Here is a 54,782-nt window from a genome sequence, read left to right on the forward strand (position 1 = left end):
CTTCCGCATCGGCAGCGGCTCCAGGGACAGCAGACTCAACAGCTTCGCCTGGGCACCCGTGAGGGCGTGACCGGCGGCGGCCTCCTCGTACTCCTCGTGGTAGCGGGCCACCACCGAGCCGATGAGCTCGACGACCTCCAGGGTGAGGGCGTCGGGGCGGTGCGGGGCGGTGTGGGGTGTGGCCATGCCCTCCAGGGTACCCGGTTGCTTGACAAGCTGAAATGTTCAGTCGCATGGTTGTTTCAGGTAATGAAGTATTCCGAGGAAAGGTGCCAGGCCATGACCGCCCCCACACCCCCCACCACCGGCCGCGAGTGGCATCTGCTGAACCGGCCCGTCGGCTGGCCGAAGCCCGAGGACTTCGCCCTCGTCGAGACGGAGGTCCCCGCCCCGGCCGAGGGACAGGTGCTCGTACGGAACGCGTACCTCTCCGTCGACCCGTACATGCGCGGCAGGATGTCGGCGGCCAAGTCCTACGTCGCCCCGTACGAGCTGGGCAAGGCCATGCAGGGCGGCGCCGTCGGCGAGGTCGTCGCGTCGAACGCCGAGGGGATCGCGGCCGGCGACCACGTCCTGCACTTCTTCGGCTGGCGCGAGTACGCCGTCGTGGACGCGAAGAACGCCGTCAAGGTGGACCCGGAGGCGGCACCCCTCTCGGCGTACCTGGGCGTGCTGGGCATGACCGGTCTCACCGCCTACGCCGGCCTGCTGCGCACCGCCGCCTTCAAGGAGGGCGACTCCGTCTTCGTCTCCGGCGCGGCGGGCGCCGTCGGCAGCCAGGTCGGGCAGCTCGCGAAGCTCAAGGGCGCCTCACAGGTGATCGGCTCGGCCGGCTCCGACGAGAAGGTCAAGCTGCTCCTCGACGAGTACGGCTTCGACGCCGCCTTCAACTACAAGAACGGCCCCGTGAACGAGCAGTTGCGCGACGCCGCCCCGGACGGGATCGACGTCTACTTCGACAACGTCGGCGGCGACCACCTGGAGGCGGCCATCGGCCGGCTCAACCGGGGCGGCCGGATCGCCGTCTGCGGGATGATCTCCGTCTACAACAACACCGAGCCCGCCCCCGGCCCCCGCAACCTCGCCCGGCTGATCCAGACCCGCGGCCGCATCGAGGGCTTCCTCGTCGGCGACCACTACGACCTCCAGCCGCGGTTCGTCCAGGAGGTCGGCCCCTGGGTCCGCTCGGGCGAACTGAAGTACCGCGAGACGGTCGTCGAGGGCATCGAGAACAACCTGGAGGCGTTCCTCGGCGTCCTGCGCGGCGACAACACCGGAAAGATGATCGTCAAGATCTGAGCCGGACCGTGACGCCGGACCACCGGCGGTCGTTGCGTACGACGAGGGCCGCACCCTTGGACGTGGGGTGCGGCCCTCGCCCGTACCGGGCGGGAGTCAGCCGCCCATGAAGTACCCGAGGAAACTCATCCGGTGCAGAAAACGCCCGGGCCACGACAGGAGCGCGCCGCCGAAGGTGAGGTTGCGCGTGTAGACGCCCTCCAGCAGGATCGCGAGCCCGAGGTCCAGCGCGTCGGCCTCCCCTTGAGCGACACCGGAGAGGTTCTGCGGGTGCCGCCACTCCGAGCGCGTCATCGTGACGACGGCCCCCTCGCGCCGCAGCTCGTGCCGGAGCCTGCCGCCCAGCACCCGGTAACGGTAGGAGCGTCCGGAGAGCTCGATGTGCAGGGCGCGGCTCTGCTCGGTGACGGCCAGATGGCGTCGGCGCAGCCTGGCCTCGTGGCCGTCCGCCTCGAGTTTCATCAACGCCATACGCGGGGCACCGCGGAAGCCCAAGCCGTGGAAGGCCGATGCCGGTATCGATTCGCCCGTCACCCGGGCGGTCAGCTTGTGCACCAAGGAATCCGCGTCCTGGGGGTACGCCGACTCGACCCCTCCGCAACCGGGCGGTGTCCCGGTCCAGACGTGCGTCTTCCGCATGTGCGGTGCTCTGTACTCGGGGCCCGTGCGTACGAGCCGGAACTCCATGGTGGTCATGTACCGCCCCCTCGAACGATGCGGGGCAAGACGGTCTGCCCGGCCCCCGATACAGTTTTCCCCATGCGCGATCTTGGGGCGGGTTTCCGATATCTCCTGAAGGGCCAGCGGTGGGTGGCCCGGCACGGCAGGCAGTTCGGGTTCGGGCTGCTGCCGGGGCTGATCACCCTCGTGCTGTACGTGGCGGCGCTCGTCGCCCTGGCGCTGTGGGGAGAGGACTTCGTCACCTGGGCGACGCCGTTCGCCGACGACTGGTCCAGCCCTTGGGCCGGGCTGTTCCGCGGCTTCCTCACCGTCGTGCTGTTCGCGCTCGGCCTGCTGCTGTCCGTACTCACCTTCACCGCGGTGACCCTGCTCATCGGGCAGCCGTTCTACGAGAACCTCTCCGAGAAGGTCGACCGGGACGTCTCGCCCGACGGCACCGCGCCCGAGTCCGGCCTGCCCCTGTCGCGGGAGCTGTGGATCTCCGCCCGCGACAGCCTCCGCATCGTCGTACGGGCCCTGGTGTGGGCCGTGCTGCTGTTCGCGCTCGGGTTCGTCCCGGTGGTGGGGCAGACCGTCGTCCCGGTCATCGGGTTCTTCGTCACCGGCTTCTTCCTCACCGAGGAACTCACCGCCGTCGCGCTCCAGCGGCGCGGGGTCGAACTGCGCGAGCGGCTCCGCCTGCTGCGCTCCCGCAAGACCCTCGTCTGGGGCTTCGGCACCCCCCTGGGGCTGGCCTTCCTCGTCCCGTTCGTCGCCGTGTTCCTGATGCCCGGCGCGGTCGCCGGCGCCACCCTCATGGCGCGCGACCTGCTCGGTGAGGAGACCGCCGGGGACGGCTCCGAGGAGTCCGAGGAGGAGGGCGCCCGGTCATGACCGAGGTGCTCGCCGTCGCCGTCATCACCGTCCTGGCCGTGATCGCGCCGGGCGCCGACTTCGCCATGGTGGTCCGCAACAGCTACCTCCACGGCCGCCGCACCGGCCTGCTCGGCGCCCTCGGCGTCGCCGCCGGCGTCCTGGTCCACGTCACCTACACGATGCTCGGCGTCGGCCTGCTGATCGCCTCCTCCACTTTCCTGTTCACGGTCGTCAAGCTGGTCGGCGCGGCCTACCTCGTGTACGTCGGCGTGCGTACCTTCCGCACCCGCGGCGAGGTCACCGTCGACCTGGAGAACAGGACGGGGCTGACCCCGTTCGCCGCGCTGCGCACCGGCTTCCTGACCAACGTTCTCAACCCGAAGACGACCCTCTTCGTCGTCTCGACCTTCGCGCAGGTCGTCAGCCCCGGCACGCCGGTCCTCCAACAGGTGGGCTACGGCCTGTTCATGTCGCTGGCCCACCTGCTGTGGTTCGGCGTCGTCGCCGTGTTCTTCTCCCACGACCGGATGCGCACCCTGATGCTGCGCGGCCAGAAGGTCCTCAACAAGGTGATCGGGTCCGTCCTGGCCGGTCTCGGCGTCAGCCTCGCGTTCGCTCCGTCGCACTGACCGCCACGGTCACGATCGACCGCACCTGCGCGATGATGTCCAGCCGGTTCCGCACGAACTCGGGATCGGTGACCTCGGTGGTGTTCCCGGCGCCGAACTGCAGCACGGGCGTGTGCACGTGCCCGCCCGGCAGCTCCTCGTGCAGCCCGAGCCGGTCCCGCAGCAGCGTCGCCCGGTAGGCGATCTCGTTGGAGAGGTAGTCGCCACCGCCCCCGGCCCGCGCCGTCGAGCCGGGCGTCGGCCCCTGCGGCCGTACGACGGGCTCGGTGCCTCCCGCCGGGATCTCCGTCACGCTCGTGTTGTCGTACACCGGGAACCGCCCCGTGTCCGCGGCGACGATCTCCGCGTACGGCAGTGTCGTGGACGTCCACTGCGGCTGCGAGGCCGGATCGGTGACCGGGATCGTCTCCGTGCGGCCGATGTTCTCGTTGTCCCCGAAGCCGCCCCGCCACGCCCCGTTGGTCCGCTCGACGTCGAAGCGGCCCACCCGGCCCTGGCTGACGGTCGTGAACAGGTCGACCTCCGGCAGACGCGGCCGCAGCGCCCGCTCCACCGTCCCCTGTGCGAAGTCCCGCCAGCGGACCGGGAACACGGCCGTCTCGACGCGCGCCGGACCGTCCGCGGTCTCGATCACCGTGCCGTCGAGGGCGAGCGCGACCGCGCCGGACGGGTTGGAGATGCGGATGTCCCGGTCCAGGGTGAACGGGTCGAACCCGGTCACCAGGACCCGCTTCATCCCCTTGTCGTGCCGCGGATAGCCGATCGAGGTCTGTCCGCGCGAGGTCCGCTCCAACTCGTCGAGCAGCCGCGCCCGCTGCCCCTCGCCCAGCCGGAACCCGGGCTCCCAGGCGCGCAGTTCCCGGGTCATCCCGAGCCGCGCCCAGTACAGCGGCCGGTCGTCGTCCCGGCTGAGGTCACCACCCGCCGGCCCGCGCCCCTGCGCCCGGTCGACGGCCCTGCGCCACAGCCGGGTCCCCTCGCGTGCGACGGCGCGGCGGGCCTGGGCGTAGGAGTGCGCGTGGTCGAGCGCGTGGACGAAGTCCGGTGCCACGTCGGCGAATCCGGAGCGGCGGAGTATCTCCTGCGGGACGGCCCCGTCGAGGCGGCGTTCCTCGACGGTGGGGGCCGCGGTCGTACCGGCGGCGGTCGCGGTGGGCACGGGGGCGGCGAGACCGGTCAGCAGGGCCAGACCGAGAACACCGATGCGAACACGTACGGATCTCAAGGGAGTTGGCCTTCCGTCGTCGTGGGGTACGGGGATGCCGAAGCCCGCAGTATCACCCGCCCACCCCGACCCACGCCACGGGTCGCGAACAGCCCCCCCCCCACGATCCGCGGGCAGTCGTGCCTCCCCCGGTGCCTCAAGGGCCTGGGAGGTACCCCCAGGGCGATGGGGGTCCCCCCGCCCGAGCGCAGCCGAGGGTGGGGGAGGGTGGGCGATGGGGGAGGCACCCCGCAAGCGCCGGGCTGCGCAACCCCGCCCCCGGCCCACCCCAGCGCGGGGCACCCGTACGACGCCGGGCAGCGCACCCCCACCCCCACCCACCGCATCGCGGCCGTATGTGAAGGCTTCGTACGAGATTCAAGCGGGCATGCCGATCGAGGACCACGAAGTCACCGCAGCGATTAACGTCTGATCCGGGAAGCACCCACATGAGCAGCCCCGGCCCGGGACCCTGACCCCGGACCGGGGCTCATGTGCGCGGCGGCCCGCGCCGCCTCGGCTACCGCACGGCGAAGCCGTACACCGTCTCGGACCGGAACACCTCGCCCGGCCTCAGCACCGTGCTCGGGAACTCCGGACGGTTCGGGGAGTCGGGGAAGTGCTGGGTCTCCAGCGCGATGCCGTCGCCGGGGGCGAAGGGCTCCCCGATGTGGTCCGCGGTGTACAGCTGCATGCCGGGCTCGGTGGTCGCCACCGTCAGCACCCGGCCCGACGCCGGGTCGTACAGCTCGGCGACCTCCTCGGCGGCCGCCGTCACCCCCTTGTCGAGCACGAAGTTGTCGTCGTACCCGGTGCCCGCCTTCCGCGCCGTGCGGAAGTCGAAGCGGGTGCCGGAGACGTCGGCGAGCTCACCGCTCGGGATCAGGTCCGCGTCCGACGGGGTGTAGCGGGAGGCCGCGAGCCGCAGCTCGTGCCCGGCCGCGCTGCCGGAGCCGGCGCCGGCCAGGTTCCAGTACGAGTGGTTCGTCAGGTTCACGTGCGTCGGCGCGTCCGTCACCGCCTCGTACGCGATCCCCAGCGCGCCCCGCTCGTCCAGCGTGTACGTCACGGAGACCTCCAGACGGCCCGGGAAGCCCTCCTCGCCGTCCTCGCCGACCAGGGAGAGCCGCAGGCCGTGCTCGACCGGGCTGACGTCCCACACCCGCTTGTCGAAGCCCCGCTCACCGCCGTGCAACGAGTTCGGCCCGTTGTTCGCGGCGAGGGTGTGCTCCCGCCCCTCCAGGGAGAAGCGGGCGCCGGCGATCCGGTTGGCGTACCGGCCGATCAGGGCGCCCAGGAAGGGTTCCGGGTGCCGGAGGTAGCCGTCCAGGTCGGAGAACCCCAGCACCACGTTCCCGGTCCGCCCGTCCCGGTCCGGCACCTCGACGTCCTGCACGATCCCGCCGTAGGACAGGATCCGTACCCGTACGCCCGCCCGCTCCAGGGTCCACCGGTGCACCGGCGTGCCGTCGGAAAGTGTGCCGAAGAGTTCGTTCATGCGCGAAACAATAAGTCACGGCTGCTTCGCGGTGACCGTCCGGTACGCGATCTCGGCCAGCTCGGCCTGCCCGTCGACACTGGGGTGGAACCAGTCCCAGTGGCTCAACTGGTCGGTGCCGAAACGGAACTCGTACACCGCGCCGCCGTCGAAGCGGCAGCGGCGGTCCTCGGCGCAGACCTCCTCCAGCACCTCGTTGTAGTCCTCCACGCGCTTTCGCACCGTCTCGCGCCGCAGTGTCGCCGCCGCGTCCATCGCGTCCGCGTCGCCCAGCATCGACGGGCAGATCCCCAGCTTCCACACCTGCTTGCCCAGCGGATCGGTCCGCCCCTGCGACCAGAGCCGCTTCAGGTTCGGCACACTCGCCACGTACACCTGCGCCTTGGGCAGCGCCTCGCGCAGCGTGCGCATCGCCTCCTCGAAGTCGGCGCGGAAGTCCGCCACCGGCGTCATCGCCGACGTCGTCTCCCGGCAGGCGTCGTTCGCCCCGGCCATCACCGCCACCAGCTCCGGGCTCCGCCGCACCGCCCGCGCCATCTGCCCCGGCAGATCCGCCATCCGGGCCCCGGTCACCGAGTAGTTCCAGCTCCGCCCGGCCGCCCCCGCCCGCCCCAGCAGCCGTACGGCGAGGCTGTCGACCTCCTCGCTGCCGCCCGTCGCCCACGACACCTCGGGGCAGTCCACCAGCACCCCGCACGCGTCGAAGCCGCGCGTGATGGAGTCCCCCACGGCGGCGACCGACTCCGGACTGGTGTCCCACACGGGCGTGGGCTTCGGGGACGGCCGCCCCTCCTGCGCCCCCGTGCCCGACGGGGCGGGGGAGTCACCGCCGACGGCATCGCAGCCGGCCACGCCCAGCGCGGCGGCCGTCACCACGGCGAGCACGGCCCGTGAAGGGCGCCCGCGCCTCCGCCTCGCCTGCTCCATCCGTAGCCTCCCCGTGGGTCGTGGTCCGTCCGTCCCCCACCCATGACAACGCACGAGGGTTCCCGCCCCACCCGCACAGACGTCCTGCGGTTCCCGCCCCCACCCGCACAGGCGTCCTGCCGGGTGAATGACGTACGTTTCCCGGCACCGGGACCGACGGTACGTCACACTCCTTGCGCCGTCGCACGGTAGCCTCGCCATCAACGTGGTCCGACCGGGCCGCGCCCGTTCCGTCCGTTCCAAGACGACCCGCTCAGCCCGGAGGTTCCGGTGACGACTCGTGGAGTTCTGTACGTGCACTCCGCGCCGCGCGCGCTGTGCCCGCACGTCGAGTGGGCCGTCGCCGGGGTGCTCGGCACGCGCGTCAGCCTGGACTGGATCCGCCAGCCCGCCGCGCCCGGCACCTGGCGCTCGGAGTTCTCCTGGCAGGGCCAGGCCGGAACCGCCTCCAAACTCGCCTCCGCGCTGCGCGGCTGGCAGATGCTGCGCTTCGAGGTCACCTCCGAGCCCTGCCCCACCGCCGAGGGCGAGCGCTACAGCTGCACCCCCGATCTGGGCATCTTCCACGCCGTCACCGGCATCCACGGCGACATCCTCATCCCCGAGGACCGCCTCCGCGCCGCCCTGGTCCGCTCCCGGACCGGCGAGACCGACCTGGAGTCGGACATCGCCAGACTCCTCGGCAAGCCCTGGGACGACGAACTGGAACCCTTCAGGTACGCGGGAGAAGGCGCCCCGGTCCGCTGGCTCCACCAGGTGGTCTAGAGAACACCGAGAGGGTGGAGCGCCCCGGAAGGGGCGCGGGGCCGTACCGACTGCGGCTCCGCCGCGCGGGCGCGCTCAGCCCCGACGGACCCGCACCCGACCGCGCTCCCATGGGGTCAAAGGGGCGAAGCCCCTCGAGGAAGGGACGGGCAGGGGCGGCGGGGGCAGAAAACTCCTGGTACGTCCCCACAGCGCCGCATGGCAAAGGGCCCCCGCCCCGGCAAGGGTGAGGGCCCTTCAGACCGACGCCGGTCACACGGACCGGAACGCCAGCACCACGTTGTGCCCGCCGAACCCGAACGAGTCGTTCAGCGCGGCGATCCGCCCGTCCACGGGCAGCTTCCGCGCCTCACCACGGACGACGTCCGCGGCCGCCTCGGCCTCGGGGTCGAGGTTCTCGACGTTGATGGTCGGCGGAGCCACCCGGTGGTACAGCGCGAGCACGGTGGCCACCGACTCCACCCCACCGGCCCCGCCCAGCAGGTGACCCGTCATCGACTTCGTCGCGGAGACCGCGAAGTGGTCCGCGTCGTCCCCGAACACCTTCCGCAGAGCCTTCAGTTCCGCGATGTCACCGGCCGGCGTGGACGTCGCGTGCGCGTTGACGTGCACGATCTCCGCCGGGTCGAGATCCGTCCGCTCCAGCAGGTTCAGCAGGGCCTGCGAGATGCCCCGCCCCTCCGGCTCCGGCTGCACGATGTCGTGCGCGTCGGCCGAGATGCCCTGCCCGACCGCCTCCGCGTAGACACGCGCACCGCGCGCGGCCGCGTGCTCGGCGGACTCCAGGACGATCACGCCCGCGCCCTCACCCATGACGAAGCCGTCCCGGGCGACGTCGTAGGGACGCGAGGCGCCCTCGGGGTCGTCGTTGTTCTTGGACATCGCCATCATGTTGCCGAACGCGGCGATCGGCAGCGGGTGGATCGCCGCCTCCGTGCCGCCCGCGACGACGACGTCGGCCCGGCCGGTGCGGATCATCTCGATGCCGTAACCGATGGCCTCGGCCCCCGACGCGCACGCGGAGACCGGGGTGTGCACACCGGCGCGGGCGCCCACCGCGAGACCCACGTTCGCGGACGGGCCGTTCGGCATCAGCATGGGGACGGTGTGCGGGGAGACACGGCGTACGCCCTTCTCCTTCAGCACGTCGTACTGGTCCAGCAGGGTCGTCACCCCACCGATGCCGGAGGCGATGACCGCGCCGAGCCGGTCAGGGTCGACGGCCGGGTCCTCACCCGCCCTGGCTTCGAACCCGGCGTCGGCCCATGCCTCCTTGGCCGCGATCAGCGCGAACTGCGCCGAGCGGTCCAGACGGCGGGCCTGCGGCCGGGGGATGACCTCGGTGGGCTCCACGGCCACCCGGGCCGCGATACGGACCGCCTGCTCGGCGGCCCATTCCTCCGTGAGGGGCTTGACGCCGGAACGTCCGGCGACCAGGCCCTCCCAGGTCGAGGCTGCGTCGCCACCCAGCGGTGTGGTTGCGCCGATACCGGTGACGACCACGGTGCGATTGGTCGGGCTCATCGGAATTCTTTCTCCAACGTGTTACGAGGATGCGTACGGCGCCACCGCCGGGTGGCGGGGCCGGGGTCCCGGCCCCCGGGCCTCCCGTACGGACGGAAGGCCCGGCAGGGCTCAGGCCTGGTGCTCGAGGATGTACTTCGTCGCGTCACCGACGGTCTTGAGGTTCTTGACGTCGTCGTCCGGGATCTTGACGTCGAAGCGCTCTTCGGCGGCGACGACGACCTCGACCATGGACAGCGAGTCGACGTCCAGGTCGTCGGTGAAGGACTTGTCCAGCTCGACGTCCTCGACCGGGATGCCGGCGATCTCGTTCACGATCTCCGCGAGACCGTCGACGATCTCTTTCTCCGTGGCGGCCATGGTGGCGCTCCTTCTTTGTGATTCCAGAGGGTGTGGCGGTGCTTCCTCACGTACCGGACACATGATCCGGCACGGAGTGCCTAGGGGAGGGTAACGACCGTAGCGGCGTAGACCAGACCCGCCCCGAAGCCGATGACGAGCGCGGTGTCGCCGCTCTTCGCCTCGCCGGTCGCCAGGAGCCGCTCCATCGCGAGCGGAATCGAGGCGGCCGAGGTGTTGCCGGTGGTACGGATGTCACGGGCGACCGTGACGTGCTCCGGCAGTTTCAGGGTCTTCACCATCGAGTCGATGATCCGCACGTTGGCCTGGTGCGGGATGAAGACGTCCAGTTCGTCGGCGGTGATCCCGGCCGCGTCCAGCGCCTGCTGGGCGACCTTCGCCATCTCGAACACGGCCCAGCGGAAGACCGCCTGGCCTTCCTGCGTGATCGCGGGGAACTTCTCGACGGTCCCGTCGCGGTAGTCCGTCCACGGCACGGTCTGCTTGATGGTCTCGGCCTTGTCGCCCTCCGAGCCCCACACGGTCGGGCCGATCGCGGGCTCCTGGGAGGGGCCGACGACCACCGCGCCCGCGCCGTCACCGAACAGGAAGGCCGTGGCCCGGTCCTCCAGGTCGGTCAGGTCGCTCAGCCGTTCCACGCCGATGACGAGCACGTACTCCGCGGATCCTTCGACCACCATGCCCTTGGCCAGCGTCAAGGCATAACCGAAGCCCGCGCAGCCGGCCGAGATGTCGAAGGCGGCGGCCTTGTCCGTGCCCAGCTTGTCGGCGATCTCGGTCGCGACGGCCGGGGTCTGGCTGAAGTGCGAGACGGTCGAGACGACGACGGCGCCGATCTGCGAGGCGTCGATCCCGGCGTCCGCGATCGCCTTGCCCGACGCCTCGATGGACATCGCGGCGACGGTCTCCTCGGCGGACGCCCAGTGCCGGGTCTCGATGCCGGAGCGCGAGCGGATCCACTCGTCGGACGAGTCGATCGTCTCCAGGATCACCTCGTTCGGCACGACCCGGGTGGGCCGGTAGCCGCCCACGCCGAGGATGCGCGCGTACGGGGCGCCCTTGCTGGGCTTGATCTTCGCCATGCGGGTCGGCTCCTTAGGGGCGTCAGGCGTGCTCGGCGATGAGCTCGCGGGCCGCGTCGAGGTCGGCGGGGGTCTTCAGGGCCAGCGTCTTGACGCCGGGCAGCGCACGTTTGGCGAGGCCGGTCAGCGTGCCGCCGGGGCAGACCTCGAGGAGGGCGGTGACGCCGAGCTCCTTGAAGGTCTCCATGCACAGGTCCCAGCGGACCGGGTTGGCGACCTGGCCGACCAGGCGCTCCAGCACCTCGGCACCGGTCGCGACCGCCCGGCCGTCCTTGTTCGACACGTAGGTGACCTTCGGGTCGCCCGGCGTCAGGGCCTCGGCGGCCTTCGCCAGCGTGTCGACCGCGGGGCCCATGTGGTGGGTGTGGAAGGCGCCGGCCACCTTGAGCGCGACGACCTTGCGCACGCCCTCGGGCTTGTCCGCCTCCAGCGCGGCGAGCTGTTCCTTGGTGCCGGCCGCGACGACCTGACCCGCGCCGTTGATGTTCGCCGGGGTCAGGCCCAGCCTCTCCAGGTGCGCCACGGTCACCTCGGGGTCGCCGCCGAGCAGTGCCGCCATGCCGGTCTCGGTGATCGCGGCGGCGTCGGCCATGGCCAGACCCCGCTTGCGGACCAGCGAGAGCGCGGCGGTGTCGTCGAGGACACCCGCGAAGGCGGCGGCGGTGATCTCACCGACGCTGTGGCCGGCGACGGCACCGGGTGCCACGTCCCCGAGCGCGGAGGCGGACAGCAGCCCGGCCGCGACCAGCAGCGGCTGGGCGACGGCCGTGTCGCGGATCTCGTCCGCGTCGGCCTTCGTGCCGTAGTGGACGAGGTCGAGTCCGATGGCGTCGGACCACGCGGCGACGCGCTCCCCGGCACCGGGGAGGGCGAGCCATTCAGTCAGAAAGCCGGGAGTCTGGGCACCCTGGCCGGGAGCGACGAGTACGAGCACTCTCACACTCTCTCTTGGGGACGGCCGCAGCCGCCCGTGGGGACAAGGACGAAGAACAGGAGGCGCTTTTGTGGGGCCCCGACAAAAGGTCAGGGATGGAGAGCGCCATCAGCCAGACGCCCCAGGATCAGCGCGATCCGCAGCGTGAACGCAGAGCGTACATCGGAGGGTGACCATCCGGTGACGTCAGTCACACGTCGGAGCCGGTAACGAACGGTGTTGGGGTGAACGAACAGCATCCGCGCCGCGCCTTCGAGACTGCTCGCCTGTTCGAGATAGACACTGAGCGTCTCCAGCAGCGCGGCCCCGGCCTCCTCCAGCGGTCTGTAGATCTCCTCCACCAACTGCTCACGCGCGGAGGGGTCTCCGGCGATCGCGCGCTCCGGAAGCAGATCGTCCGCCAGTACCGGGCGCGGGGCGTCCTGCCAGGCGGAGCACGCCTTCAGCCCTGCCGCGGCGGCCTGCGCGGACCGGGTCGCGGCCAGCAGGTCGGGCACCACCGGGCCGGCGACGACCGGTCCCGCCGCGTACGGGCCGATCAGCGACCTGGCGACCGCGAGCGGGTTGTCGCTGCCGCCCGCGATCACCACCAGCCGGTCGCCGAGCACCCCGGTCAGCACCTGGAGCTTGGCGTGCCGGGCGGCCCGCCGGATGGCCTCCACGGTCAGTTCGGAGTCCCCGTCGGGCGCGGTGCCCAGCACCACGCACACATGCTCGGGCGAGTTCCATCCCAGGGCGGCGGCCCGCGACACGGCCCCCTCGTCGGCCTCGCCGCTGAGCACAGCGTTCACCACCAGCGACTCCAGCCGGGCGTCCCAGGCACCCCGTGCCTCCGCGGCCTGGGCGTACACCTGGGCCGTGGCGAAGGCGATCTCCCGCGCGTACACCAGTAGCGCCTCACGCAGTATGTTCTCGTCGCCGGGGGCCGCCACCTCGTCGATGGCGGACTCCATGACCTCGATGGTGGTGCGCACCATCTCCACGGTCTGCCGCAGCGTGATCGCCCGGGTCAGCTCGCGCGGCGCGGTACCGAAGACATCGGTGGAGATGGCCTGCGGGGCGTCGGGGTGCCGGAACCACTCGGTGAAGGCGGCGATGCCCGCCTGGGCGACCAGGCCGATCCAGGAACGGTTCTCCGGGGGCATGGCCCGGTACCAGGACAGCGTCTCGTCCATCCGCGCGATCGCCTGCGCGGCGAGGCTGCCGGACGACTTCTGCAGCCGCTTCAACGTCGCGGCGTGCGGATGGGTGGGGCGCGCAGCGGTTTCGTTGGTGCTGGTTTCGGGTTCGGGCACGGGGACAAGACTGCCTTATCGGTACGGCCGCGCGTGTCGCCGGGTCTACGGTGGACGGCGTGATGGACGTACGGCGCGCGCACGAGCGCTACCAGGGCGGCGATCCGGCGGCCGGGATCGAGACCCGCCACGCCTTCTCCTTCGGTCCCCACTACGACCCGGACAACCTCCGCTTCGGCGCGGTGATCGCCTGCAACGAGGAGCGGCTGGCTCCCGGCGCCGGCTTCGACGAGCATCCGCACAGCCACACCGAGATCGTGACCTGGGTGGTGGAGGGCGAGCTGACCCACCGGGACTCCACGGGCCGGGAGACGGTGGTCCGCCCCGGCGACGTCCAGCGCCTGAGCGCCGCGTCGGGCGTCCGCCACGTGGAACGCAACGCCGGCGACCGCCCCCTCACCTTCCTCCAGATGTGGCTGGCCCCGCTGCAACCCGGCGGCGACCCGTCCTACGAGGTCGTCCGGGGCATAGCGGACTCCACCCCGTACGCCCTCCCGGAGGCGGGCGCGATGCTCCATGTCCGCCGCCTGGCGGCGGGGGAGCGGACGGCGGTGCCGGACGGGGCGTACGTGTACGTCCACGTGGTGCGCGGTGAGGTGACGCTGGACGGCGAGACCCTGACCCCGGGCGACGCGACCCGCCTCACGGACGCCGAGGGAACGACCGCGGTGGCGGCGACGGACGCGGAACTGCTCGTGTGGGAGATGACGGCGGTGTGACGAACCCGCGCGAGCCGTCGGCGGTGGGCTCGGCGGGCGCGGGCTGGCGATCGAGGACGCCGTCACCGACCGGTGGGGTGTCACCGTCCGCCCCGACGGGCGGGCAGGGCGGTGTGGTTCGAGTACCTGGGCCGATGCCGGAGGGTGCTCGTCGAGGGCGAACCCCGAGGCGGGCGCGGTCAGGTGACGTCACGCCAGCTCCGCCCCCATGACCATGAGTTGACCCGTTCGCGTTCACCTTGACATCCCCTGTGTGTCGAACCGCGGTCATGATTCCACCGTCATACTTTCCGGCACGTCGTACCGGGCCGGTGGCCGGCGTCGCCGGGGCCGGCTCCTTCCCTGAGGAGAGATGTATGAAGTCGTGGCGTTCCCGTATCGCGGCCGCTGCCGCGGTCGGCACCGCGATGGTCGCCATTCCGCTGACCGCGGGCTCGGCGTCCGCCGCCGTGACCGACCCCTGGGGCTACCAGATGGTCGGTGGGACGGTGGACCAGCTCGAGTGCGCGGAGGCGGGGCAGGAACTCCTCGCCCAGGGATGGGTGAACTTCTACTGCGACTGGAACGACCCGTTCTGGGTCCTGTGGGCCCTTCCCGTGAAGGACCAGCCGCCGACGGGCGGGTGACCGGTACAAGGAAGCCGGAGCCGGCCGGTGGCCGTGGGGCCACCGGCCGGCGCGCGGGGCTCAGCCGCGCAGCTCCGCCAGCACCGCGTCGGTGAACGGCGGCCACGCCTCGATCGCCCAGGGGCCGAAGGCACGGTCCGTCAGGGCCACGCAGGCCACGCCCGCGTCGGGGTCGGTCCACAGGAACGTGCCCGACTGGCCGAAGTGGCCGAAGGCGCGCGGGGAGGACGAGGCGCCCGTCCAGTGCGGCGACTTGGAGTTCCGGATCTCGAAGCCGAGGCCCCAGTCGTTGGGGTTCTGGTGGCCGTAGCCCGGCAGGACGCCCTTGGTGCCGGGGTACTGGACCGTCATCGCCGCGGCGACCGTGCGGGGGTCCAGCAGGCGCGGGGCCTGCACCTCGGCCGCGAAGCGCAGCAGGTCGTCCACCGTGGAGACGGCGTCCTTCGCCGGGGAGCCCGTCAACGAGGTCGACGTCATGCCGAGCGGCTCCAGCACCGCCTGCCGCAGGTACTCCGCGAACGGGATCTCCGTCGCCTTCGCGACATGGTCGCCGAGCTGCTCGAACCCGGCGTTGGAGTACAGGCGCCGCTCACCCGGTGCCGAGGTCACCTTGTGCTCGTCGAAGGCGAGCCCCGAGGTGTGCGCGAGCAGGTGCCGGACCGTCGAGCCCTCCGGGCCCGCCGGTTCGTCCAGCTCGATCGCGCCCTCCTCGTACGCCACGAGCACCGCGTACGCCGCGAGCGGCTTGGTGACCGAGGCCAGCGGGAAGCGGTGACCGGCGGGGCCGTGGGTGCCGAGGACGGTGCCGTCCGCCCGTACGACACCCGCCGCGGCGGTGGGAACCGGCCAGTTCTCGATCAACGCGAGGCTCTTCAGCGACATGCCGTCGAGCCTAAGCGCTCGGAGGATCAGCTCCGGCAACGGGTCCGGCCGGGGCCTGAAGCCCGGCGCGACGTACAGCGGCTCCGCCTGCGCGGACGCGGTGAGGCGGACCCGCCGGGCACCGTGCTCGCGGAACCATTCCAGCAGCGTCTCCCGCAGGCGCGTGCGTAGCCGCGACGGCGGGCGTCCGGGTCGGTGCCGTGCGGATCGCGTGTGCCGCCGACGCGGTACTCCAGCGAGCCGGCCGCCGGCGTGCCCGGCTCGCTCCGGGTGGTCCACGACGAACGCCACGAAGGTGCCGTCCGGCTCGGACAGGGGCATCGAGTCGATCACCACCCGGTGCGGACGGAGCGCTTCCTCCGGTGTCGCACGGCGTACAGAGGTCATGGCCGTACGCCGATCAGCCGCGGACCTCCCCGTCCTGCCCGTTTCTCACCTTCGCCGCTTGCTTGGAGTGCACTCCAGCGTTCTAGCGTGGGGACCATGACGGTGACGGAGACGGAGACCACCACGGGGCCCGGCGCGGACACCTGCGTCGGGCCGCCGCAGGGGAATCGACGACCGGACGGCGCGGACAGGTACACGATCAGCGAGGTCGTCGCCCTCACTGGGCTGACGGCGCACACCCTGCGCTGGTACGAGCGCATCGGACTGATGCCGCACATCGACCGGTCCCACACCGGCCAGCGCCGCTACAGCAACCGCGACCTCGACTGGCTCGCCCTCGTCGGCAAGCTCCGCCTGACCGGGATGCCGGTCGCGGACATGGTGCGGTACGCGGAACTGGTCCGCGCGGGCGACCACACGTACACCGAGCGTTTCGAGCTGCTGAAGCAGACCCGCGAGGACGTACTGTCCCGGATCGCCGAACTCCAGGGCACGCTCGCCGTGCTCGACCGGAAGATCGACTTCTACGCGGACGCCGGGCGCGCCCTGGCGTCGGAGAGGGCATGATGACCAACGCCAGGATCGGCACGGCCGTACTGGGCGGGGGCGGCCCCGAGGTGGGCGTGCAGGGCCTTGGCTGCATGGGCATGAGCTTCGCGTACGGGCCCACGGACGCGGACGCCTCCCGGGCGACCCTGGAGCGGGCCCTGGAACTCGGGGTCACGCTCTACGACACGGCGGACGCGTACGGCGCGGGCGACAACGAGCGGTTCCTCGCCCCCTTCTTCAAGGCGCACCGGGACGAGGTGGTCATCGCCACCAAGTTCGCCCTGTCGATCCCGCCGGAGGACCCGACCCGGCGGATCATCCGCAACGACGCGCCGTACATCCGCGAGGCCGTCGAGGCGAGCCTGAAGCGCCTGGACGTCGACGTGATCGACCTCTACTACATGCACCGGCGCGACGTGAACGTGCCGATCGAGGAGACCGTCGGCGTCATGGCCGAGCTGGTGCGCGAGGGCAAGGTCAAGCAGCTGGGCCTGAGCGAGGTCACGGCCGACGAACTGCGCGCCGCGCACGGGGTGCACCCGATCGCCGCCGTGCAGTCGGAGTGGTCGCTGTTCAGCCGGGACATCGAGGCGAGGGTCGTACCGGCCGCGCGTGAACTGGGCGTGACCCTCGTCCCGTACTCGCCGCTGGGGCGAGGCTTCCTCACGGGTTCCTTCGTCAATGCCGACCAGGACCTCACGGCCGACGACTTCCGCCGCCAGCAGCCCCGCTTCACGGGCGACAACGCGGCGGCCAACGCGGCCCTCCTGGAACCGGTCCGCTCCGTGGCCGAGGCCCATGGCGCCACCCCCGGCCAGATCGCCCTGGCCTGGGTCCACCAGCGGTCGCAGGTCCACAACCTCCCGGTCGTCCCCATCCCGGGCACCCGCAGGCCGGCCAGGGTGGAGGAGAACACGGCGGCGACCCGCATCGAACTGACGGCGGAGGAACTGGCCCTCCTGGAGCCCATCGCGTCCGAGGTGTCCGGACCCCGCTACGCGGACATGACCTTCGTCTCCGCGGGACGGGAGTAGGACGACGTCCCCGGGAACGCGGGGCCGCACCGGTGTGCGGCCCCGCCGCGTGGGCGCGACCGGCCACGGACGGCCTGAGGCCACGGCAGAACCGCACCGGGCAGGACGCTAGAGCTCCGCGAGCAACTCCGCCTTCTTGGAGGAGAACTCCTCATCGGTCACCAGGCCGGCCTGGTGGAGTTCCCCCAAGTGCCGGATCCGGTCGGCGATGTCCGCGGGGTCCCGGCGCGCCCGCGCCGTGGACACCGCCGGCACCGGCGCACAGTCGCGCACCGCCGCCAGCACGGCCGCCGCGAACGGCAACGACTCGTGCACGGGCCCGTACCCCAGCCCGAACACCACGGCGGCCGGATCCTGATCGGGCTGACCGGAAGGCGCCCCCGCGTCCCGCCGCAGCAACCGCAGGTGCCCCTCGAACACCTCCGGCGACCGCCACTCCACCCCGCTCAGCTCACCCACCGCGAACCGCTGGTCGCCGGCCTTCCACTTCGCCGACGACGCCCCCGTCCAGAACCACCGGAACGACACCGCCGTACCGTCGAAGGTCGCCTTGCCGTCGTACGCCTTGAACTGCAGCGGCACCTCGGGGGCGGCCACCAGATGGCGTTCGGCGGGCCCGGACTCGGACAGCTGCGCGCGCAGTTCGTCGGCGTAGTACTCGGCGAGCGTCTCGCGTTCGGCGGGCAGCACCAGCCGGTAGGGGTCGCTGCTCTCCTTCAACTGCCCGGAGGCGGCCTCCAGCAGCGGATCGGCCCCGGGCCGGAGCTCGATCCGCAGGACCACCGTCCCGCGCTTGCCGGGCGCGAGGGACACCCCCTCGATCGCCTCCAGCGGAACACGCCGCTCCCCGAGCGCCTGGAACAGCTTGGGCGTTCGGATCCCCCGTTCGTAACGGATGAGCACGGAGTCGGACCCGAACTCCCAGGCGGCATGAAATCCGGCCAGTACATCACCCATGCGGCTCATCGTATGCGGCACGAGCTTCTCCGTTCCCTCCCCGCGCATACCGCAGTATCTCCGCCTCTACGCGCGTCCGGTAGTGGTCGTACCGGACAAACCCGCCCGGCAGACGTCGTTCTCGCCCGCACAGGACACCGCGAGGTATGCGCCAACACCGATCTCGGCGAAGTTCCGCAGGCTGTCCGTGCCCGGTTCGAAGTACCCGGCGTGTCCCTTCGCCTCCCGCGCCGACAGCACCCGCGCACCGAACCCCGCCGCCACCGGGTCGGCCCCGTGCCCCAGACCGCCGAGCTCCAGGTACGGCACGTCCTGGATCCAGTCGTCGGCGTCCCGCATCGCCCACACCCGGGCGGTGGTGCGCAGCTGGGACACCTCCTCGACCCGCATGCCGGGGCTGCCGGCCACCGCGATGTCGGCCACCCGTTCCGGCAGCCGGTGTGCGGCGACGCCGCACACCACCGAACCGTAGCTGTGGCAGAACAGCGAGACCGGGGCGATCCCGGGCAGTCCGCGCACCAGCGCGTCCAGCCGCAGCGCGCCGTCCTCGGCGCGCATCGCCGTGGCCGCGTCCATGCCGACTCCGCTGGGGGCGGTGTAGTCGGCCCAGGCGATCACGGCGGTCCGGGTCGAGGGAGCGGCGTCGCGCTCCGCCGCGTACAGGGACCTCGCCATGCCGACGGGGGCCGAGTGGGCGCGCCGGGTGCGCTGGAAGGTCAGCAGGTCGGTGTCGACGCCGGGGACGACGACCGAGATCCGCTCGGCCCCGCGCAGGTCGCCGAGGACCTCGGCGACCCGGCCGGGGCCCGCCGGGTCGAAGGCGAGGATGTGCCGGCCGGGGCGCATCAGCGCCTCGAAGCGGTCCAGCCGGCGCGCGGCCTGCCACTGGCCCGAGGCCGTGAGACGGGTGTCGTGCACGCGTCCGAGTTCGACCCTGCGGGCCTGCCCCAGCGCGATGCGGTTGGCGCGGTAACGCAGCTGGACCGGCGCGCCGTTCATGTTGCCGACCGCGAGCGGATAGCGGCGGGCGAGACTCGCACGCTGCCCCTCGGTGAGCGAGGCGAAGAACCGGGCCAGCCGCGCGGGCGCCGACTGCGGGTCCGGCAGCCGGTGGCCGCCTATCCGGCCGTGCTCCCAGGCGTCGAGCGACGCCTGGAGCGGAGCGGGGTGACGCTGATGGCGCAGCGCCGTCCAGCCCGTGGTCGCCAGCATCACGAAAACGACGGCGAGCGCGAGCAGCGCGCGCCAGACGTTCAGTTGCGGGGAGGTGTCGAAGGAAGTCACTGGGAGGACACACTAGGAGAACGGACGTGTCTCGCGTGAATCAAGTGACGGGGATCACGTTTCGTTGTGCCGATCCGGGGATGGGTCCGTACGCCAGTTCTCCGCGAGCGCCGGTCCCACATGGTCCAGACAGGTCCTCATCAGGTCCCGCATGGCCGTCGTGCCGAGGTCGTCCCCGGCGGACCAGAGCCGCTCCGCCACGCGGATCACCCCGCTGAACGCGGCCACCAGGATCCTCGGCCGGGGGTCGGCGTCCACGTCGACCCCCTCCCGCTCGGCGACGATGCGGGCCAGTTCCTCCTCCAGCTCCGTCGCGCGGCGCAGATGGGCGGCGAGCAGGACGGGCGTCGACTCGATCACCCGGTAGACACGCATGTGCAGGTCCAGGGGGACGAGTTGTTCGACGGCCGCGTTGATGCCGTCCCAGCTGTCCAGCACGGCCCGGCGCAGCACCTCCAGCGGCGCCTCACCCGGCGGGCGTTCGCGTACGGCCTCGATGACGTGCGACTCCGCGAGCCGGGGGACGAAGAACGCCACCTCCTCCTTGCTGGCGAAGTAGCGGAAGAAGGTGCGCTGCGAGACGTCGACGGCCGCGGCGATGTCGTCGACGGTCGTCCCCTCGTAGCCGCGCGTGGCGATCAGCTCCAGCGCGGCCCGGACCAGTGCGTCCCGGGTGCGCTGCTTCTTCAGCTCTCTCAGACCCGGCCGCGGCAGCGCACCCACGGCGGTCACGACCGTCCCCATCGCTCCTCCTGGAACTGTTTCTCCTGTTCAGGCTATACGCGCATGTCCTGTCAGTGACTGACTGGTGAATTGGTTTGTCAACTGTCAGCGGCTGACATTAGCCTCGAACGTATGACTAGTCAGACCACCATCGACAAGACGGGGCCGGGGGACGGTACGCCGGCCGCCCCGTCGGACGGGACCCCGGGCAAGGGGTTGCGCGGGCACCCCTGGTACACCCTCATCACCGTCGCCGTGGGCGTCATGATGGTGGCCCTCGACGGCACCATCGTGGCCATCGCGAACCCGGCCATCGGCGACGACCTGGGCGCCTCGCTGTCGGAGCTCCAGTGGATCACCAACGCCTACTTCCTCGCGCTCGCGGTCTGCCTGATCACCGCGGGCAAGCTCGGTGACCGCTTCGGGCACCGCCAGACCTTCCTCATCGGCGTCGTCGGCTTCGCCGCAGCGTCGGGGGCCATCGGTCTGTCCGACAGCATCGCGCTGGTCATCGTCTTCCGTGTGTTCCAGGGGCTGTTCGGGGCGCTGCTGATGCCGGCCGCGCTCGGTCTGCTGCGGGCCACGTTCCCGGCCGAGAAGCTCAACATGGCCATCGGCATCTGGGGCATGGTCATCGGTGCCTCCACCGCGGGCGGCCCGATCCTCGGCGGTGTCCTCGTCGAGCACGTCAACTGGCAGTCGGTGTTCTTCATCAACGTGCCGGTCGGCGTCCTCGCCGTCGCGCTCGGCGTGTGGATCCTGCTCGACCACCGGGCGGAGAACGCCCCGCGCTCCTTCGACCTGCTCGGCATAGCCCTGCTGTCGGCCGCGATGTTCTGCCTCGTCTGGGCGCTGATCAAGGCCCCCGAGTGGGGCTGGGGCGACATCCAGACCTGGTCGTTCATCATCGGCTCGTTCGTCGGCTTCGGGGCCTTCGCCTTCTGGGAGACGAAGGTGCGGGAGCCGCTGATCCCGCTGGCGCTGTTCCGTTCCGTGCCGCTGTCCGCGGGTGTCGTGCTGATGGTCCTGATGGCCATCGCCTTCATGGGCGGCCTGTTCTTCGTCACCTTCTACCTGCAGAACGTGCACGGCATGAGCCCGATCGACGCCGGCCTGCACCTGCTGCCGCTCACCGGCATGATGATCGTCGGCTCGCCGCTGGCCGGAGTGATGATCACCAAGGTCGGCCCGCGCATCCCGCTCGCCGGCGGCATGGCGTTCACCGCGCTCGCCATGTACGGCATGTCGACGCTGGAGACGGACACCGGCAGCGCCGTGATGTCGCTCTGGTTCGCCCTGCTGGGCCTCGGCCTCGCGCCCGTCATGGTCGGCGCCACCGAGGTCATCGTCGGCAACGCGCCGCTCGAGCTCTCCGGCGTCGCCGGTGGCCTCCAGCAGGCCGCCATGCAGATCGGCGGCAGCCTCGGCACGGCCGTGCTCGGCGCCGTGATGGCCTCCAAGGTCGACGGCGACCTCGAGGGCAACTGGGCGGAGGCCGGGCTCCCGCCGCTCACCCCGGAGCAGGCCGGACAGGCTTCCGAGGCCGTGCAGGTCGGTGTGGCTCCGGTGGCCGAGGGCACCCCGCCGGAGATCGCCGCGAAGATCACCGGCGTCGCCCACGACACCTTCATCTCCGGCATGAGCATGGCGTCCCTGGTCGCCGCCGGAGTCGCCGCCGTGGCGGTGCTGGTCGCCTTCCTCACCAAGCGCGGTGAGAACGCGGAGGCGGGCGCGGGCGTCGGCCACATCTGAATTCACCGCGGAAGCGGGGGTACCCGTCATATCAGCCAACCCTTCAGGGAGTTGATGATGGCGAGCTTCGGACACGGAACGCGCAGGCACCCCCGCACACGTGGCCGGACGTGGTCACGGTCCGGGCCGGATCGCGCGACGCTCGGGATCATCGGAACCATCTGCGCGGTCGCCGGTTTCTTCGTGCTGGGGATCGTCCTCGGCCCGGTGGCGATCGTCTGTGGGTGGCTGGCCATGGGCCGTAGCTGGACGGGTTCCCGTTCGGTGCCGGCCCTGGTCGCCCTCGTCCTGGGCGCCATCGACACGCTCCTGGCCGTCGTCTTCCTGGCCGGAGCGACCACGTCGGGCTATTCGGTGTTCTGACGTGTCGTCATATGGGTGGGGCCCCCGCGCAACGCCCGGGGGCCCCCCCAAAGTCACCAACACCCGGGGGGGGGGGGGGGGGGGGGGCCCCCCCCCCCCCCCCCCCGCCCGGGCCCTACGCGTCGCCCCCCGCCACCCCGGGGTCGGCCGCGGCGACGTCCAGCAGCTGGTACCGGTCGATCGCCTGCTTCAGCACCGACCGGTCGACGTGGCCCTCCCGGGCCAGTTCCGTCAGCACCGCCACCACGATCGACTCCGCGTCGATGTGGAAGAACCGCCGCGCCGCCCCCCGCGTGTCCGCGAACCCGAACCCGTCCGCGCCCAGCGACTGGTACGTCCCCGGCACCCAGCGCGCGATCTGGTCCGGCACCGACCGCATCCAGTCGGACACCGCCACCACCGGCCCCCGCGCCGCCGCCAGCTTCCGCGTCACGTACGGGGTGCGCTGCTCCTCCTCCGGGTGCAGCAGGTTGTGCCGCTCGCAGTCCACCGCCTCGCGCCGCAGCTCGTTCCAGGAGGTCGCCGACCAGACGTCCGCCCTGACGTCCCACTCCTCGGCGAGGATCCGCTGCGCCTCGATCGCCCACGGCAGCGCGACCCCGGACGCCAGGATCTGCGCCGGGAGCGAGCCCGCCGTGCCCTCGCTGAAGCGGTAGAGGCCCTTGACGATGCCCTCCGCGTCGACGTTCTCGGGCTCGGCGGGGTGCTGGATCGGCTCGTTGTACACCGTCAGGTAGTAGAAGACGTCCTCGCCGTGCGGGTGCTCCTCGTCGGAGCCGTACATCCGGCGCAGCCCGTCCCGCACGATGTGCGCGATCTCGAACCCGAACGCCGGGTCGTACGCGACGCACGCCGGGTTCGTGGACGCCAGCAGCTGCGAGTGGCCGTCCGCGTGCTGGAGACCCTCACCGGTCAGCGTCGTACGCCCCGCGGTGGCGCCCAGGACGAAACCGCGCGCCATCTGGTCGGCCATCTGCCAGAACTGGTCACCGGTGCGCTGGAAACCGAACATCGAGTAGAAGACGTACACCGGGATCAGCGGCTCGCCGTGCGTGGCGTACGCCGACCCCGCCGCGATCAGCGAGGCCGTGCAGCCGGCCTCGGAGATGCCGTCGTGCAGCATCTGCCCGTTCGGCGCCTCCTTGTAGGCGAGCAGCAGCTCCCGGTCCACCGACTCGTACTGCTGGCCGAGCGGGTTGTAGATCTTCGCGCTCGGGAAGAAGGAGTCCATGCCGAACGTGCGGTACTCGTCCGGCGCGATCAGCACGAACCGCTTGCCGATCTCCTTGTCCCGCATGAGGTCCTTGAGGAGCCGGACGAAGGCCATGGTCGTCGCGATGGACTGCTGTCCCGAGCCCTTCTTCACGGTCGCGTACGTCTTCTCCTCGGGCAGCCGCAGCGGCTTCGACCGCACCACCCGCGTCGGCACGTACCCGCCGAGCGACTTGCGGCGGTCGTGCATGTACTGCATCTCCTCCGTGTCCGGCCCCGGGTGGTAGTAGGGCGGCAGACCGGACTCGAGGTCCTTGTCGGAGATCGGCAGGTGCAGCCGGTCCCGGAAGTGCTTGAGGTCGTCGACCGTCAGCTTCTTCATCTGGTGCGTGGCGTTGCGGCCCTCGAAGTTCGGGCCCAGCGTCCAGCCCTTGACCGTCTTCGCCAGGATCACCGTCGGCTGGCCCTTGTGCTCGACCGCCGCCTTGTACGCCGCGTAGATCTTGCGGTGGTCGTGACCGCCGCGCCCCAGGTGCAGGATCTGGTCGTCGGTCATGCCCTCGACCATCGCGCGCAGCCGGTGGTCGTCGCCGAAGAAGTGGTCGCGGATGTACGCGCCCGACTCGGTGGCGTACGTCTGGAACTGACCGTCCGGCGTGGTGTTCATCTTGTTGACCAGCACACCGTCGCGGTCCTGCGCGAGCAGCGGGTCCCAGGTGCGGTCCCAGATCAGCTTGATCACGTTCCAGCCGGCGCCCCGGAAGACCGACTCCAGCTCCTGGATGATCTTCCCGTTGCCGCGCACCGGGCCGTCGAGCCGCTGCAGGTTGCAGTTGACGACGAAGGTCAGGTTGTCCAGGCCCTCCCGCGCGGCGAGGGTCAGCTGGCCCAGCGACTCCGGCTCGTCCATCTCGCCGTCGCCGAGGAACGCCCACACGCGCGAGCGCGAGGTGTCCGCGATGCCGCGCGCGTGCATGTAGCGGTTCATCCGCGCCTGGTAGATCGCGCCGATCGGGCCGAGCCCCATCGACACGGTCGGGAACTCCCAGAAGTCCGGCATCAGCCGCGGGTGCGGGTACGACGACAGGGTGTACGGGGCCTTCGACTTCTCCTGGCGGAAGCCGTCCAGGTGCCGCTCGCTCAGCCGGTCCAGCAGGTACGCGCGGGCGTAGATGCCGGGGGAGGCGTGTCCCTGGAAGAAGACCTGGTCGCCGCCGTCGCCCTCGTCCTTGCCGCGGAAGAAGTGGTTGAAGCCCACGTCGTACAGCGAGGCGGAGGAGGCGAAGGTGGCGATGTGGCCGCCGACCCCGATGCCCGGCCGCTGAGCCCGGGAGACCATCACCGCGGCGTTCCAGCGGGTGGCGTTGAGGATCTTGCGCTCGATCTCCTCGTTGCCCGGGAAGAACGGCTCGGCGCGGGTCGGGATCGTGTTGACGTAGTCCGTGCTGCGCATCTCGGGCACGGCCACGCGCTTGGCGCGGGCACGTTCGATCAGCCGCAGCATCAGGTAGCGGGCCCGCTCCCGGCCGCGCTCGTCGACCGCGGCGTCGAGGGAGTCGAGCCACTCCTGGGTTTCCTCGGGATCGAAGTCAGGAACCTGACTCGGAAGGCCGCCAATGATGATCGGGTTGCGATCGGATGCGGAAGCCACGCTGTTCCTTACCTGTCAGAGGGCCGGGAGACGGGCCGCTGTTCTCGCCGGTACGGCCCGGATTGCGCCGCTCCCCATGGTCCACCTCGGGGCCGTCGGCGTCATCTCTACCGGGAGGTAATCCGGAGTCGGGACCAGTACGGTGTCCATGGGGCTCGTCCATTCGAGTCTTCGTACACGTAGACGGTTCCCAAAGGGCCAAACGGGGCACAAAGGTGTGGTGTGCGTCACTCCGGGCCATGATGGTGTGCCTGGAGTTGCGGTGACCCGGCCAGGATCGTCACCGTTTCGGCGGTCTGCACGGCCGGGTACTTGCGCGATCCGTCCCGCCCGTGTGGACTACGGCCAATGCTTCGCGCACGCGCGTGGCTGAGTTATTCCCAAGACATGATCAGGAGGCAACCCGTGAGCGCGACCGCGGACCACGCGGAGGAGCGGACGAACCCTGCCGCCAGGCTGGGGTTCCAGCCCGGGCAGGTGGTCCAGGAGATCGGCTACGACGACGACGTCGACCAGGAGCTCCGCGAGGCCATTGAGGGCGTCATCGAGAGCGACCTCGTCGACGAGGACTACGACGACGTGGCTGACGCCGTTGTGCTGTGGTTCCGCGACGACGACGGCGACCTGACGGATGCGCTGGTGGATGCCACCACGTACATCGAAGAGGGCGGCGCGATCCTGCTCCTCACGCCGAAGACGGGCCGTTCGGGCTATGTGGAGCCGAGCGACATCTCGGAGGCCGCCACCACGGCGGGCCTGACGGCGGCCAAGAGCGTCAGCGTCGGCAAGGACTGGAGCGGCAGCCGGCTGGCGACGCCGAAGGCGGCCAAGTCCAAGCGGTGAACCACCCCGGACGGGCCGGTCGCGTCACGCGTCGGCCCGTCCGCCGGCCTGTCGTACTCCCTGCGTAGGGTGGTCGGAGCGAACCACCCCGAAGGGACGAACACGGCGATGGCGATCCAGGTCGGCGACAAGGCCCCCGGCTTCGAGCTCAAGGACAACCACGGGGCGACCGTGAGGCTGTCCGACTTCCGCGGCCGGAAGAACGTGGTCGTGCTCTTCTACCCGTTCGCCTTCACCAGCGTGTGCGCCGGCGAGCTGCGCGAGGTCCGCGACCGGCTGCCGCAGTTCTCCGACCGCGACACCCAGGTGCTCGCCGTCTCCAACGACTCCATCCACACCCTGCGCGTCTTCGCCGAGCAGGAGGGCCTGGAGTACCCCCTGCTCAGCGACTTCTGGCCGCACGGCGACGTCTCGCGCGCGTACGGCGTCTTCGACGAGGACAAGGGGTGCGCGGTGCGCGGGACGTTCATCGTCGACAAGGAGGGCGTCGTGCGCTGGACCGTCGTCAACGCCCTGCCGGACGCCCGTGACCTGAACGAGTACGTCGAAGCGCTCGACACCCTGTGATTCTTCGGCCGCGGGGCCTGCGGCGGCCGGGAACCCGTCACTAGGATCGACTCGTTGATCCGACATCCGACGCACTACGGGGCACCCCGCCCCAGGACACCAATGGAGGACTCGTGGGAGTCAGCCTCAGCAAGGGCGGCAACGTATCGCTGACCAAGGAGGCGCCGGGCCTGACCGCGGTCATCGTCGGTCTGGGGTGGGACATCCGCACCACGACCGGTACCGACTTCGACCTCGACGCCAGCGCGCTGCTCCTGAACAACAGCGGCAAGGTCGCCAGTGACGCGCACTTCATCTTCTTCAACAACCTGAAGAGCCCGGACGGCTCGGTCGAGCACACCGGCGACAACCTCACCGGTGAGGGCGAGGGCGACGACGAGCAGATCAAGATCAACCTCGCCGGGGTCCCCGCCGACATCGAGAAGATCGTCTTCCCGGTCTCCATCTACGACGCCGAGAACCGCCAGCAGTCCTTCGGCCAGGTGCGCAACGCGTTCATCCGCGTCGTCAACCAGGCCGGCGGCTCCGAGATCGCCCGCTACGACCTGAGCGAGGACGCCTCCACCGAGACCGCGATGGTCTTCGGTGAGCTCTACCGGCACGGCGCGGAGTGGAAGTTCCGCGCCATCGGCCAGGGCTACGCCTCGGGCCTGCGCGGCATCGCGCAGGACTTCGGCGTGAACGTCTGAGAGGTCTGCCGGGCGGTCGCGCCCGAGCCCGGCCGCCTTCCGCGGCCACACCGTCCGGCGCCGCACGGTTTACGTGCGGCGCCGGACGCGCAGGACCACCTGAGAGACATCACCAGGGGAGGGACCATCATGGGCGTCACGCTTGCCAAAGGGGGCAACGTCTCCCTGTCCAAGGCCGCACCCAACCTCACGCAGGTCATGATCGGGCTCGGCTGGGACGCGCGCTCCACCACCGGAGCCGACTTCGACCTCGACGCCAGCGCGCTGATGTGCAGCGGCGGCCGGGTCATGGGGGACGAGTGGTTCGTCTTCTACAACCAGCTCAAGAGCCCGGACGGCTCGGTGGAGCACACCGGTGACAACCTCACCGGCGAGGGCGACGGGGACGACGAGTCCCTGCTGGTCGACCTCTCCAAGGTGCCGGCCCAGTGCGACAAGATCGTCTTTCCGGTCTCCATCCACCTGGCCGACGAGCGCGGCCAGACCTTCGGTCAGGTCAGCAATGCCTTCATCCGCGTGGTGAACCAGGCCGACGGCCAGGAACTCGCCCGTTACGACCTGAGCGAGGACGCCTCCACCGAAACCGCGATGATCTTCGGCGAGCTCTACCGCTATCAGGGCGAGTGGAAGTTCCGTGCGGTGGGACAGGGGTACGCGTCGGGGCTGCGGGGCATCGCTCTAGACTTCGGAGTCAACGTTTCGTAAAGCCGACTACGGCAGCGGGGGAGACCCGTTAACACACCTGGGGTAGCCAGTGGTTCTGAAAACCTTCGGCTGGTCGTTCGCGGTCACCGCGCTCGGTCTGGTCGCAGCGATCCTCTTCGGGGGGTGGACCGCCTTCGGCATCGTGGCGATCCTCTCGATCCTCGAGATCTCGCTGTCCTTCGACAACGCGGTGGTCAACGCCGGCATCCTGAAGAAGATGAATGCCTTCTGGCAGAAGATCTTCCTCACCATCGGCATTCTGATCGCCGTCTTCGGCATGCGTCTGGTCTTCCCCGTCGTGATCGTCGCCATCAGCGCCCAGCTCGGCCCGATCGAGGCCGTCGACCTCGCGCTCAGCGACAAGGACCGTTACCAGGAACTGGTCACCGACGCCCACCCGGCGATCGCCGCGTTCGGTGGCATGTTCCTGCTCATGATCTTCCTGGACTTCATCTTCGAGGACCGGGACATCAAGTGGCTGGGCTGGCTGGAGCGCCCGCTGGCCAAGCTCGGCAAGGTCGACATGCTGTCGGTCTGCATCGCGCTGGTCATCCTGCTGATCTCCGCCATGACCTTCGCCACCCAGGCCCACCAGCACGGCGGCGCGCACGTGGACAAGGCCGAGACGGTGCTGCTGTCCGGCATCGCGGGCCTGATCACCTACATGATCGTGGGCGGGCTCTCCGGCTACTTCGAGGACAAGCTCGAGGAGGAGGAGGAGCACGAGCACGAGGAGGAGGAGAAGGCCGCGCGGGAGGGAAAGCCCCGCACGGTGGTGGCCATGGCCGGCAAGGCCGCGTTCTTCATGTTCCTCTACCTGGAGGTGCTGGACGCGTCCTTCTCCTTCGACGGTGTGATCGGCGCCTTCGCCATCACCAACGACATCGTCCTGATGGCCCTGGGCCTGGGCATCGGCGCCATGTACGTCCGGTCCCTCACGGTCTACCTGGTCCGCCAGGGCACCCTGGACGAGTACGTCTACCTGGAGCACGGCGCCCACTACGCCATCGGCGCCCTCTCGCTGATCCTGCTCGTCACCATCCAGTACGAGATCCCCGAGCTCATCACCGGCTCCATCGGCGTCATCCTGATCGGCTGGTCCTTCTGGTCCTCCGTGCGCCGCAACAAGCGGCTGGCGGAAGCCGAGGGAAACGCCGGCGACAAGACTGAGGTCACCTCCGGGGTGTGACGGCCCTTCGGGTGAGGAACGCTCTCGACGGGGCGGCTCCGAGGACCACTCCTCGGGGCCGCCCCGTCGGCCGTCCGGGGAGTCCGGGCGGCCCGAGCGGGGTTCGGCGACTGGACTTGGGGCGGGAATGGGTTTCCTGGACGGACTGTGGCGCGGACGTGAGAGCGCCTTCGACTCGGGCAGCGCGGCCAGCAACGCCATCGAGCTGACCAAACGGCACGGTCAGGTGTCCCTGACCAAACAGGGCGCGGCCACCGGCCATCTGCGGGTCAACCTGAGCTGGCGGATGCGGACCTCCGACTTCGGCGGCTCCCAGCGGGAGAGCCTGCTGCGCCATCCCTTCAAGGCGCTCAAGCCGCCGGAGGTGATCGGCCACAGCCAGTCCATGGTCAACGTCGACCTCGACCTCGGCTGTCTGTACGAGCTCCAGGACGGCACCAAGGGCGTGGTCCAGCCCCTCGGCGGCCTCCTCGGCGACGTCAACGCCCCGCCGTACGTCAAGCTCAGCGGTGACGACCGGTTCGGGTCGGGCTCGGGCGAGACCATGTACATCAACCTCGACCACCGCGAGAACATCAAACGCCTGCTGGTCTTCGCCTACATCTACGACCAGACGCCCGCGTTCGACCGCACGCACGCCATGGTCACGCTCTACCCCAGCAGCGGCCCGCGGATCGAGATCGGTCTCGACGAACGCCACCCCCAGGCCCGCTCCTGCGCGGTGGTGATGATCGAGAACGTCAAGGACGAGATCCTCGTCCGCCGCGAGGTGAAGTTCGTGTACGGATTCCAGGGGGAGCTGGACCGGCTGTACGGGTGGGGACTCCAGTGGGGGAGGGGCTTCAAGACGAAGGCCGGTCGCTGAGGGGCCCCGGCCGCGCGGAGTCCGGTCCGTCAGCGCCCGATGAACTGCGGCCCCTGCGGCGGAAGCCGGAAGTCGGGGTCGGGGGAGGCGGCGGCCGGCGGCGGGAAACCGTACCCGCCCGGCGCTCCCGCGGCGGCCGTGGCGGGCGCCGGCGGGTATCCGTAGGCGGGCTGGCTGGTCGGCTGGGGATAGCCGTAGGCCGGCTGCGTGGCCGCGGGCTGCTGCGGCGGATAGCCGTACGCGGGCTGTGCGGGCACCCCCGCCGGCTGCTCGGGCGGCAGCGGCAGGGACACCTCGGGCGCCGGCGGGACGAGCGGGGCCTGGGGCTGCGTCAGCGCCTCGGAGGAGGTCCGGTCGGAGGCCGGTACGTGCGCCGTCGGGGGCGGAAGCTGGGTGACGTCCGAGGAATCGGGCTCCTGCGCTGCCTCCGACTCGTCCACCGAGATGCCGAAGTCGGTCGCCAGCCCCTCCAGGCCGTTCGAATAGCCCTCGCCGAGCGCCCGGAACTTCCAGCCTTCCCCGCGCCGGTACAGCTCACCGCAGATCAGCGCGGTCTCCTCGCCGGTCTCCGGCTTGATGTCGAAATACGCCAGCGCCTCCCCGTCGGCGGCCTGCGCGTCGTACAGCAGGATGCGCAGGTCCCGTACGCGGTCGAAGGCGACGCCGTCCGCCGACGCGACGAGCAGAATCCGGCCGACACCGGACTCGACACCGGCGAGATCCGTCTGGATCGTATCGGTCAGGCCCTCGGCGACGCGCTTCTTGCCGAGCCGCCACACCTGCCCGGCGGGGTGCCGTGGCTGGTTGTAGAACACGAAGTCCTCGTCGGAGCGCACACGACCGTCGGGGCCGAGGAGCAGCGCGGAGGCGTCGACGTCCGGCACCCCCTGCCCGGGCGACCAGCGCAGCACGGCACGTACCGTGGTGGCCTCGAGAGGGACGTTCGACCCCTTGAGCATCGCGTGCGTCATACGGTCATCCTGCCTTCTCCGTCCTGGTCACGACAACGCGGGGGGTCGGGGGTCGACACAGCCGGGTTACCTGAAGTTCATGCCCCGCGGGAACCGTCGACATGGATCCCTACGTACTATTACCGGCCACCTACCGACATTCCAGAGATTCCATGGATTCAGAGAGGCCACGGGGGAGTTCTATGCGTCATTTCGGGCACCTTGCCCCTGCGGTGCGGAAACGTCTCTTCTATCGGGAGCCCGGCGAGTTCACGTCGGATTCCCCGGCCCGGTTGCTCTCCGCGGCCCTCGGAGCCACGCTCTACAGCCCCGCGACCCGGCCCCGGCTCGCCGACGACGTCGTCAAGCAGGGCGGACGCGGTGTGGTCTCCATGGTGCTGTGCCTGGAGGACTCCATCGACGACGCCGACGTGACCGCCGGCGAGGAGAACCTCGTACGGCAGTTCACGGACCTGGCCGGACGGCCCGGGGCCGACCTGCCGCTGCTGTTCATCCGGGTCCGCACCCCCGAACAGATCCCCGACCTCGTCCGCCGCCTCGGCCCCTCCGTCGCGCTGCTGTCCGGATTCGTACTGCCGAAGTTCACCGCGGAACGCGGCCTGCCGTTCCTGGAGGCGCTGGCCGTCGCCGAGGCCGAGAGCGGCCGCAGGCTGTTCGCCATGCCCGTGCTGGAGTCGCCCGAACTGCTCTACCGCGAGTCCCGTGTCGAGACCCTCGAGGGCATCCTCCGCGCCGTCGACAAGTACCGCGACCGCGTGCTCGCGCTGCGTCTCGGCGTGACCGACTTCTGCTCCTCCTACGGGCTGCGCAGGGGCCCCGACATGACGGCGTACGACATCCAGGTCGTCGCCTCCGTGATCTCCGACGTGGTGAACATGCTGGCCCGGGCAGACGGCACGGGGTTCACCGTGACGGGGCCGGTCTGGGAGTACTTCCGGGTCCAGGAACGCATGTTCAAGCCACTTCTGCGGCAGAGCCCCTTCCACGAGGTGCAGGCCGTGGCACTGCGCGAGAAGTTGATCGAGCACGCCATGGACGGCCTGCTGCGCGAGATCGCCCTCGACCGGGCCAACGGCCTGCTGGGCAAGACCTGCATCCACCCCTCGCACGTCCTCCCCGTGCACGCGCTGTCCGTCGTCAGCCACGAGGAGTTCAGCGACGCCCAGGACATCCTCCGGCCGGAACGCGGCGGCGGGGGTGTACTCAGGTCGGCCTACACGAACAAGATGAACGAGGTGAAACCCCACCGCGCCTGGGCCGAGCGGACCCTGCTGCGCGCCGAGGTCTTCGGCGTCGCCAACGAGGACATCGGCTTCGTGGAACTGCTCGCGGCGGGTCTGGCCGAGTGACCGGGACGGAGAAGGCAGTGAACGAGGGGGTGCGCCACCCGGTGCGTCACGGAACGCGGGCCGGCGAGGACATGTGGTCCGGCAGCTGGGTCACGGAGCGGCTCGGCGTCGAGCTGGCCGGGGACGAGAGCCTGCCCGCACTGCTGGGGCTGGCGCTGCGCCGCAACCCCAAGCGGGCCCACCTGCTGGTGTCCAACGTCCTCGGCAAGCACGTCCCCCAGTCGCCGTCCGTCGTGTACGGCCACGGCGTCACACTCGGCCGCAGGGTGCGCGAGCTGCTGGGCGACGAGGCGGACGGCGCGGTCGTCCTCGGCTACGCGGAGACCGCGACCGGCCTCGGCCACTCGGTCGCCGACGGCCTGGGCGTCGCCCCCTACCTGCACTCCACCCGCCGCCCGGTCGTGGGGACCGCCACGGCCGGCGGCTTCGAGGAATCCCACTCCCACGCCACGTCCCACCTGCTGCTCCCGGAGGATCCGTCGCTGCTGGCCGGGGACGGCCCGCTGGTCCTGGTCGACGACGAGTTCTCCACGGGGAACACGGTCCTGAACACCGTCCGGGACCTTCACGCGCGGTATCCGCGACGGCGGTACGTGGTCGTCGCGCTCGTCGACATGCGCTCGCCCGCCGACGCCGGGCGGCTGGACGGGTTCGCCCGCGAGATCGGGGCGCGCATCGACCTGGTGACGACCGCGTCGGGCACGGTGCGGCTGCCCGACGGCGTCCTTGAGAAGGGACAGGAGCTGGTGGCGCGGTACGAGGGTGCCACGCGGGGTGATCGGTCGTCCGCGGCTGCGTCGGGGCTGGTCGCGCGGTTCCCCGCGCCCCTTGAGGGAGATGCCCGTACCCCGAGCCCGGAAGCCGGTGCTCGGGCTCACCCTCCGGGGGCGCGGGACGTGGCCGAATCCGCAGCCGCCGCCGCGGGGGCGCGACCGGCCACCTCCGGCCCGCACCCGGCCGACGGACCCGGCCGCGCCACGCGAGTGGACCTGCGCTGGCCCACCGGCCTTCCCGATGGCGGCCGCCACGGCTTCACCCCCGCGCACCGGGCCCGCCTCGAACACGCGCTCCCCGAAATGGCCGCCCGCCTCGCGGAGGCACTCCCCGACGACGCGCGCCGCGTCCTCGTCCTCGGCTTCGAGGAGCTGATGTACGCCCCGCTGCGCCTCGCCGGCGAGCTGGAGCGGACCACCGGCGCCGACATACGCTTCTCCACCACCACCCGCTCGCCCGTCCTCGCCGTCGACGACCCCGGCTACGCGATACGCACCCGTCTGGTCTTCCCCGCCCACGACGACCCCGCCGACGGCCCCGGCGAGCGCTACGCCTACAACGTCGCCGGCGGCGGCTTCGACGCCGTCGTCGCCGTCGTCGACTCGGCGGCCGACACCCCCGCACTGCACGCGCCCGACGGCCTGCTCGCCCGGCTCGCCGCGCACACCCCGCAGGTCCTCCTCGCGGTCGTACCGTCGTACGTGCCCGCACCGCAGGACACCGCTCCCAAGGACGCCCGACCGGACGCCCCCGAAAGGCCCACCACCATGCTGCCCGAGCCCCTCAGAGGCCCCGCCTTCTCCTCGTACGCGCCCGAGGAGGTCGGCTGGCTGCTCCAGGACCTCTCGGACGTGACGCTGGAGGCGCCGACCGAGGAGCGCGAGGAGGCCATCCAGAGCGGCGGCGCCCACTACGCGGAGTCGCTGCCCGTGGAGTACCAGCCGAGCGAGCAGTACCAGGAACTGTTCCACGCGGCCCTGAACGAGTCGGCGGCCCGCCTCGCCCACGCGGTGGGCGTGGTCACCGAGACCGTGCTCGCCGAGCGGTCTCCCCGGCCGGTGCTCGTCTCCCTGGCCCGCGCGGGCACCCCCGTGGGCATCCTGATGCGCCGCTGGGCGCAGTACCGTCACCGTCTCGACCTCCCTCACTACGCCGTCTCGATCGTCCGCGGCCGGGGCATCGACGCCAACGCGCTGCGCTGGCTGGCCGCCCACCACGACCCCCGGGACGTGGTCTTCGTCGACGGCTGGACCGGCAAGGGCGCCATCACCCGCGAACTCGCCCAGGCCGTCGAGGAGTTCGAGAGGACCGAGGGCGTCACCGGCTTCGACCCGGAGATCGCGGTCCTGGCCGACCCCGGCTCCTGCGTCCGCACCTACGGCACCCGCGAGGACTATCTGATCCCCTCCGCCTGCCTCAACTCCACGGTGTCCGGCCTGATCTCCCGCACCGTGCTCCGCGCCGACCTGGTCGGCCCGCACGACTTCCACGGCGCCAAGTTCTACCGCGAACTCGCCGGCGCCGACCTCTCGGTGGCCTTCCTGGACGCCGTCTCCGCACGCTTCCCGGAGGTCACCGACGCCGCCTGCGCCCAGGCCAAGGAACTCCTCTCCACCGACCGCACCCCCACCTGGGAGGGCTGGGCGGCGGTCGAACGCATCAGCGAGGAGTACGGCATCCACGACGTGAACCTCGTCAAGCCCGGCGTCGGCGAGACCACCCGGGTGCTGCTGCGCCGGGTGCCCTGGAAGGTGCTCGCCCGGGCCGGAGCCGGCAGCGACCTCGCCCATGTACGCCTCCTCGCTCAGCAGCGGGGCGTCCCCGTCGAAGAGGTCGACGGACTCCCCTACACCTGCGTCGGGCTGATCCACCCCCGCTACACCCGTGGCGCCACCGGCGCCGACGGCAAGGCGGTGACCCGCTGATGCCCGTCATCGTCGCCAGCGACCTCGACCGCACCCTCATCTACTCCGCCGCCGCCCTCGCCCTGACCATGCCGGACGCGCGGGCCCCCCGGCTGCTGTGCGTGGAGGTCCACGAGAGCAAGCCCCTGTCCTACATGACGGAGACGGCGGCCCGGCTCCTCACCGACCTCGGCGACGAGGCCGTGTTCGTCCCCACGACGACCCGCACGCGCAAGCAGTACCAGCGCATCAACCTCCCCGGCCCGCCGCCGACCTACGCGATCTGCGCCAACGGCGGACACCTCCTCGTCGACGGCGTGTCCGACCGGGACTGGCACGCCCGGGTGCTCGCCCGCCTGGCCGACGAGTGCGCCCCGCTCTCCGAGGTCCAGGAGCACCTGCTGCGGACCGCCGACCCGGTCTGGGTGCGCAAGCACCGGGTCGCCGAGGACCTCTTCGCCTACCTCGTCGTCGAGCGGGAACTGCTGCGCGAGGAGTGGGTGAAGGAACTCGGTGAGTGGGCGGAGAACCGCGGCTGGACCGTGTCCCTCCAGGGCCGCAAGATCTACGCAGTGCCGGGGCCCCTCACCAAGAGCGCGGCCATGCGCGAGGTCGCCCGCCGCACCGGCGCCGATCTCACCCTCGCCGCCGGCGACTCCCTCCTCGACGCCGACCTGCTCCTCGCCGCAGACCAGGGCTGGCGCCCCGGTCACGGCGAACTCGCCGACGCCGACTGGACCGCCCCCGCGCTCAGGGCCCTCCCCGAGCGGGGCGTCCTGGCCGGCGAGCGCATCCTGCGCGAGTTCCTGCAGACGGTGCGCGCACCTCGGTGAGACCGCGCGGCCGCCCGGGGCGCGTGCTCGTCCGGGTGGGGCCGTGCGGTCGCCCGGGTGGGGTCGTGCGCGCCCGGGTGGGGCCGCGCGGCCGGTAGGCCATGTGGCCGGGACGTCAGCGGTGGCGTCGCAGGCTCATCGTGTCGGTGGAGTCGTACCCGTGGCCGGACGTGCTCCCGTCGGCGTGCTCGGCACCGGCGGCGGGCGACGACGGGCGTATGTGATCCGTGCCCGCTCGCCCGTCCCGGTCCGCTCGCCCGTCCCGCCGGCGGCGGCCGTCGCCCGAGCGCAGCAGCCGCAGGACCACGAACGCCACCAGGGCCAGCGCGGCCACGCCGAGGACCACCTTCGAGTACGCCGACACGATGGTCGACACCTGCTCCCAGTTGTCCCCCAGCACGTACCCCGCGAGCACGAACGCGGTGTTCCAGATCGCGCTGCCCAGTGTGGTCAGACCGAGGAACAACGGCAGCCGCATGCGCTCCACGCCGGCCGGCACCGATATGAAACTGCGGAAGAGCGGGATCATCCGGCCGAGGAACACCGCTTTCGGCCCGTGCCGCAGGAACCAGGCCTCTGTCCGCTCGATGTCCGCGACCTTCACCAACGGCAGCCGCTCCGCTATCGCCACCGTCCGGTCCCGGCCGAGCAGCGCGCCCACTCCGTACAGTGCGAGCGCGCCGATCACCGAGCCGGCGGTCGTCCACAGCAGTGCGGCGAGCAGACCCATCCGCCCACTGCTGGCGGCGAACCCCGCCAGCGGCAGGATCACCTCGCTGGGAATGGGAGGGAAGAGGTTCTCCAGCGCGATGGCGAGGCCGGCCCCGGGGGCGCCCATGGCGTCCATGAGGTCGTTGACCCACTGCGGTCCGGCACTCCCGTCCGAGGCCGCTGTGATCGTGTGCGCTGCGATGGCTGTCATGCCTGCCACGCTAGGGAACCGGAGCTGAAGGAACGCTGAGGAAAACCGCACGATGCCCTGAGGTACTCCGCAGCGGCGATTGCGGTTTTCCGCAGTGTGTCCCCGTGCCGCGTCCGACTAGCCTCGCGATCATGCGAGACATGGTGCGACGCGTGACGCGGTGCGCGGTGGGGCTGATCTGGGGCGCCGCCGCGGCCGTCGTCGAGCTGCTCTACACCGTCCTGGCCGGCCTGCCCCTCCTGCTCGTCGTGGCCTGGCCGCGCGGCCGCCGCGCCGTGCTCCGCCCGGTCCTCGCGGGCGCGCGAGGACTGACGGAACTGAACCGCACCCGGCTGCGGACCTGGCTGGAAGCACACACCTCGCCCGCGTACGAGGACACGCAGGCCCTGGCATACCTGGCCTGCCGCTGGACCCTGGGTGTCCTGGGCGCGGTGGTGATGCTCTCGGTGGCGATCGGCCTCGGGTACGGCACGTCGTGGCTGTACCTCTGGCTGCTGGTCGACGAGATACGCACCCCCGGAGCGGTCACCCTCACCTCCCTCGGAGGGCTCTTCCTGCTCTTCCTCGCCGTTCAGGGGATAGTCGGCGTGGCCGAACTGGAGGGGAAGCTGGCCCGCCGCCTGCTGGGCCCCCGCCACCAGGACGCGCTGGAGCGGCGCATCGCCGAACTGTCCGCGAGCCGCGCGGCCGTGGTCGACGCGGTGAACGACGAGCGGCGGCGCATCGAGCGGGACCTGCACGACGGGGTGCAGCAGCGTCTGGTCGCGCTCGGCATGCTGCTCGGCCGCGCCCTGCGCAGCGAAGACCCGGCCCGCACCGACCGGCTGCTGCGCCAGGCGCACAAGGAGAGCCGGCACGCCCTGGACGACCTGCGCGAGGTGGCGTGGCGGGTCTACCCCACGACCCTGGACGAGGCAGGGCTGCGGGCGGCGCTGGAGACGGTTACCGAGCGGGCCTCCGTCCCGGTACGGGTGGAGTACGGGCTCACCGGGGAGCCCGAGCGGGCGGTGGGGACCGTCGTCTACTTCGTCGTCTGCGAGGCCGTCACCAACGCGGTGAAGCACGCGGCGCCGACCCGGATAGTGGTCGAGGTCGGATCGAAGGAAGGAGTGTTGTACGTGAGTATCGAGGACGACGGCAAGGGCGGCGCGAACGCGACGGGCAGCGGACTGTTCGGTCTCGCCCGGCGGGTCGCCGCGCTCGACGGCCGCCTGGAGGTGCGCAGTCCGCCGGGCGGACCGACCCTGGTGACCGCGGAGCTGCCGTGCGCCTGATCCTGGCCGAGGACTCCACCCTGCTCAGAGAGGGCCTGGTGCGGCTGCTGGCGGAGGAGGGGCATCAGGTGCTGGCCGCCGTCGGCAACGCGGAACTGCTGTTGCGGGCGGTCGCCGAGGACCCGCCTGACGTGGTGGTCGCCGATGTGCGGATGCCGCCCACACACACCGACGAAGGGCTGCGCGCGGCCCTGGAGATCCGCCGGCGCTGGCCATCGGTGGGGGTGCTGGTGCTCTCGCAGTACGTGGAGAAGCGATACACGACCGAGCTGCTGACCGGCGAGTCGGAAGGAGTCGGCTATCTGCTCAAGGACCGTGTCGTCCAGGTCGACGAGTTCCTGGACGCCCTGGAGCGGGTGTCGCAGGGGCGCGCCGCCTTCGACCCGGAGGTCGTACGGCAGCTGCTCGGCCGCACGACGCACACCGACCCGCTCGCCCGTCTCACCGCGCGGGAGCGGGCGGTGCTGGCCGAGATGGCGCAGGGGCACACCAACGCGGCCATCGCGCGGCGGCTGCACATCTCGCAGAGCGCGGTGGAGAAACACACCAACGCGATCTTCGACAAGCTCGGACTGGCAGGAGGTGAGGGCTATTCACGCAGGGTGCTCGCCGTGCTGCGCTACCTCGGCAGCTGACGTGCGGCTGACGTCCGGTGCCGTGGCCTCCGTCCGGGGATCAGCCGCAGCAGCCGCCACCGCAGCAGCCACCGCCACCGCCACCACCGCCCGCGCGGGCAGCCGGGGCCGCGGCGGTACCGGCCACCGCGACCGTGGAGAGGAGCTTGACCGTGTCCTCGTGACCCGAGGGACAGGCCGCGGGCGCGGAGGACTCCGCCATGGGACGGCTCAGTTCGAAGGTGTCGCCGCAGGTCCGGCAGCGGTACTCGTAGCGAGGCATGGGCACAGGTTAACCGGCTCGGCCGGTCCTGTGCCGGTCAGTGGGCGGCGCCGCCGCGTTCCTCCCGGATCAGGGCCACCACACGGCTCACCGCCACCCGTACCTCCTCCGTCTCCGTCAGGAAGTGCCAGTAGTCCGGGTGACGGCCCTCCAGCCCGGCGACGGCTCGCTCCAGACGGGCCACGGCGTCGTCCAGCGGGCGGGCGTGACGCGGATCGGGGGTGTTGCGGCCGGCCATGGCCAGACGCTGGGCGTCCCGGATGGCGAACCGGGTGCGTTCGATCTCCTGCCCGGGGTCCTTCTGCACCGCGTTCAGTCGCCGCAGCCGGTCGCCGGCGGCCGACACCGCCTCGTCGGTCGTGTTCAGCAGCGCCCGCGCGGTCGACAGCAGAGCGGTGGCGTCCGCCCAGCGCTGCTCCTCGCGGGCCGCCCGGGCCTCGGCGAGTCTCGCTTCCGCCTGGCCGACGTTCTCCGAAGCGACGTCGGGGACGTGCTGCAGGTCCTGCCAGCAGGCGGTGGTGAAGCGCCGGCGCAGTTCGCTGAGGACCGGTTCGACCTGTTCGGAGCGGGTGGTGAGGGCCTGGGCGCGGGTGCGCAGGGAGACCAGCCGGTGGTCGATCTCGGCGGCTCGTTCCGGCAGCCGCTCGGCTTCGGCGCGGACCGCCTCGGCCTCGCGCGTGACCCGTTCGGCCCGCTCCAGGGTTCCCGGCACGCCGTGCTGCCCCGCGCCCTGGTTCAGCTTGGCCAGTTCCGGGGAGAGCGCGGCGAGCCGGGCGGCGAGGTCGTCGGCCTTCAGGCCCGATCCACGGGTGGTGTCGAGGGCGTTCGAGGCGGCGAGCAGTGCCTGCCGGGCGCGTTCGACAGCGGGCGCGAGCCGGGCGAGCTGGGTCTCGGCCTTGTCGAGAAGGGGGCCGAGCCCGTCGGTGAACCGGTCCAACTCCTGCTTGACCCGGCCGAGCTCGTCCTTGGCGGCGGTCAGCCGGTCGCGGGCCCGGGAGGCGACCGAGGCCTCCAGATCGTCGCGGTCCAGGTCGTGGGCGTCGACGGCGCTGATGTACTGGTGACTGGCCTCGTCGATGCGCCGGCCGAGGGCCTCGAAGTCGGCGACGGCACGGCGGGCGGCGGGGGAGGCGTCGACAGCGGTGATCGTCTCGATGGAGATCCGCAGGTCGCGCTGGGCGGTGTCGAGCTCGTAGAAGGCGGCCGCCGCCGCGTCCTTGGCGGCCTGCGCCTCGGCCCGCTGGTTCTCGGCCCGCCCGCCGAACCAGCGCCGCGTCCCGCCCCCGGCGAACGCGGCGGGCAGCACCAGCGCCGCGACCAGCGGCAGCCCCACGAGGGCGAGCACGTCCCGCAGCGCGCCACGGGCTCGCCGGGCACCCGGCCGCGGAGGAAGAGGAGGCACGGCACGACACACGCGAGGCACGCGCGGTTCCGACGGCGAGTGCGGCTGCGCTGGTGTCGCCGTCACATCCCTCTCCCGTACTGTCGTTCGCCCTGCCCGATGTCATTCTCCCACCGGTAGAGGACGAAGACACGGGCCGGTCAGTTCGCCGTGCGGACGGTGAGTTCGCCGTCGCCGGTGCGCGCGGTCACCACGTGGGAGCTGGAGTCGTCGCGGGGCACGGACACGTTCTCGGCGCCGTCACCGGCCCCGGTGTCCACGCGGTAGGAGGCACGCGGCAGGTCGATCGTCAGGGAACCGTCGCCGCTGCGGGAGTCCACCAGGTCGGGCACGGCGGCCAGTTCGAGGTGGACCGAGCCGTCACCGCTGCGGGCGCGCACCGTACGGGAGGAGACCTCCGCGCGTACGGACCCGTCGCCGGTGCGCAGTTCCAGCGGCCCGGTGGAGTCCGTGACATGGACCGAACCGTCTGTCGTACGGATGCTCAGCGCGTCGCGGAAGCCCCACGCCCGCACGCTGCCGTCCTTCTCCTCGACCTTGACGGAGACTCCGCGCGGCACCTCGATGCGGTGCTTGGTGGAGCAGTCGGCGACGATTCCGGAGCACTTCTCCCGCAGCACCAGCCGGTCGCCGTCCATGGACCAGGTGACCTTCGGGTCCGAGCCGATGGCGACGGTGCCCTGGAACCACCGGGTGACCTCGACCTTGCCCGGGGCGTTCTCGTCCGAGGCGACGATCTCGAGGGCGGATTCGTCGGAGTCGACGGTGAGGGTCCTGCCGGGCAGGTCGAAGGACCGGCGGTCGGGCTCGTCGTCGTCGGTGGCCGATGCCCCGCAGGCGCTCACGCCCGCGACGATCACCACGGTGGCCCCGGTGAGGGCGAGGACGCGTGTCCACGCGGCACGGGTGCCGGCGGCGGACTCGGTGGTGCGGGTGGTGCGGGCGGTGCGGGTCATGACGGTCTCCCCCCGGGACGGACGGTGGCGCTCTCCGGCGGTGTCCGAGCGCTCTTCGACCGTACGGACCGGGGGGCCGCCGGGGGATCCGGGCGGCTGGCGGATCCGGGGTGGGGATATCCCCCGGTGATCGCCGGTGAGGGAATCACTTCCCTGGTCTGTGGTACTTTCCCTTCGTCTCGCAAGGTACCGGTTCGGGCTGGACCGCGACCTTCGGGTTGGAAGCCCCCCTCTTCAGGTGGGGGAGCGGAGTCACGTAGGCTGTCGACTCGACCTGGGCACACGGCCCGGGCCTCGGGTGCGTAGCTCAGGGGTAGAGCGCCTGCCTTACAAGCAGGATGTCGGCGGTTCGAAACCGTCCGCGCCCACCGGGACACAGGGCCTCCGGAGTCGCTCCGGAGGCCTTTGTCGTCGTGCCTCCTCGGTCCTTCCGCCCGTCCTACGAGGACTCCTCGGTGTCCTCGCGGGTGTGCTTGAGCCGGGAACGGGCGTGCACGCGATCGGCGCCGGTGAGTTCGGCCCAGTGGCGGTGGGTGCTGACGAACACCGCGAGTTCGTGCTCCCGTTGTCGGAGCTTCTCCACCTCGGCCTGTTCGTCGGCGGTCCAGCCGGGCGAGGCGGGGCGCTCGACCTTGCGCCAGCCGTTGTCGTCGCTGAACCCGTCGAGAGGTTCGACCGACCAGGGGAGCCGCTTCAGCAGGGCCGACAACTCGGCCCTGACCTGGTGCAGTTCCTCCTGACCGGCGAGGAGGTCATTCGGAAAGTCATAGGTCGCAGCCACGCCTCAATGATACGCCTGTTCGATTTTGAGTGGCGAGTTACCGAGGGGGCGCGTCAGACTGAGGGCATGTGCCGGAGCATCAAGACCCTGCGTCCGCCCGTGCAGCCCGAGCGGGCCACGGAAGAGGAGATCCGGGCCGCCGCCCTGCAGTACGTGAGGAAGGTGTCCGGCTTCCGGGCACCGGCCGCCCACAACCGAGAGGTGTTCGACCGGGCGGTGGAGGCGATCGCCTCGGCGACGGCCGAGTTGCTGGACGGGCTGGAGGTGCGCGGGGGCGCGGCGCGGCGGGTGACGGAGTAGGTTCACCGGTGCCAGGGCTGGGCGGGGGCGCGTTACGCAGCCCGGCATTTGCGGGGTGCCTTCCCCGTTCCCGGCTTCTCCCTCATTCTCGACTTCCGCTCGGGCGAGGGGACTCCCATCGTCCTGGAGGCACCTACCGGGCCCTCAAGGCGCTGTAGGGAGGTACGACTGCCCGCAGTTGAGGAGGAGGGCCTCGCCCCGGTGGTGCGGTTGCCCGCGGGGCCTAGGAAGCCTCCGAAGGCCGCGGTCGCCGCATCAGGTACCCCGCCCCCGCCCCCGCCGCGAACAGCGCGCCCACCGACACCGCCGTGGCCAGCCAGGTCGCGCCCAGCCATTGGGCGCCGAAATAACCGAGGGCCACGCTGTACGCGGCCCAGGACAGCCCCGCCAGGGCGGACCAGGGGAGGAAGTCGCGGGCGCGGTGGCGCGCGGCGCCGGCGCCGAGGGAGACCACCGAGCGCCCGGCCGGGGCGAAGCGGGCGAGGACGACGAGGGCGCCGCCGCCCCGGGCGAGCGCCGCGCCGAGACGTTCCTGCGCGCTCCTGAGCCGCCGCGACCGGGCGATCGCCTTGTCCAGACGGGCGCCGCCGCGCCAGGCGAGGCGGTAGGCCACCAGGTCGCCCAGGACGGATGCGGTGGCGGCGCACAGCGTCAGCACCAGGATGTCGGGTACGTCGGCCGCCGTGCCCGCGGCCGCCGCCGTGGCCGCGGTGATCACCAGGACTCCGCTGGGCAGGACCGGGAGGAACACGTCGAGCAGGACCGAGAGGGCCACCACCGCATAGATCCACGGGCTGCCGACCAGCGACCCCAGACTCTCCACCCGAACTCCCCGTGGCTCCCCCGCGGGCCGCGCCGTGCCGCGCCGTCGCGGGGAGCGGCAGGAGTGGCAGGGGGTTGCCCATGACAGCCACACAGCGTACGCCCGGTGAGTGACGGAAAGGTCACGAGGGGTTCGTGTGGTGGGCGTCCGGAGTTCCCCTTCCGTTCCCCCGAGCAAAGGGGAAGAGGGCCCTCCTCATATAAGGGGAGGGCCCCCGTACGCCACGCGGGAGGGGGTTCCGTGCGGCGTACGGGAGAGGGCTCCCGTACGCCGCACGGGAGAGGGCCCCGTACGGCCGCCCGGCGGGGAGGACGGTCAGGCCGTCACCGGGGTCCGCTCCGCCTCCCGTTCGTCGTTCACCGACGAGCGCCTGGTGAGCAGGCGGTCCAGGCCGAAGGCTCCGGAGCCGGTGAACACCAGCAGGAGCATGGCCCAGCAGTACATGGCCGCGCTCTCGCCGTTGTTCTCCATCGGCCACAGGGCCTGGGGCTGGTGGACCTTGAAGTACGCGTAGGCCATCGAGCCGGACGAGATGAACGCGGCGGCGCGGGTGCCGAGGCCGAGCATGACCAGGGTGCCGCCGACGAGCTGGATCAGGCCCGCGTACCAGCCGGGCCAGGTGCCGGCCTCGACGGTGCTGCCGTTGCCGTCCGTGCCGCCGAGCAGACCGAGCAGGGAAGCGGCGCCGTGGCAGGCGAAGAGCAGTCCGATGACGATGCGGAACATGCCCAGGGCATATGGCTGCGCGCTGTTGAGGCGTTCGGTCATGTGGGGGTCTCCTTCGGTCAGGCCGGCCCCCGGGTGGGGCCGGTCCGGGGGGACGGAACCGAGTCGACCTCCCACGCTAGGTGCCCCCGACGAGTACTTGCAAGTTCAACATTTGGCCATGGGTTTACCCCTGCCTGACCGGCCGGGCGCCCGTTCCCACCCGGTCGAGGTGCCCGTTCCCGCCCGTTCGGGCGCCGCTCCCGCCGGTCGGGGCGGCCCGCTCCCTCCGGCCGGTGCGGCGTCCGCTCCGGTCTTCATGACCGGCAACGTGACCGAATCCGCACCATGGTTCACAGCAGACTCACAGGTTCACCGGCTCAGCCGGGTCTCCGTCACGCTCCTGAGCCGTGTCCCGGTCTCCTCCTGCCGCGCGTGCTCCAGCCGCAGCACCGCCGAGCGCCCCTCGGCCGTCAGCGTCATGAGCTGGTTGCCGAACCAGGGCCCGCCCGTCTTGCGCCAGGTGACCGGCGCCGGGGCGAGGCGGCCGTGCCGTGCGAACAGGCGGCCGAGGAGCCGGGCGGCGCCACCCCAGCCCACGCGGAAGCCGAGCCTCATCGACAGCGGGATGGAGTTGTGGACGGGGGAGCAGGTCAGCTGCACCACCCGGGAGTCCGGTCCGGTACCGGCCGGCCAGCTCGGCTCGGCGACGTAGGCGTGATGGACGTCCCCGGAGAGCACGCACACCGTCGCCGGTGCCTGCGGCCCCGTACCGGTCTCGGCGATCAGCTCCGCCAGCTCGCCGAACGACTCCGGGAAGGCCGCCCAGTGCTCCAGGTCCGCCCCGCGCCGCAGCTTCTCCCCGAGCCGTGCCCAGCGGGGGCCCTTGTCACCCCGGCACAGCACGGAACTCCATGCCTCGACGTCGTGCACCAGGTGGGGCAGCAGCCAGGGCAGGGACGTGCCGATGAGCAGGTGGTCGTAGGAGCCGCGCCCGTCGAGGGCCTGTTCGCGCAGCCAGTCGGCCTCGGCGCGGTCGAGCATGGAGCGCCGGCCCTCCTCCAGGACGCGGGCCGCGCGGCTGTCGACCATCAGCAGGCGCACCCGGCCGAAGTCGCGCCGGTAGCTCCAGCGCACGGTGGCCGCGTCCGCCTCGGCCCGGGAGGCGAAGGCGCGCAGCGCGTCGGTGCCGTCGTCGGCCGCCCGGACGGACGCGTACAGCGGGTCGGCCTCGATCTCGGCGGGGGAGAGGTTGCCCAGGTGCTGGTACACCCAGTACGACATCAGACCGCTGAGCACCCGCTCCCGCCACCACGACGTGTCCCGCATGTCGGCGACCCAGGAGGCGGAGGTGTTCCAGTCGTCGATCACGTCGTGGTCGTCGAAGATCATGCAGGTGGGCACGGTGGACAGCAGCCAGCGCACCTGCGGGTCGAGCCAGGACTCGTAGTAGAGGTGGGTGTACTCCTCGTAGTCCGCGACCTGGCCGCCCGGGGGCTCGTCCAGGTCGCGGCGGGTGGCGAGCCAGGCGCGGGTGGCGTCGGAGGTCTCGTCGGCGTACACCTGGTCGCCGAGGAGCAGCAGGACGTCGGGGCGTTCGCCGTCCGGGTCGGCGGCGATGCGTTGCGCCAGGGCGTCCAGGGCGTCCGGGCCGACCGGGTCGGGCTCCCCGGTGGGCGGCGAGGCCCAGCGGCAGGAGCCGAACGCGATGCGCGTGCGGTCGCCGGGGCCCGGGGTGGGGATGACGGACGGCGGGAGCGACGGGAAGGGGTCCTCGGCCGGCGGCCACACCCGTGTGTCGTCCAGGAAGACCTCGTACGGGGTGGACGTTCCCGGCGTGAGGCCGGTGACGTGGACGAGCGCGTAGTGGTGATCCGCGATCCGGAAGGTGCCGGCCGTCCCGCCGGCGCCGTCCGCGCAGCGCACCCCGACGGTGCCCGGCCGTCCGGTCTCGACCCAGACGGTCGCGGACGAGCCGTCGACGTACCTCAGCAGTGGTCCGAGCCGTAGTCCGGCCATGGGTGACCCCTTCCTCCGTCGCTCCGTACGGTACGCAGCGACGGAGGCCACCGGGGAGATTTGCGCACCCGGAGGTTTCGGCGGTTCGCTCAGGGGCTCGCGCTCAGCAGCTCGCGAGGTGGTTCTGCAGGGCGGACTTCTCGGCGGAGTCGACCGACAGGCCGTAGTAGTACTTCACCTGGACCCAGGCGCGGACGTAGGTGCAGCGGTAGGCCGTACGCGACGGCATCCAGGTGGCCGGGTCCTGGTCGCCCTTGGCCTGGTTGACGTTGTCCGTGACGGCGAGGAGCTGCGGGCGGGTCAGGTCGTTGGCGAAGGACTGGCGCCGCGAGGTGGTCCAGGAGTCGGCGCCGGAGTCCCAGGCCTCGGCGAGCGGCACCAGGTGGTCGATGTCGACGTCGGAGGCGGCGGACCAGGTGGCGCCGTCGTACGGGGAGTACCAGCTGCCGCTGGTGGCGGCGCAGGAGGAGTCGGTGACGACGCCCGAGCCGTCGCGCTTGAGGACGGTCTCGCGGGTGTTGCAGGTGCCGGACTGGGTGATCCAGTGCGGGAAGAGGTCGCGGTCGTAGCCGGTGCGGTCCTCGGTGGCCACGGTGAGCGAGGCGAGGTAGCCGCGGGCGGTGGTGGCGCTGACCGGGGTGGGGAGGGCGGCGAAGGCGGTCGGCCCGTTGAACAGGCCGGCGGAGGCTATGAGTCCGGTGAGCGCCGCGACTGTGCTGAGCCGTCGACGCGCGTAGAACTTCGACATGCGAACTCCCTCGTGGGATGGGTTCGTTGGCGTGCGGGCAGGGGAATGCTCGCGACGCCGTGTGACCGGCGGGGGTGGGCCCGGTAAGAAGCTAATGACGTGTTCATGACACGTCTATGGTTCGGGTGTGAAGTTTCCGCGTGCGACGGCCGGTGCGGGCCTCGCGTACCATGGACGGCGCAGAAGGGGAGTAGCTCTTCGCCGGACCGTCGACACACTGCTCAGCACGCCTGAGCCGGCGCCCGGAGGCGGGCCTCGTGACGCGAGGCCGGCCAGCGAGACCTTCGGCAAGCAGTGCACGCCCGTGCCGTACGGCACGGGTGCCGCGTGTGCTGCCGTGCCGAGGTGTCCCGTGGAAATCGCGCAGCACTCTCGGTGGGGCAGTCCCGACCGATTGAGGAACCGTTGATCAGCCTGACCGTGACGGCCGTCGTCTTCGGCGTCGTCTTCCTCGCCGAACTGCCGGACAAGACCGCGCTCGCCGGCCTCGTCCTCGGCACCCGCTACCGCGCCTCCTACGTCTTCGCCGGTGTCGCCGCCGCCTTCGCGCTCCACGTCGCGCTCGCGGTGGCGGCCGGCAGCGTGCTCACGCTGCTGCCGCAGCAGATCGTGCACGCGATCACGGGTGTGCTCTTCCTGGGTGGCGCGGCGGTGCTGCTGATGAAGAAGGACGAGGACGAGGAGGAGGTCCGCAAGCCGGAGAACCAGTCCTTCTGGAAGGTCTCCGGGGCCGGGTTCATGCTGATCCTGGTCGCCGAGTTCGGTGATCTGACGCAGATCATGACGGCCAACCTTGCCGCCCGCTACGACGACCCGCTCTCCGTCGGCCTGGGTGCGGTGCTCGCGCTGTGGTCGGTGGCCGGACTCGGCATCGTCGGCGGGAAGGCGCTGATGAAGCGGGTCCCGCTCAAGCTGATCACGCAGATCGCGGCGCTGCTGATGCTGGGCCTGGGTGTGTGGAGCCTGTGGGAGGCGGTCGCCGGGTGACGCCCGCCGCGCGGACCCCGCGCGGCGACGGCGGGCCGAAGCGTCGGTGAACGCTCGGCGAAGGCGGTGGCGGGATGCCGGGTTTGTTTTGTACCGTGGATGAACAAAGTGGCTCCCGCCCGTTTTCCCTGACCGGCGGGCGGGGTCACTCTGTCCCTCCCCCGGGCCACCCCGCCCGGAGCCCTCTCCTCCGCGCCTTGGAGCTGCCGATGACGGCCACCGCCGTACTCACCGCCCGCGCCCTCCTGCTGGACATGGACGGCACCCTCGTCAACTCCGACGCCTCCGTCGAGCGCGTCTGGCGGCGCTGGGCCGACCGGAACGGGCTCGACGGCGACGAGGTCATGAAGGTCGTGCACGGGCGCCAGGGGTACGCCTCGATGGCCCTGCTGCTGCCCGACCGCCCGATGGAGCAGAACCACGCCGACAACGCCCGCATGCTCGCCGAGGAGACCGCGGACACCGAGGGCGTCGTCGAGGTGCCGGGCGCCCGCGCGTTCCTCGCCTCCCTGAAGGGGCTGCCGCACGCGCTGGTGACCTCCGCCGACGTCGCCCTGTCGACGGCGCGGATGGCCGCCGCCGGCCTCGAGCAGCCCGAGGTACGGGTGACGGCGGAGTCCGTCGGCGCGAGTAAGCCCGACCCCGAGGGCTTCCTGAAGGGCGCGGCGGAACTGGGCGTGGACCCGGCCGACTGCGTGGTCTTCGAGGACTCCGGCGCGGGCATCGCCGCGGGCCGCGCAGCCGGGATGCGGGTCGTGGGCATCGGCACCCGGGCCGGCTTCCACCGCCCGGACGTGGTCGTGCCCGACCTGACCCGGGTACGGGTGGAGGCCGCGGCCGACGGCACGATCCGGCTCCACGTCACGGAGTAGCCGCGGGCCGGGCCCCTCACGGCTCCCGGGTGTCCGCCTCCAGGCGGGCCCGCGTCCGCGGACCGTAGACACCCAGTTCGTCCTGGAGGCCCTGGGACCACTGGTAGCTGCGCAGGGCGTTCTCCACGCCGTGGTCGAACCGGCCGTGGAACTCGTCGTTGTAGAGCCACTTCTGGTGCAGGCGCTGCTGCAGTTCGACGACTTCCGGACCCCGGTCGCCGCGGCGCAGCACCGGGCCGGTGGCGCCGCCTTCGTCCTCCCCCGTGTCCTCCGCGTCCTCCGTGTCCTCGGCGGAGTCGGTCGACGCCGTGGTCGTCGGGGTCGGGGACGATTCGGCGGACCCCGACGGGCTCGCCGAGGCGGTGGACGCCGACGGCGACGGCGAGGCCGACGCGCTCGCGCTCGCCGACGGGGAGCCCGACGGGGAGGCGGACGACGTCGGCGCGGCGGAGGGCGCGCCGGCCGTCGGCTCCGCGGAGGGCGGGGCGGACGACGGGTCCGGGACGCCCGCCCTGACCTCCTCCGGCGCCGCGCCGTCCCGGGACGGCGTCTCGTAGGAGAACAGTCCGCTCGCCCACCCCGCCGCCCCCACCACGGCGACCACGGCCCCGGCGACCGCGACCAGCGTTCCGCGCCGGCGCCGGCGCGACGGTGTCCCGTCGGTGCGGGCCGGATCGTCGGTGCGGGCCGGACCGGCGGGCGCGGCGGGGACGGCCGCGAGGGGCCGCGTGGTGTCGAACAGGTGCAGATCGGTGGCGTTCGGCCGGGACGTCCCGGGGGCCAGCGGCGTGGGGAGGACGGACGTCGCGTCCGCCGCTCCGGGCGCCGCCTCCGGCAGGACGGCACGCAGGGCCATGGTCTCGTCGGCCGACCCCGAGGTCCCGGACCCCTCCGCGGGCGTCTCCGGCGTGTTCGCGGGCTCCGCGGCCCCCGCCGCCTCCGCCCCGTCCGGCGCGGCCGGCCCGGTCCCGCCGTCCAGCTCGACGTACGGACGTATGCGCAGCGGGTCGAAGTCCTCCGCGGCGGCCGCCTCCGCCGTACGGGCGTCGCGAAGGGCGTCGGACGCACGCAGGGTGCAGGCGCACGACGGCGTGTTGTCGCTGTTCCTGGGCGCACCGCACTCCGGGCACGGGTTTCCGTTCGGCTGTTCCACGTGTTCGTCCCTCCCCTCGTGAACTCCAGAGATTATGCAGATCTTCTTCACAGCCCCGTCCGCACGCCCCCGGAATCTGGACTTCCGGCAGGACTCAACAGGCCATAACGGGTCACTCCGATCACGATGGAGGGTGGAACCAGGATTCTGTGGAGGTCTTCATGGCCGGGGACACGCACCGTACGGCGCCGAAGACGGGCAGCGCGGGACCTGCGCCCGGCGGGCCGTCCGCCCGTGACACCGGCGGCCCGGAGCACGTGTCCGGGAACGTCCTGGTCTCGATCGGCGCCCTGCTCCTCGGCCTGCTGCTCGCCGCCCTCGACCAGACCATCGTCGCCACCGCGCTGCCCACCATCGTCAGCGAACTGGGCGGCCTGGAGCACCTGTCCTGGGTGGTCACCGCGTACCTGCTGGCCTCCACCGCCGCGACCCCGCTGTGGGGCAAGCTCGGCGACCAGTACGGGCGCAAGAAGCTCTTCCAGACCGCCATCGTGATCTTCCTGGTGGGCTCCGCGCTGTGCGGAGCGGCGCAGGACATGTCCCAGCTGATCGCGTTCCGCGCGCTCCAGGGCCTGGGCGGCGGCGGGCTGATCGTGCTGTCGATGGCGATCGTCGGCGACCTCGTACCGCCCCGCGAACGCGGCCGCTACCAGGGCCTGTTCGGGGCGGTGTTCGGCGCGACGAGCGTCCTGGGGCCCCTGCTCGGCGGACTGTTCACCCAGCACCTGAGCTGGCGCTGGGTGTTCTACATCAACCTGCCCGTCGGGATCGTCGCGCTCGCCGTGATCGCGACGGTGCTGCACATCCCGCGCCGGCGGACCAAGCACGTCATCGACTACCTCGGCACCCTCCTCATCGCCTCCGTCGCCACCTGCCTGGTGCTGGTCGCCTCCCTCGGCGGCACCACCTGGGAGTGGGCCTCGCCGCAGATCATCGGGCTCGCGGTGCTCGGCGCGCTGCTCGCCGTGGCCTTCGTGGCGGTGGAGCGGCGGGCCGCCGAGCCCGTACTGCCGCTGAAGCTGTTCCGGGTGCGCACGTTCACGCTCTCCGCCGTGATCAGCTTCATCATCGGCTTCGCCATGTTCGGCGCGATGACCTACCTGCCGACCTTCCTCCAGGTGGTCCACGGCATCACCCCGACCATGTCCGGCGTGCACATGCTGCCGATGGTGGCCGGCATGCTGCTCTCCTCCACCGGCTCCGGGCAGATCGTCAGCCGCACCGGCCGCTGGAAGGTGTTCCCGATCGCCGGGACCGCCGTCACCACCCTCGGACTGCTGCTGCTCCACCGGCTCGACGCGGACAGCTCCACCGCCGGGATGAGCGCGTGCTTCTTCGTCTTCGGCCTCGGACTCGGCCTGGTGATGCAGGTCCTGGTGCTGATCGTGCAGAACGCCGTCCCCTACGAGGACCTCGGCGTCGCCACCTCCGGTGCGACCTTCTTCCGCTCCATCGGCGCCTCCTTCGGCGTCGCCATCTTCGGCACGATCTTCGCGAGCCGCCTCGGCGGCGAGCTCACCGACGCCTTCCGGGGAGAGCGGCTCCCGCCCGGCGTCTCCGCCGACTCCCTGGAGGCCGACCCGCGCGGCATCGCCGCCCTGCCGCCCGCCCTGCGCCCGCCGGCGATCGACGCGTACGCCACCGCCATCACCGACGTCTTCCTGTACGCCGTACCCGTCGCCCTCCTCGGCTTCGCGCTGGCCTGGTTCCTCAAGGAGGACCGGCTGCGCGCCTCGGTCACCGCGCCCGACGTCACCGAGACGCTCGCCAGCAACCCCGTGGAACGGTCCTCGTACGACGAGGTGTGCCGCGCGCTGTCGGTGCTCGGCACCCGCGAGGGACGCCGCGAGATCTACCGGAGGATCACCGACCGGGCGGGCTACGACCTGCTGCCCGCGACGAGCTGGCTGCTGCTGCGGATCAGGAGGTACGGCTCGGTGGAACCGGCCCGGCTCGCCGAACGCGGCCCCGTCCCGCTGAACGTCGTCCTCGAGGCCGCCCGACAGGCCGAGATACGGCACCTCGCCGTGCGCCGGGGCCTCGACATGGAGCTCACCGGTGAGGGGCGCGAGGTGACGGAGCGGCTGGCGCGGGCCCGCGAGGAGTCGCTCGCCGAGCTGCTCGGCGACTGGTGGGGGCCGGACCGACCGACCGACCTGGTGCACCTGGTGCACGAGCTCAACGACGAGCTGTGCGGCTCCCGGGGCGAACGCCCGCACGACGCGCGGCCGGTGGCACGGGCCGGCTGAGGTGCGCCCCCGGCCCGGTCCGCGCGTGGCCGGGCCGGGCGTACAGCGCCCGCGCCTCGACGAGGTCCCCGCGCGTGTCCAGGACCCTCCTCCGGGTGGCGTCCGGGGCACGGGCCGCGTCCTGGGTGGCGCGCACCAGCGGCGGGCCCGCGGGCGGACGAGCGGTGGCGGACCGTGACGGTCCCGCACTGTTTGTGCGTGAACCTTCGGGCAACCCGGAAGGCGAACCGGCTCGCGAGGAGCGCCGGCCCGGTCGAGAACCCGGAAGGCATTCATGTCCACTGGCTTGATCATTGCGTTGATCGTGATCGTCGCGGTCGCCGTCGTCGCGGCCGTACTGATGTCGCGGGCCCGCGGCCCGCGGCACGGCACCGGTCTGAAGCGGCGCTTCGGACCCGAGTACGACCGTGCCGTCGCCCGGCACGACGGGGACACCAAGGCCGCCGAGCGGGAGCTCGCCGAGCGCCTGGAGCGCCACGGCGACCTGCGCGTACGGCCCTTGGAGCCCACCGAGCGGGAGAGGTACGAGGCGCGCTGGACGGCGATCCAGGAGCGGTTCGTCGACGCGCCGCGGGACGCGGTCGCCGAGGCGGACCGGCTGATCGCCGAACTTGCCGCCGCGCGGGGCTTCCCCGCCGACGGGCACTACGAGGACCAGCTCGCCGCGCTGTCCGTGCACCACGCCCACCACGTCGAGGGCTACCGGCGCGTGCACCGGGTGGCGCAGGCCGGCGCGAACGGCGCGCACGACGGTGGTGCGGGCACCGAGGAGATGCGCGAGGCCGTCGTCGAGGCCCGCGCGCTGTTCGAGGAATTGGTGCGGCCGTCCCGGCACGAGGCCGGACGCCATCGCGCCGGGGCGGACGGCCACCGTACGTCCCCGGCCGAGGGCCGCGGCCACCGCACGCCGTCGTTGTTCCACCGGCACCAGACGAAGGAGAGCTGAGCGATGACCGACGCGACCCGCCGCCCCGGCGACATCCCGCCCGCCGAGGAGCACCGCGCCACCCCCGGCGTCCGGAACGACGCCACCGACGGCCCGGGCATCCGGATCCCCGGCGCCCGTGAGGAGGCCGGCCGCACCGCCCCGGCCCCCGACGGCGAGAGCCCGCTGGTCGCCGCGCACCCGCAGCAGGGCACCACCACCCCTACGAACACCGCCCCCACGGACACCGGCATCGGTACGCATGACGACGGCGACCGGGTCCCGGTCGGTACCGGCACCCACCACGACGGCGACCGGACCCCCGCCGCCCGCCTTCTCCGGCTCGACGACACCGACAAGCTCACGGCGCGGTTGCAGCACGCCGTGGCCGGCTTCGTCGACGCGCCGCGGGACGCCGTGCAGGAGGCCGACCGCGCACTGCAGGAGCTCACCGAGCGCTTCACGGAGGCGGTCACCGAGCGGCGCCGCACCCTGCGGCGGTCCTGGCAGGACGACGGCGCCGGCGAGGGCGGGGCCGGGGCGGCGACCGACACCGAGCAGCTGCGGCTCGCCCTGCGGGACTACCGCGAGCTGGCGGAACGGCTGCTACACGCCTGAGCCGTCCGGCCCGCCCGCCGCCGCCCGGCGCTCCCGCCACCGCCGTACGACGTCCTCGACGTCGTACGGCTTCTTGCCCAGCGGGGGGCCGGGCGGCGGCTTGAACATCATGTCGCTGATCTTCGCGTTGATCTCCGTGAGGATCTTCCGGACGATCCGCTCCGAGGGCGCCGCGAGGGCTGCCTCCAGCGCGTCCTCGGCCTCCTTGCGCAGAGCCAGCGTCGGCGGCAGCACCGAGAAGCCCTCGCGGGCCATCTTCCGCTTGACCCACCACAGTTCGTCGTAGGTGGTCTCGACCTCGCGGGGGAGTGGCTTGCCCGCCCCCGCCAACTGCTCGAACTCGCCGCGCGCCTCGGCATCACGGATCTGCCTGTCGACCCAGGACTCGAAGTCGACGCCGGGTGGCTTTCGCTCGGTCATGAGGCCATTGTGCCGGACGCCGTGCAGCCGGGCGTTTTATCATTCGGCGGCAGCGGGGCCGGGCCTCTCCGGTCCGCAAGGACGTCTCAGGAGGAGCCCACGTGCTCGAACTCACCATGGCCGCGGTGTCCGCGGCGGAAGCGGGCGCCACGGCCGGCATGCTCATGGCCGACGCGCCCAGCGAGCCGGGCACCGTGCTGCGAGTGGGCCGGGACAAGTCGCTGTGCCGGCTCTCGACGCCGGACGACTGGCTGTTCGTCTCGCGCGTCCACCTGGAGTTCCAGTGCGCGCCGGACGGGACCTGGCAGCTGACCTGGCTGCGCGGCTCCCTGCCCGACCCGTCCTCCGAGGTGCGGCTGACCGTGGGCGAGTACACCCAGCCGGTCGCCTACGGCGGCAGCGTGGCGCTGCCCCGGGGCGGCAGCGGCGAGGTCGTCATCCAGGACCGCACCGCCCCGCGCAGCGTCAACGTGGGCTTCTACCACGACGTGTAGAACCACGACGTGCGGAGCACCGGGCTCAGGCTCAGGCCAGCACCCGGGCCAGTGCGAAGCCGTCGTAGTCCTTGGCGCCGACCGTCTGGACCGCCGTACCGCTCAGCCGGGGGTGGTCGCCGATCAGGTCGAGGGCGGCGCGGGTGCCCAGCACGTCCGGGTCGGTGTTGTCCGGGTCGGCCACCCGGCCGCCGCGCACCACGTTGTCGAGGATGATCAGGCTGCCCGTGCTGGTCAGCCTGAGCGCCCACTCCATGTAGTGCGGGTTGTTCGCCTTGTCGGCGTCGATGAAGACCAGGTCGAACGGCGGCGGGTTCTCGTCGGCCAGCCGGGGCAGCGACTCCAGGGCCGCGCCC

The 54,782-nt window shown here is 71.8% G+C and carries 56 protein-coding genes, 1 tRNA gene and 1 pseudogene (2 of these 58 running past the window's edge); 29 read left to right on the forward strand and 29 right to left on the reverse strand.

The window, feature by feature from the left end:
* Positions 1-186: the 5' portion of a MarR family winged helix-turn-helix transcriptional regulator gene (locus tag ACH5AO_RS20435; RefSeq protein WP_398926557.1), read on the reverse strand. 252 nt of this gene lie to the left of the window's left edge; 186 of the gene's 438 nt are visible here — the first part of the coding sequence; it begins with the start codon at positions 184-186; its stop codon lies beyond the left edge, outside the window.
* Positions 187-279: 93 nt separating this feature from the next.
* Between ACH5AO_RS20435 and ACH5AO_RS20440 the strand changes: the two genes are divergently transcribed.
* Positions 280-1,299, forward strand: coding sequence for an NADP-dependent oxidoreductase (locus ACH5AO_RS20440; protein WP_398926559.1), 1,020 nt, complete (start codon positions 280-282; stop codon positions 1,297-1,299).
* Between the two features lie 96 nt (positions 1,300-1,395).
* Here ACH5AO_RS20440 and ACH5AO_RS20445 read toward each other — a convergent pair whose 3' ends face one another.
* A complete protein-coding gene (locus ACH5AO_RS20445) occupies positions 1,396-1,995 on the reverse strand; it encodes a hypothetical protein (RefSeq protein WP_398926561.1) in 600 nt (199 codons plus the stop codon).
* Positions 1,996-2,058: 63 nt separating this feature from the next.
* Here ACH5AO_RS20445 and ACH5AO_RS20450 point away from each other — a divergent pair, with 63 nt between their 5' ends.
* Positions 2,059-2,853, forward strand: a complete 795-nt coding sequence (locus ACH5AO_RS20450) for an EI24 domain-containing protein (protein WP_398926563.1) — start codon at positions 2,059-2,061, stop codon at positions 2,851-2,853.
* Positions 2,850-3,464 (forward strand): LysE family translocator, encoded by a 615-nt coding sequence (locus tag ACH5AO_RS20455; protein WP_398926565.1) that lies wholly within the window; start codon positions 2,850-2,852, stop codon positions 3,462-3,464. Before ACH5AO_RS20450 ends, ACH5AO_RS20455 begins: the two co-directional genes overlap by 4 nt.
* On the opposite strand, the gene ACH5AO_RS20460 is transcribed toward ACH5AO_RS20455, so the two are convergent.
* From ACH5AO_RS20460 to ACH5AO_RS20470, 3 genes are all read right to left on the reverse strand, one after another.
* Positions 3,436-4,689 carry a pyroglutamyl peptidase gene (locus tag ACH5AO_RS20460; RefSeq protein WP_398926567.1) on the reverse strand — a complete coding sequence of 418 codons (1,254 nt, stop codon included), beginning with the start codon at positions 4,687-4,689 and terminating at the stop codon, positions 3,436-3,438. The genes ACH5AO_RS20455 and ACH5AO_RS20460 overlap by 29 nt on opposite strands.
* 499 nt (positions 4,690-5,188) lie before the next feature.
* The gene (locus ACH5AO_RS20465; RefSeq protein WP_398926569.1) at positions 5,189-6,166 is read right to left on the reverse strand and encodes an aldose epimerase family protein; all 978 of its coding nucleotides are present in this window, start codon (positions 6,164-6,166) and stop codon (positions 5,189-5,191) included.
* A gap of 15 nt (positions 6,167-6,181) precedes the next feature.
* Entirely contained in the window at positions 6,182-7,093 is a 912-nt protein-coding gene (locus ACH5AO_RS20470) for an SGNH/GDSL hydrolase family protein (protein WP_398926571.1), read from the reverse strand.
* 270 nt (positions 7,094-7,363) lie between these two features.
* Here ACH5AO_RS20470 and ACH5AO_RS20475 point away from each other — a divergent pair, with 270 nt between their 5' ends.
* Positions 7,364-7,858 carry a DUF3145 domain-containing protein gene (locus tag ACH5AO_RS20475; RefSeq protein ID WP_398926573.1) on the forward strand — a complete coding sequence of 165 codons (495 nt, stop codon included), beginning with the start codon at positions 7,364-7,366 and terminating at the stop codon, positions 7,856-7,858.
* 252 nt (positions 7,859-8,110) lie between these two features.
* Here the strand turns inward: ACH5AO_RS20475 and fabF are convergent, their stop codons facing one another.
* The 5 genes from fabF to fasR form a co-directional block, all read right to left on the reverse strand.
* On the reverse strand, positions 8,111-9,382 hold the full coding sequence (gene fabF, locus ACH5AO_RS20480) for a beta-ketoacyl-ACP synthase II (protein WP_398926575.1): 1,272 nt from the start codon (positions 9,380-9,382) through the stop codon (positions 8,111-8,113).
* 111 nt (positions 9,383-9,493) lie between these two features.
* Entirely contained in the window at positions 9,494-9,742 is a 249-nt protein-coding gene (locus ACH5AO_RS20485; RefSeq protein WP_085571157.1) for an acyl carrier protein, read from the reverse strand.
* Positions 9,743-9,822: 80 nt separating this feature from the next.
* Complete coding sequence (locus ACH5AO_RS20490; RefSeq protein ID WP_398926577.1) at positions 9,823-10,824, reverse strand: ketoacyl-ACP synthase III; 1,002 nt, start codon at positions 10,822-10,824, stop codon at positions 9,823-9,825.
* A gap of 22 nt (positions 10,825-10,846) precedes the next feature.
* Entirely contained in the window at positions 10,847-11,758 is a 912-nt protein-coding gene (locus ACH5AO_RS20495; RefSeq protein ID WP_398926579.1) for an ACP S-malonyltransferase, read from the reverse strand.
* An 89-nt stretch (positions 11,759-11,847) separates the two neighbouring features.
* Positions 11,848-13,053 (reverse strand): fatty acid biosynthesis transcriptional regulator FasR, encoded by a 1,206-nt coding sequence (fasR, locus tag ACH5AO_RS20500; RefSeq protein ID WP_398926582.1) that lies wholly within the window; start codon positions 13,051-13,053, stop codon positions 11,848-11,850.
* 62 nt (positions 13,054-13,115) lie between these two features.
* On the opposite strand from fasR, the gene ACH5AO_RS20505 reads away from it, so the two are divergent.
* Together ACH5AO_RS20505 and ACH5AO_RS20510 are read left to right on the forward strand one after the other, a co-directional pair.
* Positions 13,116-13,772 (forward strand): pirin family protein, encoded by a 657-nt coding sequence (locus tag ACH5AO_RS20505; protein WP_398926866.1) that lies wholly within the window; start codon positions 13,116-13,118, stop codon positions 13,770-13,772.
* A 356-nt stretch (positions 13,773-14,128) separates the two neighbouring features.
* Positions 14,129-14,398, forward strand: coding sequence for a hypothetical protein (locus tag ACH5AO_RS20510; RefSeq protein ID WP_398926584.1), 270 nt, complete (start codon positions 14,129-14,131; stop codon positions 14,396-14,398).
* Positions 14,399-14,458: 60 nt separating this feature from the next.
* Here the strand turns inward: ACH5AO_RS20510 and ACH5AO_RS20515 are convergent, their stop codons facing one another.
* Both ACH5AO_RS20515 and ACH5AO_RS20520 read right to left on the reverse strand, forming a co-directional pair.
* Positions 14,459-15,280 (reverse strand): serine hydrolase domain-containing protein, encoded by an 822-nt coding sequence (locus ACH5AO_RS20515; protein WP_398926867.1) that lies wholly within the window; start codon positions 15,278-15,280, stop codon positions 14,459-14,461.
* A 21-nt stretch (positions 15,281-15,301) separates the two neighbouring features.
* Positions 15,302-15,667, reverse strand: a pseudogene (locus ACH5AO_RS20520) (GNAT family N-acetyltransferase); the annotation flags it as partial.
* A 96-nt stretch (positions 15,668-15,763) separates the two neighbouring features.
* Here ACH5AO_RS20520 and ACH5AO_RS20525 point away from each other — a divergent pair.
* Positions 15,764-16,234 carry a MerR family transcriptional regulator gene (locus ACH5AO_RS20525; RefSeq protein WP_398926586.1) on the forward strand — a complete coding sequence of 157 codons (471 nt, stop codon included), beginning with the start codon at positions 15,764-15,766 and terminating at the stop codon, positions 16,232-16,234.
* Complete coding sequence (locus ACH5AO_RS20530; RefSeq protein WP_398926868.1) at positions 16,234-17,250, forward strand: aldo/keto reductase; 1,017 nt, start codon at positions 16,234-16,236, stop codon at positions 17,248-17,250. The genes ACH5AO_RS20525 and ACH5AO_RS20530 overlap by 1 nt, the downstream gene beginning before the upstream one ends.
* A 108-nt stretch (positions 17,251-17,358) precedes the next feature.
* Here the strand turns inward: ACH5AO_RS20530 and ACH5AO_RS20535 are convergent, their stop codons facing one another.
* The 3 genes from ACH5AO_RS20535 to ACH5AO_RS20545 form a co-directional block, all read right to left on the reverse strand.
* Complete coding sequence (locus ACH5AO_RS20535) at positions 17,359-18,207, reverse strand: DUF4429 domain-containing protein (protein ID WP_398926588.1); 849 nt, start codon at positions 18,205-18,207, stop codon at positions 17,359-17,361.
* 66 nt (positions 18,208-18,273) lie between these two features.
* On the reverse strand, positions 18,274-19,491 hold the full coding sequence (locus tag ACH5AO_RS20540) for an alpha/beta hydrolase (protein WP_398926590.1): 1,218 nt from the start codon (positions 19,489-19,491) through the stop codon (positions 18,274-18,276).
* Positions 19,492-19,545: 54 nt separating this feature from the next.
* A complete protein-coding gene (locus tag ACH5AO_RS20545; RefSeq protein WP_398926593.1) occupies positions 19,546-20,235 on the reverse strand; it encodes a TetR/AcrR family transcriptional regulator in 690 nt (229 codons plus the stop codon).
* A gap of 111 nt (positions 20,236-20,346) precedes the next feature.
* On the opposite strand from ACH5AO_RS20545, the gene ACH5AO_RS20550 reads away from it, so the two are divergent.
* The gene (locus tag ACH5AO_RS20550; RefSeq protein WP_398926595.1) at positions 20,347-21,966 is read left to right on the forward strand and encodes an MFS transporter; all 1,620 of its coding nucleotides are present in this window, start codon (positions 20,347-20,349) and stop codon (positions 21,964-21,966) included.
* Between the two features lie 54 nt (positions 21,967-22,020).
* Positions 22,021-22,329, forward strand: a complete 309-nt coding sequence (locus tag ACH5AO_RS20555; protein WP_085571146.1) for a small hydrophobic protein — start codon at positions 22,021-22,023, stop codon at positions 22,327-22,329.
* A 115-nt stretch (positions 22,330-22,444) separates the two neighbouring features.
* Here the strand turns inward: ACH5AO_RS20555 and aceE are convergent, their stop codons facing one another.
* Entirely contained in the window at positions 22,445-25,192 is a 2,748-nt protein-coding gene (gene aceE, locus ACH5AO_RS20560) for a pyruvate dehydrogenase (acetyl-transferring), homodimeric type (RefSeq protein ID WP_398926597.1), read from the reverse strand.
* 405 nt (positions 25,193-25,597) lie between these two features.
* On the opposite strand from aceE, the gene ACH5AO_RS20565 reads away from it, so the two are divergent.
* From ACH5AO_RS20565 to ACH5AO_RS20590, 6 genes are all read left to right on the forward strand, one after another.
* Positions 25,598-26,035, forward strand: coding sequence for a DUF3052 domain-containing protein (locus tag ACH5AO_RS20565; protein WP_030218400.1), 438 nt, complete (start codon positions 25,598-25,600; stop codon positions 26,033-26,035).
* A gap of 108 nt (positions 26,036-26,143) precedes the next feature.
* On the forward strand, positions 26,144-26,602 hold the full coding sequence (locus tag ACH5AO_RS20570) for a peroxiredoxin (protein WP_398926599.1): 459 nt from the start codon (positions 26,144-26,146) through the stop codon (positions 26,600-26,602).
* Positions 26,603-26,715: 113 nt separating this feature from the next.
* Entirely contained in the window at positions 26,716-27,291 is a 576-nt protein-coding gene (locus ACH5AO_RS20575) for a calcium homeostasis/redox stress adaptation protein (RefSeq protein ID WP_398926601.1), read from the forward strand.
* Positions 27,292-27,420: 129 nt separating this feature from the next.
* A complete protein-coding gene (locus ACH5AO_RS20580) occupies positions 27,421-27,996 on the forward strand; it encodes a TerD family protein (protein WP_398926604.1) in 576 nt (191 codons plus the stop codon).
* 49 nt (positions 27,997-28,045) lie between these two features.
* Positions 28,046-29,185, forward strand: a complete 1,140-nt coding sequence (locus ACH5AO_RS20585; RefSeq protein WP_398926606.1) for a DUF475 domain-containing protein — start codon at positions 28,046-28,048, stop codon at positions 29,183-29,185.
* A gap of 127 nt (positions 29,186-29,312) precedes the next feature.
* Positions 29,313-30,050 carry a Tellurium resistance gene (locus ACH5AO_RS20590; protein WP_398926608.1) on the forward strand — a complete coding sequence of 246 codons (738 nt, stop codon included), beginning with the start codon at positions 29,313-29,315 and terminating at the stop codon, positions 30,048-30,050.
* A 29-nt stretch (positions 30,051-30,079) separates the two neighbouring features.
* Here ACH5AO_RS20590 and ACH5AO_RS20595 read toward each other — a convergent pair whose 3' ends face one another.
* Positions 30,080-31,021 (reverse strand): TerD family protein, encoded by a 942-nt coding sequence (locus ACH5AO_RS20595; RefSeq protein WP_398926610.1) that lies wholly within the window; start codon positions 31,019-31,021, stop codon positions 30,080-30,082.
* A 182-nt stretch (positions 31,022-31,203) separates the two neighbouring features.
* Between ACH5AO_RS20595 and ACH5AO_RS20600 the strand changes: the two genes are divergently transcribed.
* From ACH5AO_RS20600 to ACH5AO_RS20610, 3 genes are all read left to right on the forward strand, one after another.
* Positions 31,204-32,370: an HpcH/HpaI aldolase/citrate lyase family protein gene (locus tag ACH5AO_RS20600; RefSeq protein WP_398926612.1), complete on the forward strand. Its 1,167-nt coding sequence runs from the start codon at positions 31,204-31,206 to the stop codon at positions 32,368-32,370.
* A gap of 71 nt (positions 32,371-32,441) precedes the next feature.
* Positions 32,442-35,069 carry a phosphoribosyltransferase gene (locus ACH5AO_RS20605; RefSeq protein ID WP_398926869.1) on the forward strand — a complete coding sequence of 876 codons (2,628 nt, stop codon included), beginning with the start codon at positions 32,442-32,444 and terminating at the stop codon, positions 35,067-35,069.
* A complete protein-coding gene (locus ACH5AO_RS20610; protein ID WP_398926614.1) occupies positions 35,069-35,881 on the forward strand; it encodes an HAD family hydrolase in 813 nt (270 codons plus the stop codon). The genes ACH5AO_RS20605 and ACH5AO_RS20610 overlap by 1 nt, the downstream gene beginning before the upstream one ends.
* 115 nt (positions 35,882-35,996) lie before the next feature.
* Here ACH5AO_RS20610 and ACH5AO_RS20615 read toward each other — a convergent pair whose 3' ends face one another.
* Positions 35,997-36,803 (reverse strand): DedA family protein, encoded by an 807-nt coding sequence (locus ACH5AO_RS20615; protein ID WP_398926616.1) that lies wholly within the window; start codon positions 36,801-36,803, stop codon positions 35,997-35,999.
* Positions 36,804-36,934: 131 nt separating this feature from the next.
* Between ACH5AO_RS20615 and ACH5AO_RS20620 the strand changes: the two genes are divergently transcribed.
* Positions 36,935-38,077: a sensor histidine kinase gene (locus ACH5AO_RS20620; RefSeq protein ID WP_398926619.1), complete on the forward strand. Its 1,143-nt coding sequence runs from the start codon at positions 36,935-36,937 to the stop codon at positions 38,075-38,077.
* Positions 38,068-38,712, forward strand: coding sequence for a response regulator (locus ACH5AO_RS20625; protein ID WP_398926621.1), 645 nt, complete (start codon positions 38,068-38,070; stop codon positions 38,710-38,712). The genes ACH5AO_RS20620 and ACH5AO_RS20625 overlap by 10 nt, the downstream gene beginning before the upstream one ends.
* Positions 38,713-38,752: 40 nt before the next feature.
* Here the strand turns inward: ACH5AO_RS20625 and ACH5AO_RS20630 are convergent, their stop codons facing one another.
* The 3 genes from ACH5AO_RS20630 to ACH5AO_RS20640 all read right to left on the reverse strand — a co-directional run bounded on the left by ACH5AO_RS20630 (position 38,753) and on the right by ACH5AO_RS20640 (position 41,332).
* Positions 38,753-38,974, reverse strand: a complete 222-nt coding sequence (locus ACH5AO_RS20630; RefSeq protein WP_398926623.1) for a zinc ribbon domain-containing protein — start codon at positions 38,972-38,974, stop codon at positions 38,753-38,755.
* Between the two features lie 37 nt (positions 38,975-39,011).
* Positions 39,012-40,442, reverse strand: coding sequence for a hypothetical protein (locus tag ACH5AO_RS20635; RefSeq protein ID WP_398926624.1), 1,431 nt, complete (start codon positions 40,440-40,442; stop codon positions 39,012-39,014).
* Between the two features lie 74 nt (positions 40,443-40,516).
* On the reverse strand, positions 40,517-41,332 hold the full coding sequence (locus ACH5AO_RS20640) for a DUF4097 family beta strand repeat-containing protein (protein WP_398926626.1): 816 nt from the start codon (positions 41,330-41,332) through the stop codon (positions 40,517-40,519).
* Positions 41,333-41,628: 296 nt separating this feature from the next.
* Here ACH5AO_RS20640 and ACH5AO_RS20645 point away from each other — a divergent pair.
* Positions 41,629-41,700: transfer RNA gene (locus ACH5AO_RS20645), tRNA-Val, on the forward strand.
* A 71-nt stretch (positions 41,701-41,771) separates the two neighbouring features.
* Here the strand turns inward: ACH5AO_RS20645 and ACH5AO_RS20650 are convergent.
* Entirely contained in the window at positions 41,772-42,113 is a 342-nt protein-coding gene (locus tag ACH5AO_RS20650) for a hypothetical protein (protein ID WP_398926628.1), read from the reverse strand.
* Between the two features lie 66 nt (positions 42,114-42,179).
* On the opposite strand from ACH5AO_RS20650, the gene ACH5AO_RS20655 reads away from it, so the two are divergent.
* Positions 42,180-42,413 carry a DUF2277 domain-containing protein gene (locus ACH5AO_RS20655; RefSeq protein WP_398926630.1) on the forward strand — a complete coding sequence of 78 codons (234 nt, stop codon included), beginning with the start codon at positions 42,180-42,182 and terminating at the stop codon, positions 42,411-42,413.
* A 223-nt stretch (positions 42,414-42,636) separates the two neighbouring features.
* On the opposite strand, the gene ACH5AO_RS20660 is transcribed toward ACH5AO_RS20655, so the two are convergent.
* The 4 genes from ACH5AO_RS20660 to ACH5AO_RS20675 form a co-directional block, all read right to left on the reverse strand.
* A complete protein-coding gene (locus tag ACH5AO_RS20660; RefSeq protein WP_398926632.1) occupies positions 42,637-43,236 on the reverse strand; it encodes a DedA family protein in 600 nt (199 codons plus the stop codon).
* Between the two features lie 315 nt (positions 43,237-43,551).
* Positions 43,552-44,004 carry a DoxX family protein gene (locus ACH5AO_RS20665; protein WP_398926634.1) on the reverse strand — a complete coding sequence of 151 codons (453 nt, stop codon included), beginning with the start codon at positions 44,002-44,004 and terminating at the stop codon, positions 43,552-43,554.
* Between the two features lie 309 nt (positions 44,005-44,313).
* On the reverse strand, positions 44,314-45,960 hold the full coding sequence (locus ACH5AO_RS20670) for an alkaline phosphatase D family protein (protein WP_398926636.1): 1,647 nt from the start codon (positions 45,958-45,960) through the stop codon (positions 44,314-44,316).
* 103 nt (positions 45,961-46,063) lie between these two features.
* A complete protein-coding gene (locus ACH5AO_RS20675; protein ID WP_398926638.1) occupies positions 46,064-46,708 on the reverse strand; it encodes an HNH endonuclease family protein in 645 nt (214 codons plus the stop codon).
* Positions 46,709-47,113: 405 nt separating this feature from the next.
* Here ACH5AO_RS20675 and ACH5AO_RS20680 point away from each other — a divergent pair, with 405 nt between their 5' ends.
* On the forward strand, positions 47,114-47,695 hold the full coding sequence (locus ACH5AO_RS20680) for a TMEM165/GDT1 family protein (RefSeq protein ID WP_398926640.1): 582 nt from the start codon (positions 47,114-47,116) through the stop codon (positions 47,693-47,695).
* 209 nt (positions 47,696-47,904) lie between these two features.
* Complete coding sequence (locus ACH5AO_RS20685; RefSeq protein ID WP_398926642.1) at positions 47,905-48,567, forward strand: HAD-IA family hydrolase; 663 nt, start codon at positions 47,905-47,907, stop codon at positions 48,565-48,567.
* Between the two features lie 16 nt (positions 48,568-48,583).
* Here the strand turns inward: ACH5AO_RS20685 and ACH5AO_RS20690 are convergent, their stop codons facing one another.
* Positions 48,584-49,720: a peptidoglycan-binding protein gene (locus ACH5AO_RS20690; RefSeq protein ID WP_398926644.1), complete on the reverse strand. Its 1,137-nt coding sequence runs from the start codon at positions 49,718-49,720 to the stop codon at positions 48,584-48,586.
* 161 nt (positions 49,721-49,881) lie between these two features.
* Here ACH5AO_RS20690 and ACH5AO_RS20695 point away from each other — a divergent pair, with 161 nt between their 5' ends.
* From ACH5AO_RS20695 to ACH5AO_RS20705, 3 genes are all read left to right on the forward strand, one after another.
* Positions 49,882-51,969, forward strand: coding sequence for an MDR family MFS transporter (locus tag ACH5AO_RS20695; protein ID WP_398926647.1), 2,088 nt, complete (start codon positions 49,882-49,884; stop codon positions 51,967-51,969).
* A gap of 274 nt (positions 51,970-52,243) precedes the next feature.
* A complete protein-coding gene (locus tag ACH5AO_RS20700) occupies positions 52,244-52,915 on the forward strand; it encodes a hypothetical protein (RefSeq protein ID WP_398926649.1) in 672 nt (223 codons plus the stop codon).
* A gap of 3 nt (positions 52,916-52,918) precedes the next feature.
* A complete protein-coding gene (locus ACH5AO_RS20705; RefSeq protein ID WP_398926651.1) occupies positions 52,919-53,512 on the forward strand; it encodes a hypothetical protein in 594 nt (197 codons plus the stop codon).
* Here the strand turns inward: ACH5AO_RS20705 and ACH5AO_RS20710 are convergent.
* A complete protein-coding gene (locus ACH5AO_RS20710) occupies positions 53,501-53,932 on the reverse strand; it encodes a DUF1992 domain-containing protein (RefSeq protein WP_398926653.1) in 432 nt (143 codons plus the stop codon). The two genes, ACH5AO_RS20705 and ACH5AO_RS20710, sit on opposite strands and share 12 nt — an antisense overlap.
* Positions 53,933-54,033: 101 nt before the next feature.
* On the opposite strand from ACH5AO_RS20710, the gene ACH5AO_RS20715 reads away from it, so the two are divergent.
* Positions 54,034-54,426, forward strand: coding sequence for a hypothetical protein (locus ACH5AO_RS20715; protein ID WP_398926655.1), 393 nt, complete (start codon positions 54,034-54,036; stop codon positions 54,424-54,426).
* A gap of 31 nt (positions 54,427-54,457) precedes the next feature.
* Here the strand turns inward: ACH5AO_RS20715 and ACH5AO_RS20720 are convergent, their stop codons facing one another.
* On the reverse strand, positions 54,458-54,782 hold the 3' portion of the coding sequence (locus ACH5AO_RS20720; RefSeq protein ID WP_398926657.1) for an O-methyltransferase. Its footprint extends 353 nt past the window's final position; only the last 325 of its 678 coding nucleotides appear in the window; its start codon lies off the right edge, out of view — the gene reads right to left on this strand; it ends in the stop codon at positions 54,458-54,460.

Origin of the sequence: Streptomyces sp. NPDC018964 (assembly GCF_044390325.1) — a bacterium.
Classification (GTDB): domain Bacteria; phylum Actinomycetota; class Actinomycetes; order Streptomycetales; family Streptomycetaceae; genus Streptomyces.

Excerpts from the sequence above, each read along its gene's own strand:
- ACH5AO_RS20710 (WP_398926653.1), bottom strand. The coding sequence starts at position 53,932 with ATGACCGAGCGAAAGCCACCCGGCGTCGACTTCGAGTCCTGGGTCGAC.
- ACH5AO_RS20670 (WP_398926636.1), bottom strand. The coding sequence starts at position 45,960 with ATGGCCGGACTACGGCTCGGACCACTGCTGAGGTACGTCGACGGCTCG.
- ACH5AO_RS20675 (WP_398926638.1), bottom strand. The coding sequence starts at position 46,708 with ATGTCGAAGTTCTACGCGCGTCGACGGCTCAGCACAGTCGCGGCGCTC.
- ACH5AO_RS20600 (WP_398926612.1), top strand. The coding sequence starts at position 31,204 with ATGCGTCATTTCGGGCACCTTGCCCCTGCGGTGCGGAAACGTCTCTTC.
- ACH5AO_RS20450 (WP_398926563.1), top strand. The coding sequence starts at position 2,059 with ATGCGCGATCTTGGGGCGGGTTTCCGATATCTCCTGAAGGGCCAGCGG.
- ACH5AO_RS20445 (WP_398926561.1), bottom strand. The coding sequence starts at position 1,995 with ATGACCACCATGGAGTTCCGGCTCGTACGCACGGGCCCCGAGTACAGA.
- ACH5AO_RS20695 (WP_398926647.1), top strand. The coding sequence starts at position 49,882 with ATGGCCGGGGACACGCACCGTACGGCGCCGAAGACGGGCAGCGCGGGA.
- ACH5AO_RS20685 (WP_398926642.1), top strand. The coding sequence starts at position 47,905 with ATGACGGCCACCGCCGTACTCACCGCCCGCGCCCTCCTGCTGGACATG.
- ACH5AO_RS20595 (WP_398926610.1), bottom strand. The coding sequence starts at position 31,021 with ATGACGCACGCGATGCTCAAGGGGTCGAACGTCCCTCTCGAGGCCACC.
- ACH5AO_RS20440 (WP_398926559.1), top strand. The coding sequence starts at position 280 with ATGACCGCCCCCACACCCCCCACCACCGGCCGCGAGTGGCATCTGCTG.
- ACH5AO_RS20545 (WP_398926593.1), bottom strand. The coding sequence starts at position 20,235 with ATGGGGACGGTCGTGACCGCCGTGGGTGCGCTGCCGCGGCCGGGTCTG.
- ACH5AO_RS20515 (WP_398926867.1), bottom strand. The coding sequence starts at position 15,280 with ATGTCGCTGAAGAGCCTCGCGTTGATCGAGAACTGGCCGGTTCCCACC.
- ACH5AO_RS20570 (WP_398926599.1), top strand. The coding sequence starts at position 26,144 with ATGGCGATCCAGGTCGGCGACAAGGCCCCCGGCTTCGAGCTCAAGGAC.
- ACH5AO_RS20630 (WP_398926623.1), bottom strand. The coding sequence starts at position 38,974 with ATGCCTCGCTACGAGTACCGCTGCCGGACCTGCGGCGACACCTTCGAA.
- ACH5AO_RS20700 (WP_398926649.1), top strand. The coding sequence starts at position 52,244 with ATGTCCACTGGCTTGATCATTGCGTTGATCGTGATCGTCGCGGTCGCC.
- ACH5AO_RS20580 (WP_398926604.1), top strand. The coding sequence starts at position 27,421 with ATGGGCGTCACGCTTGCCAAAGGGGGCAACGTCTCCCTGTCCAAGGCC.
- ACH5AO_RS20470 (WP_398926571.1), bottom strand. The coding sequence starts at position 7,093 with ATGGAGCAGGCGAGGCGGAGGCGCGGGCGCCCTTCACGGGCCGTGCTC.
- ACH5AO_RS20590 (WP_398926608.1), top strand. The coding sequence starts at position 29,313 with ATGGGTTTCCTGGACGGACTGTGGCGCGGACGTGAGAGCGCCTTCGAC.
- ACH5AO_RS20555 (WP_085571146.1), top strand. The coding sequence starts at position 22,021 with ATGATGGCGAGCTTCGGACACGGAACGCGCAGGCACCCCCGCACACGT.
- ACH5AO_RS20455 (WP_398926565.1), top strand. The coding sequence starts at position 2,850 with ATGACCGAGGTGCTCGCCGTCGCCGTCATCACCGTCCTGGCCGTGATC.
- ACH5AO_RS20525 (WP_398926586.1), top strand. The coding sequence starts at position 15,764 with ATGACGGTGACGGAGACGGAGACCACCACGGGGCCCGGCGCGGACACC.
- ACH5AO_RS20535 (WP_398926588.1), bottom strand. The coding sequence starts at position 18,207 with ATGGGTGATGTACTGGCCGGATTTCATGCCGCCTGGGAGTTCGGGTCC.
- ACH5AO_RS20605 (WP_398926869.1), top strand. The coding sequence starts at position 32,442 with ATGTGGTCCGGCAGCTGGGTCACGGAGCGGCTCGGCGTCGAGCTGGCC.
- ACH5AO_RS20620 (WP_398926619.1), top strand. The coding sequence starts at position 36,935 with ATGCGAGACATGGTGCGACGCGTGACGCGGTGCGCGGTGGGGCTGATC.
- ACH5AO_RS20510 (WP_398926584.1), top strand. The coding sequence starts at position 14,129 with ATGAAGTCGTGGCGTTCCCGTATCGCGGCCGCTGCCGCGGTCGGCACC.
- ACH5AO_RS20615 (WP_398926616.1), bottom strand. The coding sequence starts at position 36,803 with ATGACAGCCATCGCAGCGCACACGATCACAGCGGCCTCGGACGGGAGT.
- ACH5AO_RS20655 (WP_398926630.1), top strand. The coding sequence starts at position 42,180 with ATGTGCCGGAGCATCAAGACCCTGCGTCCGCCCGTGCAGCCCGAGCGG.
- ACH5AO_RS20505 (WP_398926866.1), top strand. The coding sequence starts at position 13,116 with ATGGACGTACGGCGCGCGCACGAGCGCTACCAGGGCGGCGATCCGGCG.
- ACH5AO_RS20705 (WP_398926651.1), top strand. The coding sequence starts at position 52,919 with ATGACCGACGCGACCCGCCGCCCCGGCGACATCCCGCCCGCCGAGGAG.
- ACH5AO_RS20610 (WP_398926614.1), top strand. The coding sequence starts at position 35,069 with ATGCCCGTCATCGTCGCCAGCGACCTCGACCGCACCCTCATCTACTCC.
- ACH5AO_RS20530 (WP_398926868.1), top strand. The coding sequence starts at position 16,234 with ATGACCAACGCCAGGATCGGCACGGCCGTACTGGGCGGGGGCGGCCCC.
- fabF (WP_398926575.1), bottom strand. The coding sequence starts at position 9,382 with ATGAGCCCGACCAATCGCACCGTGGTCGTCACCGGTATCGGCGCAACC.
- ACH5AO_RS20485 (WP_085571157.1), bottom strand. The coding sequence starts at position 9,742 with ATGGCCGCCACGGAGAAAGAGATCGTCGACGGTCTCGCGGAGATCGTG.
- ACH5AO_RS20490 (WP_398926577.1), bottom strand. The coding sequence starts at position 10,824 with ATGGCGAAGATCAAGCCCAGCAAGGGCGCCCCGTACGCGCGCATCCTC.
- ACH5AO_RS20465 (WP_398926569.1), bottom strand. The coding sequence starts at position 6,166 with ATGAACGAACTCTTCGGCACACTTTCCGACGGCACGCCGGTGCACCGG.
- ACH5AO_RS20550 (WP_398926595.1), top strand. The coding sequence starts at position 20,347 with ATGACTAGTCAGACCACCATCGACAAGACGGGGCCGGGGGACGGTACG.
- ACH5AO_RS20640 (WP_398926626.1), bottom strand. The coding sequence starts at position 41,332 with ATGACCCGCACCGCCCGCACCACCCGCACCACCGAGTCCGCCGCCGGC.
- ACH5AO_RS20665 (WP_398926634.1), bottom strand. The coding sequence starts at position 44,004 with ATGACCGAACGCCTCAACAGCGCGCAGCCATATGCCCTGGGCATGTTC.